Below are 56,742 nucleotides of genomic sequence, written 5' to 3'. Positions count from 1 at the left end.
ACAGATTCAAGTTCAACTAACACTGATGACTCTAATAAAGGTTTATGGTCTATATTCTTTATAGCTTTTTTCTCTGGTTTTGCAGCCTTATTAACACCATGTGTGTTTCCTATGATTCCTATGACCGTAAGTTTCTTTACTAAACAGAGTAAAACCAAAGCAGCAGGAATTAGAAATGCAATTATTTACGGACTTTCTATTATTGTAATTTATGTCTTATTAGGCATTTTAGTAAGTTTAATATTTGGTGCAGATGCCTTAAATGCGCTATCTACAAATGTTTGGTTTAATCTTATATTTTTCGTTTTACTCCTCGTATTTGCAGCTTCATTTTTAGGTGCTTTTGAAATTATGTTGCCAAACTCTTGGGCAAACAAGGTAGATTCTCAAGCAGATAGAGGTGGTTTAGTTGGTATATTTTTTATGGCTTTAGCTTTAGCTATTGTTTCGTTTTCTTGTACAGGTCCAATTGTTGGTACACTATTGGTTGAAGCAGCTGCTGGTGGAAGCCAAGTAGGACCTATTGTCGGTATGTTAGGGTTTTCTCTAGCTATTGCCTTGCCATTTGCTTTATTTGCTGCATTTCCTGGTTGGTTAAACTCATTACCAAAATCTGGTGGTTGGTTAAATACGGTGAAGGTAGTTTTAGGATTTTTAGAGTTAGCATTAGCATTTAAATTCTTGTCTAATGCAGATTTGGTTTTAGATTTACATTTGTTTGAGCGCGAAGTTTTTATAGCAGTATGGATTGCCATATTTGGAGCTTTGGCATTTTATCTTTTTGGGAAAATTCAGTTACCTCATGATTCGCCATTAACACATATTTCAGTTGGTCGATTAGGATTAGGACTGTTGGTTTTGTCGTTTACAATCTATATGATACCTGGACTTTGGGGAGCACCATTAAATTTAATAAGTGCTTTTCCGCCACCACAACATTATAGCGAGTCGCCATATGGTGTAGGAAATTCTAAAGGAGGAGGTTCATCTGTACATACAGACGTACCCGAAGGTGCACATTTAATGGCTCCACATGATATTTTAGCGTTTAATGATTACTATAAAGGTTTAGCTTATGCTAAAAAAGTTGGTAAGCCTGTAATGATAGATTTTACAGGAAAAGCTTGCGTTAATTGCCGTAAAATGGAACAAAACGTTTGGGTAAAACCTAAAGTCTTAGATATTCTAAAAAATGACGTGGTACTAATTTCACTTTATGTTGATGATAAACGAAAATTAAAAGATGATGAGATTGTAGACTCTAAATTAAAACCAGGTAAAAAGCTAAAATACATTGGTCAAAAATGGAGCGAATTGCAAACAATTAAATACAAAACCAATACACAGCCGCTTTATGTTATTATGGATCATAATGAAGATAACCTCATTAAACCTGTAGCTTATACTCCAGATGTAGATGAATACTATAATTGGCTTTCAGAAGGTGTTGGAAATTTTAAATAGAGTATATTTCAATTAAGAAGTAGCTTTTAGACACTCTTACAAGTGTATAAAGATGTCTTTGTATAAGAACGCATACGGAATACTTTTGATTTAAATCATTCTATGATATACTGAGATTGTTGATTTATATCATTTTATTTTTAGTGGACTTTTGTTATTTTTAAGGAAACAGAAGAACATGAAAAACATACTCTTACTTACAGACTTTTCTAAAAATTCTATTAATGCTATCCATTATGCGCTTCAATTATTTGAAGATGATATATGTAATTTCTTTTTGTTACATGCCCAAAGTCCTGCAACTTACATGAGTGATGATTTATTGTTAGCTGGCAACGAGAGTATTTATAATTCTATGGTAGCAAAAACTAAACGCAAGTTAGCAAAACTCATAGTTCAATTAGATAGCGAATTTAAAAACGAAAAATTTAGCTATGAAATATTGGTAGATTATGATGCACTACCAGAAGCCATAAATCAAATTAAAAAATCGAAATCTATAGATCTTGTTGTAATGGGAACTAATGGTGTAACAGGTGCTAAAGAAGTTGTTTTTGGAAGCAATACTATTAATGTTATTAGAAAAGTACATGTCCCAACTTTGGTAATTCCGGAAGGATTTGCTTATAAAATTCCAGAAGAAATATTATTGCCTTTAGATATAAAGGATACTCTAAGTGGTAAAGTATTTACGGATGTTTTAAAATTTACCAAACGTTTTGGTAAGAAATTACACGTTTTAAGAATAATGCCTAATAATGAAGCTTCTGAAGAAGCATTAAAGGATATGGATAACATTAATTCTTTATTAAAAGATATAAAACATGAATATCATAACATTAATAATGTGCCAATGAATTATGCTGTTGATAATTATACTCAATCGCATTCCATAGATTTAATAACATTATTAGTGCAAAAGGAAAGCCTATTTGAGCGCTTTATTATAGGTTCAACAACGACGCAAATAAGTAAGAATTTAAGAGTGCCGTTATTAATCTTTCATACTTAGAGCATAAATAGTTTAGTTAATTAACTCATCGTCAATTGGGTCATTAATCAGTAATTCAGGGTTAATTAATTGCTCTTGTTCTAAGGCAAGAATAACCAAATTTACATAATTAGTTATTGTTCTTTCTGCAGATTCTGGTTCTACTATATCAATATAACCTTTCCAGAGAAGCGATCTATCTTTTGTTGGGCAAATACAATATAGTGCTGTTTCTGCATGGTAAACAGTGTATTCATTATAATAATCTGGATTATAGTATACATCTTGGTATTTTAAATAGTCTTCTCTAAATTTTGAGTACGTTTCATCATAACCATCGTAGTTTTTCTTGTAAACAATTTTATCTTCTACGCCTATAATTTTAGAAAACAGAATGGTATCAAAACCACTATCAATTAAATTGTTTTCTAATGTTTTAAGATCATTCTCGGTCATTTTTTCAGGCTTAAAAATTTCTAAACTACTTATGGCTTCTATACCACGCAATTGTAATTCAGATTTAAGTTGATTTTCAAAATTTCGTCTTGCCTCTAAATTAGATGTTAACCCAACAACCAATACTTTAGAAGGTTCGTAAGTTGTTACTTCTGGGTTTTTCCAAGTTTCTATGAGTTGTGTAGAATTACAACTAAATAATACTATAACTATAATGACTAGAATGAAACGTTTCATAATTTAATTAGATTTTATTTACCATCAATTAAGAGCCTTATTTTCTCTTCTTTTTTAATTGCTTTAACAATATCAAATAATTGCACTTTTAAAGTTCTATAGTACTTAAGAAACTCGCTAATTTTAACTATTAAACCTCTATGCTCTTTTTTATACGCCTCTTCTTCTTTTGGTTGATTTATACCATCAACTAAAATTTTAAGTTCATTTTCATGTGTTTGAATGGCCTCAATTAATAAATTGTTGTGCTTCTGTGATCTATTAATGGCATCAATAATTTCTTTATTATGTGCAAATTTTTCTGGATTAATAAGTTGCAGCGTGTTTGATTTAATTAAATCTTCAAAAAATAAATGTTCATCTCTTATAAATTCTAATTGAGATAACCATTCTTTAGAATGATTGTGCATCTCATCTGCACTCAACCATTCTACATATCTTGCGTGTGTTTGTATTGTTTCCATAATACTAGTTTTTAGTAAAACAGAAAGCAGTTAAACTAACTGCTTTCTGTTTTAAGTTTCTTATAAAACTTCAATGATTTTTTTAGGTTGTTTCTTAGCTTCTTCCTTTTTAAGAAGATTTAATTTTAAAATACCATCTTTATAAGTAGCCTTAACATCTTGATCTGCATTAACAGTTTTTGGTAAGCTCAAAGATCTTTTAAAAGAATTGTAACTAAACTCTTTGCGTGTATAGTCTTCTTCTTTTTCTTCTTTTTCTAATTTTTTCTCACCACAAACATTAAGCACATTGTCTTTTATAGTTACTTCAAAATCTTTTTTAGAAAAACCTGGAGCAGCAAATTCAATTTCAAAATCATTTTCATGTTCCTTAACATTCATTGCTGGCATTAAGCTATCTTCTTCAAAAAAGTCATTGTTAAAAAAATCGTCGCTGCTTAAAAAATTTTTTAAGCTGTCATTATTCCATGATGGGAATAATCTGTTTCTGTTGTTAAATTTAATAAGTGACATAATCTTTTGTATTTAAATTAAACTAATTTTAATAACCCTAAATTACTTAAGAATTACCTCTATGTAAATGATATCCATCAGTTTAGAATGTTAAAACATCTTAAATTATTACTTTGTCAACATCGGTTAATTTTGGGATTATAACATTCCAATGATGTTGGTCTTGTATTTTTACTCTAAACGCATCTAAAGCGGTAGGTTCTCCATGAATTAAATATACTTTTTCAGGAATGTTTTTAATAGAGCTCATCCAATTTAATAAATCGTTTTGATCGGCATGTGCAGATAAACTTTCTATACTATCTATAGTCGCTTTTACGGGATAGTATTTTCCAAAAAATCTTATTTCGTGCGCACCATCTAATAGTAGTCTTCCACGAGTTCCTTCTGCTTGGTAACCAACTAATAGTACGGTTGTAGAAGGTTCATCTATAAGTTGTTTTAAATAGGTAAGGACACGGCCTCCTGTAACCATCCCACTACCAGCAATGACTATTTTAGACCTTTTATCATCAATGGTTTCCCATGTTTCTCTATACGATTCTACTATATTTACATGGTTGCACATGTCCTTATATTCTGAATCAGATAATTTATGCCATTGTGGAAAACGTTTAAAGACATTTAATACATTGTAGCCCATAGGACTGTCTATAAAAATAGGAATATTAGGGATTTTGTTCTTTTTATAAAGTTGCCATAAAATATACATTAAGGTTTGTAAGCGTTCTACGGCAAAGCTAGGAATGATTAAATTGCCTTTTTTTTGCAACGTCTCTAAAATAATTGAGGTTAATTTTTCTTCAACGTCTTCTTTAGGATGTAGTTTGTTTCCATACGTACTTTCTATAAATAGAAAATCTGCCCATTCTGGTTGTTTAGGTTGGTATAGCAAATAATCATTATATCTTCCTATATCTCCAGAAAAAACAAAACGTTTATTATTAATGTCTATTTCTATAAATGTAGCACCAATGATATGACCGTTATATTGAAAACGATATTTAATATGCTCGGACAAATTTATCCATTTGTCTGGTACTTGTGTTTCAAATAATTTAATAGTTTCTTCTGCTTCTTTAACTGTGTAGAACGGTAATGCTGGTTTATGTTTGCTGTATTTTTCTTTGTTGGCTTGTTCTGCTTCTTCCTCTTGTATTTTGGCACTGTCTTTTAATATTATTTCTGTAATAGCCATTGTTGGTGCAGTACCAACTATCTTTCCTGAGAATCCTTGTTGTAATAAACGAGGTAAATAGCCAACATGATCTAAATGTCCATGAGTTAGTAGCACAATATCAATGGCATTAACATCTATAGGGAGATTACTCCAATTAAGCTGTCGCAACTCTTTTAACCCTTGAAACATACCACAATCTATCATAATATTTTTCTCAGAAGTTTCAATAAGAAACTTGGATCCTGTGACAATACCAGAAGCACCTAAGAAGTTAATTTTTGCGAATTTTTCCATGATTTAGTGATTAGTGTTTGGACATAATTGTGCGATTTCATTCAGTATTTTATTTTTTCTAGATTCAGAAATACCTAAATGGTCTAAGTAAAATTTGTCGTGCAGCAATTGTCTGCACATTACCACATCTCTACTTAATAAAAATTGTTTTTCTCGTTTAGATAGCAAGGTAGAAACCGTAATTGGATATAGGCCTAATCTATCTATTCTGTCTTTTAATGCGTCATTTTTAGGATAGTCCCAACTCAATAAATAGAGACCGCAACATTTGCCATATAGTAAGGCATCTTCTGTAAAACGTGTATTGGTAACCACCCAACCTTGGTCTAGCAACGTGCCATTTTTAAGGTTAGCATTCCAAAATGATTTTACATCTTGATATCTTGAGTTAATATATAAGGGAATTTTTACATTACAATTTAAGCCTTGTTCACTATGGTATTTACATTCTATAATCGTTGTTTTATTTTTTTTATGTGCTAAGACATCAATCTCATGCTTAACACATTTTCCTTGTAAAATTTGGCCTACTTCTGTTTTGTAGCCAGAATACTTTAAAAGTTCACTTATAAAACGCTCAAAAGGAAAGCCAGTTGGACCTAACTCATAAATAGCTTTTTTTAGTTTGTATTTTGAGGCGAAATAACTTTTCTTCTTTTTTAAAAGTGCAAATGCTCTATTATAGATTTCTTTGGTGGAAATACCTTGGTATAACTCGTCTCTTACATTATCAATAATACCATCTATAGTTTCTTTGTCGGCTCCTGTATTTTTTAAAGAACTTCGCAATTTATCTAAAGAAAATCTTACTTTTTCTCCCGAGGATTTAATAATATTAATTGACTCGTTATTCATTATTTTTCTGGTTTAAGTATAACAACTACTTCGATTTAAAAAAGTCTCTTATAAATGCTTTAACTTGGTTATCCGTCATACTATCTGCTTTTTTTACAGCCTTTATTTTAGTACTCAATTTTTTGTAATTTTTATGAAGCTCTTTATTAAACTGTTCATTGGTACCAGCAGGTCCAAAAATCACCAAAGCATCAGTGTCATTAATTTGAGAGGCAATAGCGTTAAAATATTGCTTTAACTCATGTTTTTCGCGATCTAAATATTTACTATCATGCACAACATCTTGTGGACCACCTTTTATTTTTGTGCCAGAACCACCATGAGGATTGTAACGATTGATATTAGATGTAATCGTATGTAACGTTTCCTTGTTGTTTTCAATACTTACGATTATAGCTTTCTTTTTATCTAGCCAAATACCTGTATTTTTCATTGAAAATTTATATTTAGTCCTCTTACAAAAGAGAATATTGTTAACAAAATCTTTGAATTAGTTTCTTAAGTCGTGCATGGTTAATATCGGAACCTTAAGATGAAATGAAATTTTCTTAACCATTGGATTGGTCAATATACTTCCAAAAAACGCATGCTTTTTATTTATAAACGCAACCATATCACTAGTTCTACTCTCTACAAAAATATTTACTGCAGGCATTACGGAATTATGAGATAAATTATGGAATTTATAGCGCGTACCTTTTAAGATTTTTTCAAGCAATTCCTTGTTTTCTTTTTGACTAGAATCTAGTTCTGTTGTTTCAAGAATATGGAGTACAACAATGGTTGCATCGCATTTATTTGCAATGTCAATTAAATAGGTAAGTTCTCTTCTTTTGTAATTAGTTTTAAAGTCTGTAGGAAAAACAATTTCTTTAGGTAATTCTAAATTAGCGTTTAATGGTACTACAAGTATTGGGCAATTTCTAACTTTTTCCATCACATCTACAGCAACACTTCCAAATGCAGAATTGCTAGCATTTGTTTTGCCTTTGGTACCCATAATTACAATTTCAATATCCTTTTGTGCTACAACATTTTTAATAGCTTCAACAACATGGTTATACTTTGAGATGACTTCAAAATTGTGTTTAGGATTATGATGGTCACTCATGGTAATCATATCAAAAACCTTGGCTAAACCATTTTCGGAATTTAGTTTTGCGCTTTCAAAAAGCTCGCTACCAGGTTCCATATTCATTAAGCTTTCTAGGATATTGCTTGTTCCAGAAAATACATTTAGTAAATAAAAATCGCAATAATCATTTTTGTATAATTCTCTAGCGTAATTAATTGCTTTAATTGAGCTTTTAGAAAAATCGGTCGGTAATAATATTTGATGTCTCATGATGGTGTAATTTTAACGCTTCTATTAAAATTAGCTTTTTCATGGGCTTTTTGAAATGATATCCATCAGTCACTACTAGGAACCACTAGAAAAGGTATTGTAGGATGTAGTCCTATTTTCTTTACAACAGGTTCTTTAATGATATCTTCAAAAAAACTATGCTTGTAGCTTATCATAGTAAGCATATTAATATCAAATTCTTTAATAAAATCTTTTATAGCATGTTCTTTATTGTCGTAATCAATCATCCAATGGCAACTGTGTTTATGGTCTTCTAAATAGGCTTTTAACATGGCCAAATTGTAATTTTGCTTTTCGCTAAGATTACTTTTTTTATTAATATGGAATACTCTAATTTTAGAATTATGTAGTTTACAAACCTGTTTTATTTGATCTAATTCTTCACCGTAAAAATGATTATAATCTGTTGGGAATGCAACTTGATTTGGTTTAACATACTCGTATCCAGCTGGTATAATTAATAATGGACAAAGCTTCATTTTACTTACAATGTTAACCGTATTACTTCCATATAGAAATTCGCTAACACCAGAAGCTCCTTTGGTTCCCATAATTACCAAGTCTATGTTTTGGTCTTTAACGGTTGTTTCAACAGCATCTAAAAGAGGTTCAGTACTTAAAATAGATTTAAAAATGTGTTTAGGATTGGTCTTACTTACTTCTGCCAAATCTAAAAGCTCTTTTAAATGAATATTTGCATCTTTTTTTAAGGTTTCAATGTAATTAGATGTTATGTAAGTTCTAGATAAAGAATTAGAAAATTTCCATGCATGTAAAAAGTAAAATGTACATGGCTCTTCCTTGTAAAATTGAAATGCATAAATAGCTGCACTCCATGCGTTATCGGAAAAATCTGTTGGTAATAATATATGATGTTCCATTATTAGTTATTTTATAATTCTATATTAAAAATACTTGATAGCCTAACTAAAAAATATGATTTATATCAGTTTGTACATGGAATAACCATAAAAGGAGTATTGGGTTTAAAACCTAGTTTTTTTATTACAGGTTCTTTTATTATACCTTCAATAAAACTATGTTTATAGTTAATCATGGCCAAAATATTTATTTGTAGCTCTTCAATAAAATCATTGATGGCCTCTGTTTTTTTTCCATAATCTGGCATCCAATGAAAACTATTTGGATAATCCTTTAAAGCTATTTTTAGCTGATTTAAATTATGTTCTTGTAATTCTGTTAGCTCGTCTTCTTTATTTATGTGAACAATTCTAATTGTAGAATTATAAAGGTCTGCTAAGCGTGTTAATGGTGAAATTTCTTCACCATAAAAGCGGTTGAAGTCTGTAGGGAAAGCAATTTGCTCTGGTTTAACAAAGTCGTATTCATCTGGTACTACCAATATAGGGCAGCTTTTTACCTTTTTTATAATATGTACTGTATTACTACCAAAAACGATTTCTTTGGCCTTTGTAGCTCCTTTTGTGCCCATTACAACAAGATCAATATTCTCCTTTTCTATAACCACTTCCATGGTAGATTGTAGATCATGGGAAGATAAAATAATTTCGAAATTATGATTGGCATTTGCATTGGCTTTTTCTGCCATTTCTCTCAATTCTGAGAGTTCTTTCATGGCATTTTCTTTCAAAACACGTATTAATTTATTAGACATGTTTGACATTGTAGAAATTTTCATTTTCGATGAATGTAGAAAGTGAAACGTACACACTTCATCTTGATATAACTTTAATGCATATACTGCAGCACTCCATGCGTTATCTGAGAAATCTGTTGGTAATAGGATGTGTTTTGTCATGTTGTAAATCTTAATATTAATACTGAGGAGATGCGTTTAAAACGCTATTTTTAAATCATATAAATCAATGCTTAGAAGGAAGTACTAAAAAAGGCACATTCAAATTAAATCCGATTTGGTTGAGTGTCGATTTAAAGAATAGATTTTCAAAGAAAGAGTGTTTGTTGTTTACCATTGCCAATAGATTAATTTTAGATTTTATTTGAAATTGATCAATAGCCTCAGTAACATTCATGCTTTTGTAATGATGAAATAAATAGGATAAAGTTTTAAACTGTTTTTCAAGTTCTAATTGGTTATTTTTTTGTTTTTCTGTTAAATCGTAGCCTGTAGATACGTGCAGTGCGTTAATCCGTGCAATATTAGTTTTTGCTATGTCTTTTAAGATATCTAACTGAAAGTCATTATAGTTCACCTCAAGATCAGTAGGGAAAAGTATTTCGTGTGGTTTTTCAAAATCAAAATCTGAAGGAATCGCCAAAACCGGACATTTTATGTCTTTAAAAACATGTACAGTATTGGATCCAAATAGCACCTCTTTGGCACCAGTTGCACCTTTGGTTCCCATGATTATAAGATCCGTTTTATTTTCTGATAAAAATTCTCTAATGCCAGAAACTAAGGTGTTAAATCTTGCTAAGGTTGTAAATGTGTGTTTAGAATTATCGTCGAAGGTTTCAGATATTTTTTCAACAATTTCTTTAAGGTTTTCTTGCGCTGTATTTCTAATAGCATCTGCTAAACCAAACTGAGCAGGATATCCTAAAACGTATTCAACATTATAGATTATAGGTGTATACGTGTTTAATATATGAAATGTACAAGTTTCCTTTTTAAAAAGTTTAATAGCATAAACTATGGCATTCCATGAATTGTCTGAAAAATCGGTAGGTAAGAGTACGTGTTTCATGACTTTGTGTGTTTTATATTTTTGTCAATTTCGCTTTGTGTTTTGCATAGCTAACAATGGTATTTCTAATCCAAGACTCACTTTATCGATAGCCGAAGGGAATAGCATATCCTCTAAAAATGAATGTTGGGTGTTTACCATAGTAATCATATCAATATTGTTTTCTTGGATATAATTCTTAATAGCTTCATCTAATTTTTTGCTATCTATAATTTTAAAATTCACTGTGTTGTTGCGTAACGTATCTTTTATAAAATCTTTGTTGTCTTCTTGTCTTATAGATAATTTTTTGCTTGTTGAAATGTATATGACGTCTATGACACTTCTGTAAGATTTTGCTAAATCTGATAACAGTTTTAATTCTCTGCGTTTATATGGAATTAAATAATTGGTAGGGAAAACAATATGCTTAGGTTGTGTGTTAGTATAATTGGTTGGTATTGCTAAAACCGGACATTGTACATATTTTAAAACCTGGAATGTTTGACTTCCAAATACTATGTGACGTTCGTTAGATTTACCTTTTGTGCCCATTACAATTAAATCTATATTCTTTTCATCTGCAATAGCGTTTGCCTCTTCTACAAGTGTGTTATTTGCAGAAATAGTATGATAGGTATATCTAGGATTTGGCGCTATTTTTTTAACGTCTTCTAGTAGTTTTTCTAAATTCTTTTGTGATGCGGTTTTTATTTTATTTAATACTTCCTCAGACTTCTCGCGTGAGACTAGTTCTTCGTGGTCATAGAATTCATTTTGGTAAGCATGCATAAAATAAAATACTGTTTTTTGATACTTAAAAAATTCTAAAGCATATTTAACAGCATTCATTGCATTTTCTGAAAAATCGGTTGGTATAAGTATGCTTTCCATGGCTTAAAGATTTATATTGTTTTAAAATTAGATCTTAAAACCAAGTATTACAATGATATATGTCATGTAAAAAGTTTGTTCGCAATTAACTCTTATTTAGTTAGTCTTTGTGTATGGCTAATTGAATTTTACATATTGAAAATTTAAAAATTAGAAAGTAAAACAGCTACTTGTTTGTAACTTATGTTTAGCTGTAGTACGTAATAGTAGTGGTGTTTTGTGCCTTATTTTTAATAAAATTTATTAAAACTTAATACAAAAAGAAACAGGAAGCGAATAACTTCCTGTTTCAAATTAATAGTATTCAATGCTATAGTCTGGTTTATGCAATCATTAAAACCTATGCTTGTTTCAAATAATTAATGTCCCTTAAATAAACTTTAGAATTAAATACTATTTGGCAAATTTTCTCCCATTTTACTCTGAGATTATGAGTGTTATAAAAGAAACAGGAAGTTTTACCTTCCTGTTTCCGCAAAGCGTTCAATTTTATAATTTAGTTTTCATAGCAGTTTAAAGAACTCTTTAGGTCTTAAGAAAAACTGAAAGTATTTACAACTAAATCATATTTTTAAACGCCTCTCAGCAGACTTAATATTTAACAATATAAAATCTGTATAATTTTTTTAAAAAAAACAGGAAGTCGAAACCTCCTGTTTCCTCAGAGTATTCAATTTTAAAACCAACCATATGAAACTCTTAATAAAACGATATAAATAAAGTTTATTAAAAATACATTTAAGCAAAATTTTAATTTTAAATACTTCTGCGTTAGACTTTACATCTTACAATGCAAAATCTGCAAGTTTTAAATTAACAAGATGTTGAAACCTCTTGTTCTAAATCCATTTTAGTTTATTATTTAATTTTTGGTTTCTCTAAGAAATCTTCATTCTTAAAGTAATTAGAAAACCATATATTATAATTAAACAATAGCTTTTAAAAAATTTAAAACTTTATATTTTTAAGTTTTCAGTATAGAAAAGAACATTTTTTATGTTTCACTAAATTACAATCTAAATACAGTACTGTAAATGATGGATATCAGTTTTTGAAAATAATATGATATTAATTGATTTTTACTAAAAAGAGAGTCGAGTTTTATTCTACGACTCTCTTTTTTGATTAATAGCATTTTTAAAGAAAATTTTAATTTCTTTGAATCAGATGTGATAAAAATAAAGACATAATTAGATACTGTCACTGATATATATCAGTTGGTACTTATTTTTGGTTAAATAAGCACAATGCCATACGTTGTGTTAAGTAAATAAAGGCCTACAAAAAATAAAAGCATGTAAATGACTTGTACAAGCTTAATATTTACCAATTCTAAAAAAGATACGGTTTGTTTGGGTAGTACAAATAATGCCAAACCAATAAACAAAGACAACCATCCGATTAAGGTTATAATTAGTTTATAATTAAGTTCCCAGATATTATGAAATATAATATTGATTAAGCCAATAATAATGGCAATAAACGCAGATAGGATTAAAAATTTTTCGTCGTTTAGATCTGAGAATATTTGTTTTATTCGTTTTGGGTTGAGACTTAAAATTAAAAAAAATATAATTAGATACCATCCCCAAAATTTTGCAAATAACATTGAATTATCCATAATATTTATTTTTTTCGTGTAATACCATAACAGGTATATCTGTATGATAACTTATTTCTTCAACTTTTGAATGAAATAATATTTGTTGAAAATAATTTAGATTCTTAGCTACCATACATATCATATCTATATCTCTGCTTTCTACAAAACATTGAATGGCATCTTCTACTTTTTTGTTAGATAAAAAATGAAACGTATATGGGTTATGGTTAAAATAGTCCTCTAATAATTCTTTACTGGCTTTTTGATCATTGTTTAATTCAACTTTAGTTTTCTTAATATGAAGAATTCTTAGAGTAGAATTAAAATTTTCTAAAATTTCTGAAATAGGTTGTAATACTTGTAAGCCATGAGATAACGAAAAATCGGTAGGGAATGCTATTTCTTTAGGCTTTACAAATTCTGCATTTTCTGGTACAGCTATCATATTACATTTTACTTTAGTAATTACATCTGCTGTGTTAGAGCCTAGAATAATTTTTTCTAATCCAGAGGCTCCTTTTGTTCCCATCACAATACAATCAATTTCTTTTTCATCTACCTGTTTACGAATAGATTCTATAAAAAATCCAAAATCTGTAAGTGTGTAAAATTTATGATTTTTGTGTTCTATATTTAATTTAGAAATTTGTCTTAGTAGATCTCGTAATTTTTGTTTAGAAGGCTTTATGTATAGTTTATCTATAACTTCTGCATCTAACATTAAAGCAGAATCGTTTACTGCGATATTCTCAAATCTATTAACATGCAGTAAATAAAAGTGACATTCTGTGTTTTCAAAAAAATGAATAGCATACTTAATAGCATTCCATGAATTTTCTGAAAAATCCGTAGGTAATAGTATATTTTTCATTGAACAAAATCTTAATCTAACAAATTTAGAGTTAAGATGTTGTAATTAAAATGATATATATCATTTAGAATTGATCCTTTTACGACCTACAAATTTCTTTTAGTTTTTCTAAGTCTATCACTTTAATATTTCTGCCGTCAGCCGTTATAATTCCTTGCTTTTTAAAACTGGTTAATGCTCTTATTAAAGTTTCTGTGGCAATGCCAGCAACACTTGCCAAATCACTTCTAGAAATTTTAATAGGATCTTCTGGTTTTCTATTAATTTTTTCTGCAAATTTTAAAATGGTGCCAGCTGTCTTTTTATTTACAGATCCATAGGCCATTTCTAACAGCTGATTTTTAATTTGTAGTAAATCATCAGACAATAATTGCATAAGCTCTATAGACAAATGATGGTTATCATTTAGTATTTCATTAAACTGTATTGTAGAAACACCAACGAGTTCTACATCTTCAATTGCTGTAGCGGTTTCTTTATGTGGTTTATTGTTTGTAAAAGAAGAATAACCAAATAAATCATCCTCTTTATATAATGCAGTAACAAGTTCTTTTCCTTGCTCGTCAATTTGGTAGCACTTTACAGTACCTTTATTTATTAGATATATAAAATTAGAGTGATCACCTTCTCGGTAGATAACACAGTCTTTTTCATATTTAAAATTAGTGCCATTATCATCAAAAAAAATCTTTAATTCGTTAATTGTTTTTATTTCATTAGGATCTTCTTCTTTAATTTGTTTAATGTTTTTTTTACTTACCCAAGCATCTTTAAGGATGGCTGCTTTTGCAAGTCTACTTTCTATAGCGCTAATTAATTCGTCTTCGCTAAAGGGTTTTGTGATGTAATCATCGGCTCCTAAATTCATTCCTTTTCTTACATCTCTATGTTCTGTTTTTGCAGATAAAAAGATAAAAGGAATATACTTGGTTGATTTATTTTTAGATAAGATTTTAAGTGTGTCATAACCATCTAATTCTGGCATCATTATATCACAAACAATAATATCTGGATTGTGTTTTTTTGCCATATCAACACCAATTTTACCATTAGATGCAGTAATAACTTTGTAGTTAGAAAGTTCTAATAATTCTGCAGTATTGTCTCTTAATACACTATCGTCTTCAATAATTAAAATTGTCTTCATGGATTTGCTGTATTAGGAATTTTTATAGTAAACGTCGTTCCTTTCTGTTCTTCACTAATAAAACTAATAGTGCCACCTATGTTTTCTAAATGGTTTTTAGCAATATTTAAACCAATACCTGTACCTTGGGTATTAATTACATTTTCGGCTCTAAAGTAACGCTCAAAAATATGTTTCTGGTCATTTAAAGGAATCCCAATTCCACTATCTATAACTTGTATAGTTGTAATAGTGTTATTTTGTTCAATGGTAATAGTAATATCTGTATCTTCTGGGGAATATTTAATAGCATTATTAACTAAGTTAGTTAATATGAGTTCTATAACTTTTTCATCTTGGTAAAGGGATAGGTCATCTATATGATCTGGATATTTAATATTCTGGTTCTTTTTTAATAGCATGTTAGCGTTATAAACTACTTCGTCTATAACTTTACTGATTTTAAAATGATTATAGTTATAATTCATTTTACCAGTTTCTAGTTTTTCTAGCGATAAAAAGTCGTTAAGAATATTGTTTAGATAATGTACCTTGTCAGATATTGTTTTTATATGTTTATTGCGCTTTTCTTGATCTTTGGTGAGTTGATATTTACTTAATAAAACAGAAGAGGTTAATATACCGCTTAAAGGCGTTTTAAACTCGTGTGAAACCAGAGATAAAAATTTTGTTTTCAGTTCATTAAGTTCTTTTTCTTTAGAAAGTGCAATTTTAAGTTGTTCTGTACGTTCTTCTACTTTCTTTTCAAGTCTTTCGGTATAGTTTTTACGTTCTGTAATATCTAAAATAATAACAACAATAACATCTCTTTCTCCTAAACTAGAGAGTTGCATGTGTACTTCTACAGGATATGTTGTGCCATCTTTGCGTTGGTGAACATTTTCAAATTCTAATTTTTCTACGTTTTTTTTAAGAAGTTTTTCTACATGTTTTTTAAATTCTATTTGATGTATTTCGGTTTTTAGATCTAATGGAGTCATAGTTTTTAACTCTTCAATTGTATAACCTAAATTCTTTTGAGCTCCATAATTAGCATTTATAAATTTTAAAGTTTTGGCATCAAATACATAAATTTCATTTAAAGATTCATCAAAAATTGTTGCTAAATGGTTACGTTCAGCTTCTGTTTTTTTCCTAAGCGTTACATCATTCTGAATACCAATAAAATTAGTCACAACACCTTTATTATCTATAATTGGCATAATGTAGAGGTCATTCCAAAATAATGTACCATCTTTTTTATAGTTGCGTAACGTCACTTGGCAACTTTTCCCTTTTTTAACGGCTTGCCTTAATTCTTTTAACGGTTCTTGATTTCTGTCTTTGCCTTGTAAAAATCTACAATTATGGTTAAGGATTTCTTCGCTAGAATATCCTGTGAGATTTTGAAAAGCAGCATTAAAATAAATTATAGGATTGTCTGGTTTTTGGGCATCTGTAATTACAATACCATTAATTGCAGATTGCAGAGCACTACTTTTTAGCATTAAGTTCTTTTCGGTCTCTTTTATTGCAGAAACGTCCTTAATAAGTGCCATCACATAATTCTTATCGTAAATTTTAAATGGATTGAGTTCTATTTCAATATTAATAACATCACCAGATTTTTTTAAACCATAAATATCTATGGCATCAACCATACTTCTTTTTTTATCCTCTTTAATAAAATCTATAAAGTGTTGTTTGTGTTTATGATGATATTTTGAAGGTATAAGTAGGTTTAGTTTTTTATTTATTAATTCATTTTTCTCGTACCCAAATATAGATTCAGCAGTAGTATTAATATCCACTATAAGTTGGTTGTTGTCAACAATAATAACGCCTTCAGAAACGGCTTCTAATAAAATGTTGAATACTTCTTGATCTTGTTGAAGCATGGATGGGAGTTTTAATAAAAGGTAAAATTAAAGTTAACTATTTTTATAAGAATTGCCTAATTCTAATTAGTTAAGTTTTTTGTAAATATTTAGAACTGATCTATATCATAGCAAAAATAGAAGCTGTATTGTATTTTTAAACTTAAACCACATGGTATTATGAAAGTTAGTAAACATATAGCGCTTCAATTTTGCCAAAACTTAGGTAAGCTTTTTTATGCTTTTGCTGCTGTTGATAAATCTGTTAACGACGAAGAGATTTCTACAGTAAAAAGATTGGTAGAAAAATATTGGTTGCAACAAGATTTAATTGTGTCTTGCTCTCAAAATGACGCAAAAAATGCCATAATAGATACTTTTAATTGGCTGTGTAAGGATATGGAGTACGATGCCCAAACGTGCTACAATAGCTTCATTAATTTTAAAAAACAGAACAATTTTATTTTTACGGAAGATATTAAAAAGCTGATTATAAAAACGGTTGGTAAAATATCATCTAGTTTCTCTGGTCAGAACAAATCCGAACTTATTTTGCTAGCTAAACTTAATATTGAATTAAAGAAACTAAATACATAAATCTATTAATCTAAGTTATCATTATGGTTAAGTCTGATCAATATCATTTAGATTTCATTGGTCTAACGCTAATTTTGAAGTATTAACTTTTTAAATTAAGAAATTATGAAAAAGTCAGCAGTTTTATTTTTAGCACTAATTACCTTTTCGATATTTGGATTTGCTCAAACTATCGAAAATATAGAGTTTGTCTCTCCATTTCATAATGATATGGCAGCGATAAAAAAAGATGGAAAATGGGCATTTATTAATAGAGATGGACAGCTTGTTATAGATTTTAGAACCGATTTAGTTACTACAAGTACAGAAGAAGGTGAATATCCTATGTTTAATAATGATAGATGTCCTATTGTAGAGGAAAAAGCCGGAATATCATATTTTGGGTTTATTGATAAATCTGGTAAAACAGTTATTGAGCCAAAGTTTTTAAATAGTAGTGATTTTAAGAATGGTACCGCAATTGCATTAGAAGTCATTAAAAAAGTCATCGGCAAAAACACAGCATTAGATAAAGATATTGTTAATTATAGATATTACGAAGTTATTATTGACACTAACGGAAAGATTCTGTATTACCTTACTCAAGATGGTGTAAATGTTGTTTTAGATAAAGATTTTTTAAGAGCAGTACCACCAATCACTTCAAAACAAATTTCAGAAGATCTTTACGTTGTTAAAAACAAAAAAGACTTATGGGAGATTATTAAGGTAAACTATTAGTCTTAAAATGAAAGCAAATTTTAGCATAGGTCGTGTTTCTGGAATTAAGATTATTGTCCATTGGACGTTTTTCTTTTTAATTGCTTGGGTTGTAATTGAGGAATTAAGACAAGGCGGAAACCTAGAAAGTACACTCTTCAATGTTACTTTTATTTTGGCCGTTTTTGCATGTGTTGTTTTACATGAGTTAGGGCATGCTTTAATGGCAAAGCATTTTGGCATTAAAACCGAAAAAATAACACTGCTTCCTATTGGAGGAATGGCAAGTTTAGAAAAGCTTCCTGAGTCACCTAAACAAGAATTTTTAGTGGTTATTGCTGGTCCAATGGTAAATGTTGTAATTGCTATTTTGTTATATTTTATTGTTCCTGTTAAAGCTTATATACAATTAAATTTTACCGAAACTTTTGAAGCTTTAATGCGTTTTGATGTACAGAGTTTTTTGTTTTTCTTATTTGTTGTTAATGTTGGTTTGGTTATTTTTAATCTTATTCCGGCTTTTCCTATGGATGGAGGTCGTATGCTTAGAGCATTATTGGCAATGAAAATTGGACGTGTAAAAGCTACTGACATCGCATCGCGAATAGGGCTAATGTTTGCGGTTGTGTTTTTATTAGTTGGTTTGCTTTATAATCCGTTTTTAGTTTTTATAGCGTTGTTTATTTTTTTAGGTGCTTTTGGTGAAAATCGGTTTGTAAAACATTTATCTTTATTAGATGGCCATAGTGTAGAAGAAGCAATGTTGCTAAATATCACAACTTTTAAACCTCAAGATTCATTAGATCTTGTGGTTAATAAAATAATTTCTGGTACAGAAACTAATTTTGTGGTAGTAGAGGATAATACGGTAAAAGGAATATTGCATCATAAAACAATAATAGACAATTCAAACAAATCGATTTTAGTGGAGACTCTTATGGATACCAATTTTAAAACCGTTAAAAGTTCTGATAATCTCAAAACTGTGTATCAACTTATTTATAATAATAAGCAAGAGTTTTTTCCTGTAATAGATAATGGTAAGCTTGTAGGTGCTATTGATTCTACAAATTTAAATGAGTATATTATGTTGCAATTAAAACTAGATTATAAAACATGAAAATTTGTTATTATTTAAGCCTTGTTTTACTTGTGTTATCTTGTACAAATAAACAAGATAAAGTGTTGCCTGTAGAGCGTTCATTGTCAGAATCTGTTTATTCTTCAGTAACCATTCAACCAGACAGTCTTTATCAAGTTTATGCCATAGTTTCGGGTATTATAGATAATAATTTGGTAGAAGAAGGCGATTTGGTAACTGTAAATCAAGACCTGTTTCAAATTATAAATAATACGCCAAAACTAAATACTCAAAATGCGCAATTTGCCTTAAACTTAGCACAAGAAAACTATAAAGGAAATGCAACGCTTTTAAATAGTATTGAAAGTGAGATTGAAGCGGCCGAATTAAAATTTAAAAATGACTCCATTAATTATTTTAGACAAAAAAGACTTTGGGATCAACATATAGGTTCTAAAGCGCAATACGATACTCAAAAACTTAATTACCAGTTGGCATCTAATCAATTAAATGTATTACAAAATAAATTAAGCCGAACAAAAAACGAATTACACACAGCATTAAATCAAGCACAAAATAATTATCAATCTGCTACTATTAACACAAACGATTTTACAGTAAAAAGTAAAATAAATGGTAAAGTATATGCGGTAAATAAGGAACCTGGTGAAATTGTAACCAGCATGGAGCCTTTAGCAACAATTGGTAGTGCCAACCGATTTATTATTGAACTTTTAGTTGATGAGGTAGATATTGTTAATGTTGAAAAATCACAAAAAGTACTCATTAATCTCGATGCTTATAAAGACACTATTTTTGAAGCTAAAATTTCTAAAATATATCCTAAAAAAGACGAGCGCAACCAAACTTTTCTTGTAGAAGCTGTGTTTGTAAAGCAACCTAAAGTTCTTTATCCTGGATTATCTGGTGAAGCTAACATAGTTATAGCCCAAAAAGAAAACGTATTAACTATACCAAAAACCTATTTAATTGAAGATGACAAGGTTAAAACAGAAAATGGTATCGTAACCGTATCTACTGGATTGCAAAATATGGATGATATTGAAATCTTATCTGGTATAACTAAAGATACATACATTTATAAACCAGACTAATGGCAAATTGGAAGGTTATATTAAGTATTGCAAAAACGCATTTACTCACTAAAATAAAGCAAACCTCTATTGCTGCACTTGGTGTTACATTTGGTATTGGGTCTTATATTACTTTAGTTAGTTTTATGACGGGTTTAAATACCATGTTAGATGATTTAATCTTAAACCAGACACCACATATACATGTTTACAATGAAATTGAACCTTCAAAAGCTCAACCTGTTTCATTATACGATGATTTTAAGGAAAGCCTTAATGTTGTACATTCCATTAAGCCAAAATTAAGTCAGAAAAAAATACATAATGCTTTACCAATTATAAGTTATTTAGAGCGAAACGAAGCTGTACGTGGTGCGTTGCCACAGATAAAAACACAAATTTTTTATATCGCAGGATCTATAGAGTTGGGTGGTAACCTTACAGGCATAAATCCTATTGATGAAGCTAATCTTTTTAATATGAGTGACTATATTGTTGAAGGATCTGCAGAAGCATTACAAAATACAGATAATGGTATTCTCTTAGGTATTGGAATTGCCGAAAAAATGACTCTAAAATTAGGCGATAGGGTGCAAGTGAGTCCAATAAATGGTGGAACTTTTCCACTTAAAATTGTTGGGTTTTATCAAAGTGGTATTGCAGAAATAGATGCCATACAGAGCTTTACAAATATTAAAACGATACAGCGTATTTTAGGAGAAGCTAATAATTATATCACAGATATTAATATAAAATTATTTGATATTGAAAAAGCAACACCTTTAGCTAAAAAAATTGAACAGCAGTTTAATTTAAAAGCCATAGACATTAAAACCGCAAATGCACAGTTTGAGACAGGTACTTCTGTACGTAATCTTATTACTTACGCTGTATCTATAACATTACTCATTGTTGCTGGATTTGGAATATACAATATTCTAAATATGCTTATCTATGAAAAAATGAATGATATCGCTATTTTAAAAGCAACAGGATTTTCTGGTAAGGATGTGCAACTTATTTTTATGAGTCAAGCTATGATAATTGGCTTTGCAGGTGGTATTCTAGGCTTGCTTTTAGGTTTTGGTTTAGCCAGTTTAATTGCTACTATTCCATTTCAAACAGAAGCCTTACCAACGGTAGATACATATCCTATAAATATGAATCCTTTATTTTTTATTATCGGTTTTACTTTTGCAATGATTTCAACATGTCTTGCAGGTTATTTACCGTCTAAAAAAGCTAAAAAAATTGATCCAGTAAAAATTATAAGAGGCCAGTAGTATGCGTGTTGTATTAGAAGCAAAACATATTAATAAATACTTTAAGAAGCCCGTTCTGTTTCATGTGCTAAAGGATATCAACTTTCAAATAAGTCAAGGAGAGTTTGTTTCTATTATGGGAAAATCAGGTTGTGGAAAATCGACTTTGCTATACATTCTTTCCACAATGGATACAGACTATGAAGGTGAATTATTTTTAGATAATAAGTTAATCACTGGGCAAGATAGAGATCATTTATCATATATGAGAAATAAACATATTGGTTTTGTGTTTCAATTTCATTATTTATTATCAGAATTTTCAGTTTTAGAAAACGTAATGCTTCCAGCTAAAAAGTTAGCAGAAAAATCATATCAAGAGATTGAGTACAATGCTATAGAAAAACTAAAAATGCTAAATATTGAGCATCTGGCGAAAAAACGCGCCTCTCAGGTTTCTGGTGGTGAAAAGCAGCGTGTTGCCATTGCACGTGCATTAATAAATAACCCTTCTATAATTATGGGTGATGAACCTACTGGGAATTTGGATAGCCATAATGCAGAAAATGTATTCAATATTTTTAAGCGATTGAGCGATGAAGAAGGATTGTCTTTACTAGTTGTAACACATGATGAAGATTTTGCAAATAAAACCGATAGAACCATTCAAATGGAAGATGGGAAGATAATTCTATAAGCTTTTTAGATAATGATATTAATCATTTTATTTGATTCTAATTAGAGCTAACTTTAGTTTATAATTAAAATTGATTCCATGAAAACGCTACAAGATATAGAAGATCAAATTATGAGACTCACACTGAGCATAGAAATTAATTACCCAGAACTCTATGCAAAACTAGATGAAAATCCAATAACGTTGCCTTCAGAGATTCATCCAGATATGGATACTAAAATTATGGAAGAATATTTAGAAAGTTTAAAACAGATATTAAGACAATACACCAAAACTCATAATAAAACGTAATGGCATACATAGATTATTACAAAATATTGGGAGTCTCAAAAAAAGCTACTGAAAACGATATAAAAAAAGCGTATCGTAAGCTCGCTCGCAAATATCATCCAGATCTTAATCCAAACGATAAAGAGGCTGAGCAAAAATTTAAGGAAGTAAATGAAGCCAATGAAGTATTGAGTAATCCTGAAAATCGAAAAAAGTACGACGAATACGGAGAACATTGGCAACACGCAGAAGAATACGAAAAAGCAAAACAACAAGAGCAATACCAACGAAGTACAAGTAGCCAATATGGTGGTTATTCTGAAGAAGATTTTTCAGATTTCTTTGGTTCTATGTTTGGCGGTCGTACGGGACAATCTCGTGGTCAACAAGTAAGATTTAAAGGCCAAGATTTTAATGCACAATTACAACTCAATCTTAACGATGTTTACACCACACATAAGCGAACGCTCACTGTTAATGGTAAGAATATAAGAATTACTATACCTGCTGGTGTAGAAAATGGTCAGATTATTAAAATAAAAGGCCATGGAGGCAAAGGTGTTAATGGAGGACCAAATGGCGATTTGTATATTGAGTTTTCTATTATTAATAATACCCAATTTAAAAGAGATGGAGATAGCTTATTTGCTTCGGTAGATTTAGATTTATACAAAGCCCTTTTAGGTGGTGATATAATGGTGAATACTTTTGACGGAAAAGTAAAACTAAATGTAAAACCAGAAACCCAAAACGGAACCAAAGTTAAACTAAAAGGAAAAGGATTTCCGAAGTATAAAAAAGAAGGGCAGTTTGGCGATTTGTTTATCACTTACACTATAAAAATGCCAACAAAACTGTCTGCAAAAGAAAAAGAACTCTTTACAGAATTATCAAAATTAAGATAACATGGAAACAACTCATCTCATCTCAATTCAGCAATTTTGTACACATTACAATGTTCCAAAAACGTTTATTAATGCTTTGCATGAGTACGACTTAGTTGAAATTACTATTACTGACAATGAGAATTATATAAAAACAAATCAGCTAAATGATATTGAAAAAATGATGCGGTTGCATTATGATTTAGACATTAATTTAGAAGGTATTGATGCGATTTATAATTTGTTAAAACAAGTAGAAGCTCTCCAAAATCAAGTAGTAACACTTAGAAATAAATTAAAAATTTACGAGAACTTATAAATAGATTATTTGTGACCACATTAGAACTTATAAAAGAATGGATTAAAGACAATACTTTTATATGGAGTATTGTCAAGTTTATTATAGTTCTGGTCATTGTTTTGTCCGTTATTCAAATTATAAGAGGCTATTTAAAACGAAAAATATCTAATACAGTTGTCCGTTACAAAGCTCAAAAAGGTATTGAAATATTGGGGTATGTTTTGTTAGTTATTTTGGCAATAACGTATTTTTCGGGTTCTATTAAAGATTTTACCATTATTATTGGGTTGTTTACAGCAGGATTGGCTTTTACCTTACAAGAGCTAATACTTAGTATTGCAGGCTCTTTATATATCTTTTTGGTGAAAGTTTACAAACCAGGAGATCGCATTGAAATTAACGGTATAAAAGGTGATGTTATTGATGTTGATAGCATTTACACAACCATGATGGAAATTGGCGAATGGGTAAGCAGCGATAATTATAGTGGACGTATAGTAAAGTTAAGTAATGCCTTTGTTTTTAAAGGGCCAATTTATAATTACTCTAAAGACTTTCCGTTTATCTGGGACGAATTTAACTTACCAATTCGTTATGGTTCTGATGTAGAATTAGCAAAATCAATTATTATCAAAATCGCTTCAGAAACACTCTCAGAATATACTGCAAATTCAAAAGCCCAATGGAAAAGTGTAGTAAATAAATACTATATAGAAGATGCACAAATAGACCCAACGTTGGCGATTTCAATAACAGACAATTGGATTCAATTTAATTTAAGATACATCGTAGATTTTAAAAAGCGTCGGTATATTAAGCATCACCTTAATGATAAGATTAGAGTTGAGTTTGAAAACACAAAAGGAAAAATTATTTTGGCATCTACAACCATAGAACTGGTTAAAATTCCAGACATAAAGATTAACCTAAATAAGGATAATATAACTTGATTTAAAAAGTATATTACTTTTTATAAATAACTCAGTATATAACTTATGCTTTTTTATGGAAAAAAATACAAGAAAAGGCCATAACCAGAGTAAGATTAATAGAAACCCATCAGAACTTATGTTTGCCGTTTTCTGTGGCAGTTTTTTAATCATTGGTTTTTTTATTGAAAAATTTACAGCGTTAAACGAATGGTATTCTCTATCAAGTTATCTGATTTCCTATTTTTTTGGTGGTTATTTTATTACTATTGAAGCTTCAAAAAAAATCCCTAAAGGAAGTTTTGATATTGATTTTTTAATGATTGCAGCAGCTGTAGGTGCTGCATATATTGGTAGTTGGGCAGAAGGAGCATTGCTCTTATTTCTTTTTAGTTTAGGCCATGCGTTAGAGCATTATGCAATGAATAAAGCAAAAAAATCAATTGAAGCTTTAAACAAATTGTCACCTAAAACAGCACTTACAAAAAAGGATGGTAAGCTAACTGAAATAGCTATAGAAGACTTAAAAATAAATGATATTATCGTTGTTAAGCCTAATTCTAAAATTGCAGCAGATGGAGTAATAATAAGCGGGAATAGTAGTATTAATCAGGCGCCAATAACGGGAGAAAGTATACCAGTCGACAAAACTTACATAGAAAACAAGGACAATTTACCTGAGTTTAAACATATAAACAAAAAACATATTGTATTTACTGGAAGTATTAATGGTGATGGTAGTCTTGAGGTTCTGGTACTTAAGTTAAATAAAGATTCAACTGTTGCGCGATTAATAAAAATGGTGAGTGAAGTTGAAACTCAAAAATCACCAACACAAAGAATTACCAAGAAATTCGAAAAATGGTACGTTCCTTTTGTGATTTTAACCGTTTTCTTATTATGCTTCGCATATTTGGTAATTGATGAGAGTTTTAATACAAGTTTGTATAGAGCTATCACCGTTTTGGTGGCTGCAAGCCCTTGTGCATTGGCTATTTCTACACCAAGTGCTGTTTTAAGTGGTATTGCAAGAGCGGCTCAAAAAGGCGTTCTCATTAAAGGAGGAAAAGCACTTGAGGATCTCGGAGAAATTTCAACTATTGCGTTTGATAAAACAGGTACTTTAACTGAAGGCAAACCTAAGCTGGCTAATGTCATTCCTGTCAATAATTTTAATGAAATTGAATTTGTAAAATTAGTTTTAGAAGTAGAAGGTTTAAGCAATCATCCACTAGCCAAAGCAATTTCTAATGATATTACAAAACAATATAATATTGAGTTACAAAACAAAGCTACTAACGTAATTGCAGTACAAGGCAAAGGGATTGAAGCATCATTTAATGGTGATAAAGTATATATAGGAAATGTAAAATTAATGGAGACTGCAGGCATTAAAGTAAATGAAGATATTATTAGTAAGATGCATAATCTATTACAATTAGGGCAAACAGTAATGATTGTTGCTTTTAAGCATGAAATTATAGGCTTAATAAGTGTTATGGATTTGCCAAGAGAAACAGCTGCAAATACATTAAAACAATTAAAAAATATTGGGATTAAACATATGGTGATGCTCACTGGAGACCACCAAAATGTTGGTGATGCTATTGCCAAACAAATCGGATTGTCTGATGCAAAAGGGAATTTATTGCCAGAGGACAAGGTTTCTGAAGTGAAAAAACTTATTCATCGTTACAAGAAAATAGCAATGGTAGGCGATGGCGTAAATGATGCGCCAGCTATGGCGTTAAGTACTGTAAGTATTGCCATGGGAGCAGCAGGAAGTGATGTGGCTCTAGAAACGGCTGACGTTGCTTTAATGTCTGATAAAATTGAAAACTTACCTTTTTTAATTGGTTTAAGTAGACAATCTAAGCGCACAATAAAACAAAACATATTTATAAGTTTGGGTGTTGTGGCACTGCTTGTTCCTGTAACTATTTTAGGACTTACAAATATTGGTTTGGCGGTTGCTTTTCATGAAGGGTCTACCATCGTTGTAGTCTTAAATGCTTTAAGATTATTACGGTACAAATTAGATTAATTGCTTGCCAATTATTTTTTTAAAAACATAAATTATCGATTTCATTTTATAGATTACTGATTAATATCATATTTTAATATTTTAATTATGAATAACTTAGTAGAAACACATAACGGCTAAGACAATGATTAGAACCTTAAATGAAATAGAGTGTAAAAGTATTCTTGAAGATAATTATATTGGCAATTTAGCTTACATATACAGATGTAGACCATTTGTGGTACCAATAACTTATTTTTATGATAAAAAGAATAATGTAATTATTGGATACTCTGCAGAAGGTCAAAAGATAAGAGCCATGCGTAAAAACGCGAGCGTAAGCCTAAATGTTTCAGAAATAGATTCTGTTAATTCTTGGATGTCTGTTTTAGCTCAAGGCGATTTTTATGAACTCAAAGGAAGTGAAGCTAAATCACAACTTCATATATTTTCTTTAGGCGTAAAAGATTTGATTATAAAAAATGAACATAGAGAATTAGATTTTATAAGTGATTTTTCTAGTAAAATTTATAATGATGATTTACCTGTGATTTTTATTATTAAAATTGAAGAACTTACAGGTAAATTAAGAATACATAAAGAGCTTCAATAGCAATAATATTATTCTAATTACCTTAAAAACACAAAGAGAGAATTGTAAAGTCTATAAAACTGACATAAGAAATATCTTATAGTCTAGCTTTTTTAGCCACGTCTACTTCTATTGTCTAATTTACTTCTTGTGCTACTGTTGTTAGTTCTTCTAGTAGAATGATATTCTCTAATATTATCACCATAATAGTTATTAATTCTTTCTTGTTTGGCACGTCTTAAATTAATAGTATTAAAGCGTTGCGGTAATACTTTTACCGAAACCCAAGTATTATTATTTAGATAGATATATTGACGTAACGTTAAATCATAGTACAAATAATATTCTGGAAAATAAATATAACGCACATTAACCACACGATTAGGATAAAACCAAGCAGGTGTAGGATGTGATGGTCTAGAGGAAATAATTACGGGTCCACAACTTTCAAAACTTAATAATGAACCTACTATTATAACGATAAACTTAAGTGATTTCATGAGTGTATTGTTTTAGTTATAAATTAACAACCAAATTCACTATTTTGAAATGATATTAATCATTTCAAATATTGAAATCATAAACTAAATTGCATAAAAGTAATTTTGATGCTAACCTTTAAAAATTTCAACGTTGCAGATTGGTTTTCATTTTACAGAATTTTTGCTGCACCTTTTTTATTAGTCTTAGTTTGGTTAGACCAACGCTTAATTTTTACATGGCTTTTACTATTAAGTTACTCTACAGATGCTATTGATGGATATTTAGCCAGAAAGTTAAAAATAGCAAGTCCAAGAGGTTCTCAACTAGACTCGTTTGGTGATCAAATTACGCTCATTGTTGGATTAATAGGACTATTTTTTTTCGAAAAAGAATTTATTAAAATCAATCTTATATTAATTCTTATTGCATTTATACCATACATTGTACAAATGCTTATTGCTTACTTTAAATACGGGAAAGCTACAGCATTCCATACCTACTTAGCTAAGTTATCTGCCATATTGCAAAGTATTTTTATTCTCACTTCACTATTTTTTAAACCAGAAAACACATTGTTTTATATAATGATAATTGTTGGCGTTTTAGAAACAATTGAAGAAATCACACTCATTTTTATGTACGACAATTGGGTATCTGACGTAAAAGGCATTTTTATGGCATTAAAGGATAAGAGACGATTAAAAAAATAAGAGGATTTGTAAGTGATAGGATAATAATTAATGTAGATATAATCAATAATTAAGTGAATAAACCAATTTCGCCATAACTAATGAGAAGTTATTCTTTATTTACAATTTTGCTGTTATGTTTGTCCATTTTATTGGTTGACATTGCTGCATTTTATTGGCTACAATCCATTACACAACTTATACCATCTAAAGGTCTCAAAATTATTATAAATGTTGTCTTTTGGGTATTTACATTCGGACTCATTACTTCTATAATTATACTTAAATTAAAGTTAGATGAAATTAGTGCAACGCGTAAACATTTACTTATTTCTTCCTTTTATGGGTTAACAGTATCTTCTTTTATTCCTAAATTAATTTTTATTATAATTATTAGTGTTTTGTACTTCACTAATTATATGATTTCAAATACAGAATCGTTAATTATCATTCCTGTAATTGGTTTATTTTCTGGGTTTTTACCGTTTTTTGTTATTGTTTATGCGATTTTTAAAGCGGTTTATCATTTTAAAATTTATCATCATAAAATAAAGTTTAAGCACTTACCTGCTTTATTTAATGGTTTGAGAATTGTTCAGATTTCAGACTTGCATTTGGGTAATTTTAATTACCGATACAAGATTTTAAAACGCGCTGTAAAGCTGATTAATGACTTAAAACCTGACTTGATTTTTTTTACAGGTGATTTGGTAAATAATTATGCGTGGGAATTAAGAGGTTGGAAAAAAGTATTTGAAAAGCTAGAAGCTAAGCATGGAAAATATGCTGTATTAGGAAACCATGATTATGGTGACTACAGTGAATGGGACACTTTAAAAGATAAAAAAGATAATTTTGAAGCAATTAAAAACTTCTTCTCAACTATAAATTTTAAACTACTACTTAATGAAGCTGAGAAGATTGAAATAAATAAAGAACATATAGCCATATTAGGTGTAGAAAATTGGGGAAATCCACCTTTTAAACAATATGGTAACCTTAAAAAAACGTTAGCATCTGCAGTGGCTATTGAGTTTAAAATTTTACTAACCCATGACCCAAGCCACTGGCAAGCAGAAGTAGTAAAGCAAACCGATATTGCGCTTACATTTTCTGGGCACACACATGGAATGCAAGCGGCCTTAAATATTGGTAAAAAACAATGGAGCCCAATTAAATATAAATTTTTGCATTGGGCAGGGCTTTATAAAACTGGCCAACAGTATTTGTATGTAAATCGTGGTTTGGGTTGGTTAGGCTTTCCTGGTAGATTGGGTATGCGCCCAGAAATTACTTTAATAGAATTGCTTAATTAAATTTATGCATATTACACTTCTAAATGACCATGGTCATTGCGAGAAATGGTATTAGATTTTAACTTAAGAGCATAAATCATTTGCTATTATGAAAATCTTTATCAAACTTTTTGTCGTGGTATTTATTCTGTTCTTATTTACCATTTTTCTATTATGATTTTTGGAAACATTAAATGTTCTTAGAACAACTATGAATCTAGTTTTTAGTATTGTATTATCGATTCACGGATTTATTCACCTTATGGGTTTTGCAAAGCCTTTTAAAATTGTAGAAATTTCGCAATTATCTCAAAGCATTTCAAAACCCATGGGATTAATTTGGTTGATTTCGTGCATGTTGTTTTTAATTACAGTATTTGAATTAATAACCAATAGAACTTGGTTTTATATGGCTTTGATTGCAGCTTTTATTTCTCAAGTATTAATCATTTTACATTGGGAAGATGCCAAATATGGGTCAGTCATAAACGTTATAATTCTTTTAGTAAGTTTTTCTGCATTGATGACAAATCGTTTTAATAAAATGGTTGTACAAGAAAATAGACAAATACTTAAATCAATTACGGTTAATAATCGTACAATAATTGCCAATAAGGATATTGAGCATTTGCCACCAATTGTGCAGAAATGGATGATAAATTCTGGAGTCATTGGAAACCAAAAAGTATTCTCTGTATGGTTACAACAGATTGGTACTATGCGAATAAAACCAAATGGTAATTGGATGCCTTTTAAAGCAAAACAAAATTTTAATGTTGAAGAACCTGCATTTGTATGGCAGACTAAAATCGAGGTAATACCATTAATTCAAATGATTGGTCGAGATAAGTTGGTAAATGGTAATGGCGAAATGCTAATTAAACTTGCAGGATTGTTGCCTGTAGTAAATGAATCTAAAAATTCAAAAATTAATCAAGGCGCCATGGTAAGATATTTGGCTGAAATCTGTTGGTTTCCTAGCGCAGCTTTAAATGAATATATAACTTGGAATTATATTGATGAATCTTCAGTAAAAGCGACATTAACATATAAAGATCAATCAGTTTCAGGAGTATTTTCATTCAGTACAACAGGTGATTTTGTCTCATTTACAGCAAATCGTTTTTATGGAGGAGATATAAAATCTACTAAAGAGGTATGGTTTGTTGAAGCAATATCTTATAAAATGTTTGATGGAGTTAGACTACCAAATAAAAGCAAAGTAACCTGGAAATTACCAGAAGGTGATTTCAATTGGTTAAATGTTGAAATAACGGATATAAAATATAATCTACCTATTGCTGATTAGTTAATTTGTTAGAGTCATTCCCTTTCTTTTTTGCTTTCTCTTCTTGTCGTTCTAATTTTTTAAAATAACCACGTGTTAAAAAGTTGTGCTTTAGGGCTTCCATATTTTCGTTGAATTTACTTGTGCCTTCATTGATGTTTTTAAGCGTATGCTTTAAGTTATTTACCAATGATGTATCATTTAGTACATAATTTAATGCACCTTTATTAGACTGAATATCTGTAACAACAGTATTTGCATTTTTAACTAGATTTTCAATTTCTTGGCTAGAGATTTCAAGGTTTTTTATAACGGTTTTTAATTTATGGTTAGAAATTGTATCATTAATTAATAATCCTAAAACAGAGTTATCATTGGTTTTAATATTAGAGAGAATGGTATTGAGTTCGTTAATAGATTGCGTTGCATTATAACTTACTTGCCTAAGGTTGGTAACAGACTGTTTTAAATCTTTGGCCATTAGAGTATCATTGAGTAATACACCTATAGTTCCTTTTCCTTTAATTACAGCATTGGTTATTTTGAGTAAATCTGAGGATAAGATGGCGATATTTTCAGAGCTAGAACCTAAGGTGCTTAGAATATCATCAGCACCTATCTTACTGTAAGATTCAATAGTATCACCATTTCTAACAACTGGTGCGCCAATGTTATTACCAGGTACAATATTTATAATCATATTTCCTACTAAACCATCGGATCCAATAGCTGCAATAGCATCAGTTTTTATGTGTTCAATTATCTTTTCTTCAATGGCCATGTCTACTTTTATTACAGAATCATTAAGCATGGATATGTCTTTTACCGTGCCAATATGAATGCCAGAATAACGCACGTTGTTTCCTTTTTGTAAGCCATTTATATTTTGAAAATGGGCACTAATGGTAAATGTTTTTTCAAACATATTTTGGCGTTGTCCTATAAAGTAGACAGCTGTTACAAATAGCAATGTGCCTAATAAGACAAAGATGCCTAACCGAATTTTTTGAGTTTCTGTAGTTTTCATCTGCCTAGTTTATTTACTGTTTAAAAAATGCTCTAATTTTTGGGTCATTTGAAGCAGACAATTCTTTAAAAGTCCCAACGGTGTAATCGACACCATCAATCAATAATATCATTCGGTCCGAAATATATCTAGCACAATCCACATCGTGTGTTATAATAAGTGATGAGGTATTATATTTTGTCTGTATATCTTTCATTAATAGAATAATTTCTTTTGATGTAATAGGATCCAAGCCACTTGTAGGTTCATCGTATAAAATGATTTTTGGTTGTAATATCAAGGTGCGTGCTAAAGCCACACGTCGTTTCATGCCGCCAGACAATTCTGAAGGCATTAAGTCTATAGCACTTTCCAGTCCTACATTTTTTAGTGCTTCTATCACCATAGTATTAGTGTCTGTTTTATGGTCAAATTTTTCGGAATGGCGACGTAATGGAAACTCTAAATTTTCGCGTACTGTCATAGAATCATATAAAGCACTTCCTTGAAACAAGAAACCAATATCTGCTCGTAAAATATCTAAGGTTTCTTGGTTTAAGGTTGTAATATCCTTATCCATTACTGTAATAGAGCCACTATCTGCTTCCATTAAACCCACTAAACATTTTATCATTACGGATTTGCCAGAACCAGATTTTCCCATAATCACCAAATTCTCACCTTTATACAAAGTCATATTAAATCCATTGAGAACATTGTTCTCTCCAAAACTTTTGTACAAATCTTTAATTTGAAGAACAATTGGAGGTCGTTCTAAGTTTTTAGGTTGATTTGCTATATCTTGTGTTTCTTTCATAATTCATAAAAAATATCTGCAACAAAAACAGCGATAAAATCAATAACAAATAATAGTAAGGAAGTAAAAACTACAGCAGAATTTGCTGCCTTACCAACACCTGCTGTTCCTTTTTTACAGTAGTAACCTTTAAAACATCCTACAAGCCCAATAGCAAATCCGAAAAAGAAAGATTTAATAGTTGCAGGCAGAATGTCACCAAACTCTAACGAATCAAAAACCTGATTAAAATACAGGGTAAAAGACACATTTCCTTTTAAATTTTCGACTAAAAAAGAACCGTATAATGCAATTGCATCACCAATAATAATCAATAAAGGAATCATTAATGTGGTTGCTAAAATTCTAGTTACCACCAAATACTTAAATGGATTAGTACCAGAAACTTCCATAGCATCAATCTGCTCAGTAACACGCATAGAGCCTAATTCGGCACCAATACCAGAGCCAATTCTACCTGCACATACCAAAGCCATTATCATTGGGCCAATTTCTCTCACAATAGAAATCCCAACCATAGATGGCATCCAAGAAACAGCACCAAATTCTAATAATGTTGGTCGGGTTTGTAAAGTCAATACTAAACCAATAATAAAACCAGTAATTGCAACAAGTAACAAAGAGCGATTACCCATACTATAACATTGGCGCAACAATTCTTTAAATTCAAAAGGTGGTTTTAAGGCCTCTTTAAAATAACGACCAGCGAAATAAGATAATTCTCCAATTTCCTTAAGAAAAGAATTAAATTGATTCTCTATACTTTTAATGCCAGACATGCTTGCTTATCTTGTTATTACTCAAATTTAGAGCAATAAAGCCGTTCTTGAAATGATAATCATCATTCTGTTAAATTGACTTTTATCGTAGCAAATAAGGGTGATTTAGATACTATTTTTTCTTAATTAACAAAGTAAAACTGATAACCATCATTTTACATTTTTAGGGGATGATTTAATTTTAGAAATCATAAATACTTATGAAATGCGATCAACGGTACACCTTAGAAATCTAGAAAGTTGTGGTAATGCATCCATTATTGAAAATGCACTTTCTAAATTGAAAAATATTTCGGAAGTAGTTGTTGATTTTAAAAATGAAACAGTTGCCTTTAATTTTCATACAAAACACGACTTTGAGCATGCTAAACATGTTTTAGAAATGTTGGGTTACCCAATACGTGGAGCAGAAAATAAATTGAAAATGTAATACTACTGAAATGCTATTGGTATTTCTTAAACTTAAAAATAATGGAAACAATACAAGAACAAGAAAAGATTATTGGTATGCCAAGAATTGGAGATAATGCACCAGCATTTAATGCCATAACTACGCAAGGCGAAATTAATTTCCCTGAAGATTATTCTGGTGAATGGGTAATTTTATTTAGTCATCCTGCAGATTTTACACCTGTTTGTACCTCTGAATTTATGACGTTTGCACATCTTGAAGATAAGTTTGCTAAAGCTAATTGTAAATTAGTTGGCTTATCTATTGATGGATTATATAGCCATATTGCATGGTTACGCACCATAAAAGAAAAGATTAAATTTAAAGGAATGAAGGATATTGAGGTTAAATTTCCATTGATAGAAGATATTTCAATGGAAGTTGCTAAAAAATATGGCATGATACAACCTGGTGAAAGTAAAACACAGGCTGTAAGAGCTGTCTTCTTCATTGATCCAAAAGGAATAATAAGAGCCTTAATCTATTATCCATTAAGCTTAGGTAGAAATTTTGATGAAATTTATAGAGCATTAATTGCTATGCAAGCGGCAGATAAATTTGCAATCGCTACACCTGCAGATTGGTATCCAGGCGATGATGTTATTGTTTCGCCTGCAGGTTCTTGTGGTGTTGCCGAAGAGCGAATGACAGCTACAGATGAGTTAGAATGTGAAGATTGGTTTTTCTGTACTAAAAAACTTGATAAAGAAGAAGTACTAAAAGCCATCATAAAAACTTAGGTTCAAAACACTAACCATGCTCATTAAACTAAATCATCAACTGTTTTTTTTAGTAGCACTAATACTATCACTAAAGCTTTGTTGCCTAAAAGCGCAAAATACGCTTGGGTTGTTAGATAACAAGAGTGACAAAGCTTTAGTTGCTATTGATGATTTTAAGGGCATTTTAGTAAAGCAACCTGTTAAAATTTCAGGCTACTTTCATTATATAGATTCCTTAGTAAGTCACTATGATTCTTTAACACCTTATACGCTGACCGAACATATTTTAGTAAGGGCTAATCCATGGATTATAGACACCCTTAAAAATACAGATTATTACAGAATGAAAGCTAGAGATTCTTTTGTTTATAACCAGAAAGATTTAATAGTTTTAAGAGAAGGTAATACCATAAATATTCCAGATTCACTGCAAGTTAATCAGCTTAAAAACGCATTTAATAAAACTCGAATTGATATTAATATCCCAGAATATAAACTTCGTATTTATGAAGATTCTGTTCTGCTTTATGAATTTCCGGTAAGAGTTGGTAAAAATCAATCTAAGTATCTTAAAATGTCTGGAAGAATTCAAGATTTAAAAACTAAAACTGGTGAAGGACACATTGTAAATCATGTACGTAATCCAAGATATGTTAATCCGGTTAATAATCATCAATATTTTGTAACAAAACGCGATGATGGTGAAGTAACTAGATTGCCACAGATTCCTTTTATTGAAACAGTAATCAATGGTTTGCGTTATGGACAATTAATTCATCCTACAACAAACCCTATAACTTTGCGAAAAGCCTATTCAAATGGCTGTATTGGAACCAATGAAGGCGATGCTTGGGTAATTTATTATTACGCACCAATTGCTACTAAAATAGAAATAAGATACCAATTAATGGTTGTTAATAAAGAAGGTGAAACCATTGTTTTAGAGGATATTTATGGTAAAGGTGAATAGTAGATTTATACGCTTTCAATGAGATTAGTTAATTCATTTTCTGTTTCTTCACCTTTGCTCCAGCAATTAAAATTATGAATAGTAGTTTCTGCAATATTAGTTAATGCTTCTTCGGTTAAAAACGCATGATGTCCTGTAATTAATACATTTGGGAAAGAATTTAAACGCATTAGAATATCATCGTCTGGAATATCTAGGGAGTGGTCTTTAAAGAAAATTTCTTTTTCGTTTTCATAGACATCAATACCTAAAGCGCCAATCTTGCCACTTCTAAGACCGTCAATGATGTGTTCTGTGTTAAGTATGGATCCTCTAGCTGTATTAATAATAATAACTCCATCTTTCATATTAGATATTAAATCCTCATTTATAAGCTGATGTGTATCTGTATTTAATGGAACGTGTAATGAAATGATGTCTGACTTTTCACATAAGTCTTCAAGCGATGTATAATTAACATTATAATGGTTTCTTAAATCTTCATCTTCTTCAATATCATAACCCAAAAGGTTGCATCCAAAGCCATTCATTATTTTACACATTACATTACCAATTTTACCAGTACCAATGATGCCAACAGTCTTTTTGTTTAAGTCAAAACCAACAAGGTTGTTAAGATTAAAATTATATTGTTTTACGCGCCAATTAGATGCAATAATCTTTCTGTTTATAGCTAATAATAAGGCAGTGGCATGTTCAGCAATGGCATAAGGAGAGTATGCTGGCACGTTGGCAACTTTTATATTTAATCTTAAAGCAGCTCTTAAGTTAACATTGTCATGACCGACCGATCTTAACCCTATATATTTTATACCAAAATCTTTGAGTTTTTCTATTGTAATAAAACAAGCTTCGTCTGCTGAAAAAATAGATATAGCATCAAAACCAACTGACAACATTGCTGTTTTAGAAGATAAAGCATCGTTAATAAAGGTGAGTTGATGTTTATTATTATTGGCCGTTTTTAAATAGGGAATTTCAAATTCTTTGGCGCTATATACAAGTACTTTCATGATTTGTTTTTTCAAATGATTACGTATAAATCTATATAAAATAGAGCTAGTGCCCAATGATATTGCTCATGTTAGTACACAGTATCAATTAGATACTAATTTTAACACTAGAAATTAACCTTTAAAAAACAAACCAGAATAGCAGTTAATTAAAATGATTAGTATCATTTTTTTAATAATGAAGCTAATTTATATTTATCACTGTGTAAATTTTTGAATTATAAAAAATAAAATATTATAACAAATGAAAACTATGAGTTTAATTAAAAAAATGCACGTGTTTATACTTGCATTTGCAGTTTTGGTTGTATTAAATTGTTGTAAAAACACATCAGAAAAAACAGGTGAAGCGCTTATTGAATCTACCATTGGTAATGATGCTGATGTTGATTTGGAAGATGAAAAAATTGTAATTGAAACGAAAGAAGGAACTTTTACTTCTGACACAGCAAATCATAGTTGGCCAGATGAAATACCTAAAAGCGTTCCAGAATTTTTAGATGGTAAGATTGTAAATATTTCAACAAGAGAATTAGGAGCGAGTAAAAACTGGAATTTACTTTTTGAAGAAGTGGGTGATAAAGCACTAAGTGATTATAAAACAAAATTAAAAGAAAACGGCTTTAAAGTAAGTAGTATTACAATGGGAGGAACTAATACTCAAATAACTGGTGAAAATAATGACTTAATAGTTGTTGTTATGGGTGGAGATGGTATGGTTTCACTTTCTGTTGGTATAGAAGATTAGTTTGTTTTTAAAAGCACAAACATCTTGTAAGTTTAGTCATTAATAAAAAAATCCGCCAAGCTTACTTGTACGGATTTTTAGTTTTAACCGAGTGTAATACTCAGTAAATGTGTGTGTTGTGGAGTCGGAGAGAATCGAACTCTCGTCCAAACAAGTAACCAAAGGGCTTTCTACACGTTTATTCTTTTCTTGGGTTTTAGATTGCAAGCTGGTTAAAGACAACCCACTTACAACTTAGCTTTTTAATCTCGAAAAGGCATCAAAGCGCTACCTAATCTTAGTTAATATTTACGATGCCTCAAAAAAGAACGCCATTAACCAAGGCTTTCTGGAGACATTTAGCCTTTCTACCTAGTAGAAATGAGCACGAAATCTTACTATAATTCAGATTATGCAGCTAAAGCGTAGTTATTCTCGCCGTTTAAAATTTGGTCTAGCCTTTAAGGTGTTTCAATGCCATTACACCACGTGCTTACCATCTAATTAATCTCGCTGTCAAAACCAGTCGACCCCAAAATTTTAAATAAATGGATGGCGAAGTTACGAAAAAAGTTGCGCAACCTCATAAATCCTTTTACTTTCGTACAATAATTATTCCATAATAAATATTGACACGTTTTGTCAGTTTCTTAAACACAGTTTAGCATGACATTTGCCATTATTAAAGAACGTAAAAATCCGCCAGACAGGCGTGTGGTGTTTTCGCCACAACATTTAGCAGAAGCTAGAGCTCAATTTCCAGAAGCAACTTTTATTGTAGAATCTTCGGATATAAGGATTTTTCCGGATGAAGCGTATGCTAAATTAGGTTTTGAAGTTTTAGATGATGTCTCTCATGCAGATGTAATGATTGGTGTAAAAGAGGTGCCAATAGAAAATTTAATTCCTAATAAAAAATACTTTTATTTCTCTCATACTATTAAAAAGCAGCCTTATAATAGAAAGTTATTGGTTGCTATGCTAGAGAAAAATATTGAAATGTTTGATCATGAAACCATCATAAAAAATAATGGAGCGAGACTCATAGGTTTTGGTCGTTATGCAGGTTTGGTTGGCGCATATAATGGTTTTAGAGCTCTAGGTTTACGAGATGGTTTATTTACATTGCCTAAAGTAGAAACTTTAGCAGATTTAGAGGCATTAAAAGCAGAACTTGATAAAATAACATTACCAAATATAAAAATATTATTAACCGGAACGGGTAAAGTAGCCTATGGTGCAAAAGAAATTTTAGACCATTTGGGTATTAAACAGATTAGTGATGCGTTATACTTAACAAGTCAGTTTACAGAACCTGTTTATGTAATGGCAGATGTTATGGAATATGCCAAGCGTATAGATGGTAAAGTAGGCGATAGGTTTAAGTTTTATAATGACCCAACTGGTTACGAAAGTAATTTTATGCCTTACGCAAAAGAAACAGATTATTTTATTGCAGGTCATTTTTATGGAAATAATGCACCATATTTATTTACAAGAGAAGATGCAAAACATCCAGATTTTAGAATAAATCTAGTAGCAGATATATCTTGTGATATTGACGGTCCTGTAGCTAGTACAATTAGACCTTCTACAATTGCAGATCCATTTTATGGCTATGATGCACAAACGGAAAAAGAAGTAGCTTTTAATGCAGAACATGTAATAACTGTAATGGCTGTAGATAATTTGCCTTGCGAATTACCAAAGGACGCAAGTGAAGGTTTTGGAGAAACATTTTTAAAATATGTAATTCCGGCATTTTTTAATAATGATGAAGATGAAGTTCTAAAACGTGCTAAGATTACGGAAAAAGGTAAATTAACTAAACGCTTTAGTTATTTACAAGATTATATAGATGAAAAATAATAAGCAAAATACAGCTTTAGTAACAGGCGCAGCTTCTGGTTTGGGATATGAACTAGCTTTGCTTTTAGCTGAAGATAACTATAATCTAATATTAATTGATATTAATGCTAAAAAGCTAGAGGAAGCAAGAAAAAATATCTTAAAAAACTACCAGCCAGAAATTACCTTAATGGTAAAAGATTTAAGCATTGTAAATATTGCCGAAGAAATTTTTAATGAAATTAGCGATATTGAAATTGAAGTGGTAATAAATAATGCAGGCTTTGGGTTGTTTGGCACATTTTGCGATACAGATTGGGAACGAGAATCTAAAATGCTAAATCTTCATATATTAACTTCAACACATTTATTAAAATTGTTATTGCCAGATATGGTAAAACGTGGTTCTGGAAAAATATTGAATTTATCATCATTGGCTGCATTTCAGCCAGGTCCATTAATGGCTTTGTATTATGCGTCTAAAGGTTATATTTTGTCCTTTTCAGAAGCTATTTCTAATGAATTAAAAGGTACAGGCGTTACTGTTACGGCTTTATGTCCTGGTCCAACAAAAACAGAATTTCAGAATGTGGTTTCAGAGGACACTTCTGAAAACAAGATTGCTTTTAATATGGCTTGCCCAAAAGAAGTCGCTTTATATGGTTATAATGCCATGAATAGAGGAAAGGTTGTTGCTATACCAGGCACAATTAATAAGTTTTTATCTGTATTACCACGAATTTTAACGCGTAATAGAACGACTAAAATAGTGCGAAAAATTCAGGATAAGAATAGGGATTCTTAATTGGTTTAATCTAAAATCACATAAAGAAAATTAGCTATTTGTAATTTTCTTAAACATCCAAAAGCCAACAACCAAGAACATTCCAAATCCCATAGTAAACAGCCAAGCTTCAGAGTGTTGAAATGGCGCTATAATTATGTTTATTATATCCATAAAAAGTATTTGAGGACCACTTATAATTTCCCAAGAATTGTACCTTAAGAAGCGACCTAAATAAACTCCAAATCCACATAAAAATAAAATAGTAGTTGTAATTGTTTTTACTGGAAGTTTTTCAAATTTAGACAATATAAGATTTTGCATATCAATTAACGATAAGTAAAATAAAAACAATCCACTCAAAGCAAAAGATAAAACCACTAAAATATCTAACCATAAAAAAGTATTGTTAGCGGTTCTTAAATGAATTAAATCGGTAACAATATATGGCGCATTTGGTAAAAAGGCTAACCAAACCAAAAGGCCAAATCCAAGCGTGAGTTTACTAACATTCTTTTTGGTGCTGAGATACATAGTTATTGCATAAGGAATGATAGCTAAGAAAACATTCCAAATTAAAAATAAGTAGAAAAAAGACTTATTCAATTTTATTCTTACCAATAATGAAATACCACTAAATAATAATGCCACACTTATTAATGATAAGGTTTTAAATTGCGATTGAATACTGTTTTTTATCATATTCATAATGTAATATTTTGAAGTGAATTATATCTCTTAATAGATTTCTCAACCATTAAAACCGTTACAATACCTAAGGTGTAAGCTACCAAATCAGTAAATTGAAACGTACTACCAAAAATGAGTTTTGCAGTATAACTATCTTGTAAGTTAAAATAGGCTAAGAAGGGTGTGAGTTGGAGAAATTCAATACCAAAAGCAATTATGAGGACGACTACGCTAGAGGCCCAAACACTCATGTTAGTGCATCCTCTAATAATTGCATATAATAAAATAACCACGAGATAATCGCCAAACGTATGACGAATAAATCCTGTTTTTAATGTAAAAGCAATAGCTAATTCAACCAGAAAAAGAAAGTGTGCTATGCCTATATAGTATTTGTTAAATTGAATTTTCATGATGTGATGTGTGCTTTATTTGATGGCTATTTTATCGCCTAAAAATTTTGGTTCTACATTAAATAATAAATCTAAACTCGCCTTTGTACGAGCTAAATATTCTCTTGCTGGTCGTTTATATACGTCTTTTGCGTTATAAGCAATGGCATCAATACCAAAGTGTTGTGCAATGTAAATAGCGCGTTCGTTATGAAATTTTTGAGAAATAATGGTAAGCGCATCTTGGCCAAATATTTCTTTAGCTCTCACCATAGAATCAAGCGTTCTAAAACCAGCATAATCTAAAAATATACGTTCTGCTGGAATGCCTTTTTCAATTAAATCGTTTTTAAAATCCGTAGGTTCATCATAGTCTTTATGGCTATTGTCTCCACTTACTAATATGTATTCAATTTTTCCTGCTTTGTATAGAGCAACAGCTGCTTCAACTCTGTGTTTATAAAATAGATTAATGTTACCACTAGGAGCCAAACGGCTTGCACCAAGTACGAGCCCAACTTTATTTTTTGGAATGCTGTCCACATCATTATAAGTAAGTCCTTTGGCTTTGTAAGTAATCCAATGAAAGGTAGCTAAGACACCAACGGCAACTAAAATACTTGCAAAAATTATTAGTTTTAGTTTCTTCATGCTATGTTGAGGTTGAGGGTTAATAATTCGTGTTTTGTAAAAATGGCATTTCTAAAATCTGAAATTGAAACATGTAATAATTTCTGATAATCGTAATGATGAAATGCATTTGCAGTCTTTCCTGTTTTAAAAGATTTGTAGTAATATTTATAATAATCTGGTAAAATAGCGATGCCCAAAATTATCGCGCCATACAAATACGGACTGCGTTTTCCGTTGCCATAGCAGAGGCATTGTAGTGCAATTTCATCTTCTACTTTAGTGCTGTAACCACAAAGTACATGGTAGCAATCGTGTCGTTCTACTTTTGGGATGAGTTCAAAATTATTTTCATCTAAAAAATCGCCTAAATGTCTTCCAAATGATGGTTTTGGATACTTTAATAAATCGGCTTTAGAAACTTGCCAAGGTTGATGATTTTTAAACATAGAGGTATAGATACGTTGCGAATGTTCAAATAGCCAAACGATGAGTTGTTTCCGCTTGTCTTTAAATATTTTCAATAGGTTATTCATGGTAATTTGGGTTGAGATTGTTCAATTGTATTAGAGACTGTACTATACTTTTTTTTACAATGATGTAATTTATAGTACCAAATAAGAAGCGATAAGAAGTGTACAGTTATAAAATAATACATAGCGAAATATGCCATATCTGAAGCTATTACCAATGTTATACTAATGCTAAAAAGTGAAATGATGTAATATGGAAATTTAGTCTGAAATACGTAGGGTTTGTCATTTGGATATTTAGAAAACCAAAACATACAAGAGATACTAAATCTTAAAAAGAAAAAGGTAATTCCACCACCAAGTAAAAAGGCAATAACTAGTAACGCAACCATCTTATTTGTAATTAAGTTTAAAATTATCGTATTGTAGTTCTTGCCAATTGTTTGTTCTTAATTGATAGACATACTTGTTGTATTTATCTTTTATCTTCTGTTCAGAATTGTAATCCAAGGTTTTTGAAGCCAGTTGTTCATTTAGCAGAATGGTATTGTTATTAGATAAATTATATAGATAGTTAAAGTCCATTGATTGTGCATAATTAAAGTTGTAATTGGTGATATGATAGTCCCAGTTTACTGTACTAGAAGCAACCAGAATAATAAAAGCAGCTTGTGTATTTACTCTAAATAAGTACCAGTTGTTTTTTAGTGAGCTAATTTTTAAAAGTGTAGAAACAAGACCAATTGTAGCTAAGATTAAATACACTAAAACGCCAATTCTTTTATACGTTAATCCAAAATAATAAATGTATTGGCTGTTTTTAAAAGCGATGCTTATTACAAGTAGAATGTTTAAAATTATCCAAGTATAGGCTAGTCGTTTTAAGGTTATGTTTTGTTCGTAAAAATTAAGGTTACCTCTAAAGACATAAAGTAAAATCATAATAGCAATAACAATTGAGCCGATTAAAGCATTGATGCCACTGTGTACTTGAGCCGAAAAAACAGAAGCTCTTAAGTCTAAGTCTGATGTTAAAAAAGCAACATCAGTAATGAGATACAATACAATTAAAGCGTTTAATAACGAAATAAGAATAACGCCAAGTTGGTTTTCTTGTTTTAATTTAGGAATTGAAAATGCATTTGTTTTTTGTAAACTGTTTTCGGTTTTTAAGTCTATTTCTGTCGCAGGTTCTACTTCAATTGGAGCATAAATATTGTGGAATAAATAATACCCTAAACCAGCCATAAGTATCCATTGAAAATTAATGAATCCAAAATCTATTTGTTCAATAATATTACTAAAAACGGGATTGCCTTCTTTGTAAAGTGCTATAAATGTTATAAGAATAACAGCAGGTATAATGGTGATTTTTGCCCAATGTAAATAGTCTATAGGTGGTTTTTGTACATTCTCCTTTTCAATATGTTTTGATTCTGTAATTGCAAAATTCCGATGAAACAAACCCGCAATGGTTGTATATAAACCATTAAGCCAATTAATATATATTGAAGATTTAGTTTCTGATAGATGGCCAATTAAAGTAAAAAAAGCAACCAAGTTTGCAATGACAGAAAGAGTAGAGCTATGAAAAAATATGGTTAAACCAGTAATAAGATACGCAGCCGAATAGATTTGAGTTTTTCTGTTTTTAAAATGCGTTTGATTATTAATAAACAGAATTGCGACGGTAAGAATACTAAATAGAAATAGGTTAAGTCCTATAGATTGGTCATAGAAGAAGGTGCTAAATAATAAGGCTGCGATAAAGAGTGCTAATTTTTTCATGTTTAATTATTTTAAAGTACTTTGTTTTTCAAAGTAAATGATTAAAAAAAAGCGACATACTAATTGTAGTCGAAATATTGGGTTTCGTTAATTTATGTGGTTGTAATGTTTAATTGTTTTATGTCTTGTTTATAGGCTGTTGGTAAAATGATGTCTTTTAAAATCCAATCGAGTTTAAGGCTTCTAAAAATTTTATAGATTGAAATTAATGGTTTTAATAGCGATACTTTTCTCAAATTAAGTAATGTTCTTACTGAATTTGGTAATAATAGAATCTGCGACTCTAATAATAAACGATACCTAAAAAGGCCTAAATGTTTTCGGTATTGCTTGTATAAGTCTTTAGTATAGTTTCCGTTTTTTAAATTTTCGTTTAAATGTTTATGTCTTTCAATTTCAAAATCAGAGTAGGTAAGTGGTAGATTTTTAATTCCCATTTTAGAGCCAACATTACCAAAAACGTTTAAAACGTCTTGTTTTTCTTCAGGTTGAAGTTCTCTTTCTAAAATTTCATAAGATCGAATAGAATAATCAATTAGCATGTACAAAACATCTTTATAAGCCCATTCCGGAATTTTTGCACCTCGATTATTTTCAACTGAAGTATGAATTTTATTGATACGATTTATAGCATTAATGGCTTCATCTTTTTTAGAAAACACAATGGCTTTAGCATAATTAACCGTAGAAAATAACCGTCCCAAAGGGTCAGATGGTAATTTGCCTGTAAAATAAAGCCAATCGACTGCTTTGTTTGTAGCAAACTCAGCAGAAGCACCAGCAAAAACCAAAAGAATGGTGTCGCTAGTTTCCCAGATTTCTCTAACTATGGAGTTGTTATGTACAAAGTTTTCCATTTTTTTGAGTGACTTATTAAGTCTTTTTAATTAATTTTTCAAGCGCTTCAATATGTTTTTTAAATTCTAATTTGCCCAGTTTAGTAGCACTATATCTGGTGTTTGGTTTTCTTCCAATAAATTGTTTTTCAACCAAAATATAGTCTGCTTTTTCTAAAGCTTTTGTATGGCTTGCCAAGTTGCCATCTGTGGCGCCTAACAATTCCTTTAGCATTTTAAAATCGGCATGCTCATTAACCATAAGTACAGACATAATGCCTAGTCGAATTCTGTGGTCAAAGAGTTTATTTATGTTTGTTATTATGCTCATGTTGTTTCCTGTAAAAATCAGGAATCTTATTTGTAAGGTTTATTAAATGTACTTTCAATTAAAATAGTATCATTTAAAACCGTTATGTTTATTTCATCCTCAATTTGATAACCGTTAGTGTAATATCCAAATGATTTAGAAACAATGGTGTTATTATCAGAGTTTTTAAATGTAATGAAATAACTGCCATCTGTTTTTGCTTCATTCATTACAATACTATGCTCAATATGTTCTCCTTTATCTAATTTAATAATCTGTTTTCTTGAATCTGGATTAATAGTTAGAGAATCTATATTAAAATCGCTTTTATTGGTAATAACAAATTTGCCTTTGTTAAAATGACAAGAAAAACAAAGCGTTACTGTAACTACGTAAAAAGCTAATTTTTGAAATGGTTTCATCATTTACTTTTTATTTTGTGTCGTATTTAAAATGCATCCAAGTGCCATAAATAATGTGCATAAATCCAAAACCTACAACCCAAAGCCAAAATCCATAACCAGGATATAAACTTGCTATTAAACCTAGTATAATTTGAATATAACCTAAATATTGAATGTCTCCAATACTATATTTTGAAGCGCTTACTAAAGCCAAACCATAAAATATTAGCATTAAGCCACCAGTTTGTCCGTATCTTCCTTGATTTAAAATTATCATGCAATAAATACCGCCAACCACTAAAGGAATTAAGAAATTTACTAGAAGTCGTTTAGAGGAGTTGTCCCACATTTTATCGCCATTCTTCTTGGCTTTTCTTGTGGTTAAAAATATGCCAGTAGCTGCACTAAAAAAAGCAACCAAGAATAATATAAGTATAACGGTTTCAAATACCCAACCATCTAATTTTAATGTACCATAACTATAAGTTGTAACTAACCAATATGTTGCAGCTGCACCAACTAAAGCATATATACCAGCGAGAACGCCAGATAAACCACTTAACGAAATAAATCTTGACGATTTATTCATCAAATTTTTAATCTCACTAATGTCTTTTAGATAATCTTTGTCACTCATAATTAAAGTACTTTGAGATACAAAGTAAAATAAAATATTTTAATTATTTACAATAAATTAAGAATTTATTTTTCTAGGACAATTTTGTATTTAAGTATTGATTTGCCTTCATAGTAGAGAATCAGTGAGGTTGGTCGCTTATTTAAGTAAGGTATATTTACTATAAATTCATTTCCGATTTTCTCAAATAAGAACCTTGTAGTTTTTTGTCCTTTAAAGGCATATGAATAAAATTTATCTTCATTAATATCATTGAATTTCAGCTGAATAGTACCCTTTTCTTTCACTTTTAATAAACCATTTGTTTTTTTACTTAGCTTTATTTCACTATCTATAAATGTATGATAGATTATTGGCAAGTGAAAAAAAGTAGATCTATCCATTGGCTTGTCTATTAATTGCCATTTTTCCTTTTCAGGAAAATGACTTAATATAAAAACTTCGGGATTTGTGAAAAAATAAGTGTCATTAAAATTAAATGTATTGGGAGAATTTAAAAGGTTGCCAGTAGACCAAGTAGCATCAATGAGTTGCCATTGGTTTTCAATCTTTACGGCATTCCAAGCATGGTTAGATGAGTTTCTAATTCTTCCTATTTCTCTATAAGATTGCTTTGATGAGCCACTTATAACTTCGCAGGTAATACCTAATTCGTTTAATGTAAATTTTAATAATTGTGAATACCCTTCACATACTGCTTTTTTCTTTTTAAGGCATTGTTCGGCATATTTAATCTCTTGTTTTAGTTGTTTTTCTTCGTATTCACTTTGGTTATCATATTTTATGCCTTTATAGGCAGATTCGTTTTTTTGAAACATTTCATAATCATAAGAAATATGATTAGCTATCCAATAATAAGCAGCTCTTGTTTTTTCAATTTCAGTTTTAAAATCACTATCAATTTTTTTTGCAAAACTTTCAATGGACTTAAATTTTGAAGGATAAAGCTTCACAATAGAATCTACCTTATGGTAGTCTTGAGCATTACATAAATGCGCAAAACATAAAAATAGGAGCAGTAAGACGTTTTTCATAAAGCTAAAGTAATCAAAAATAGTACCATTAATTTATGTTAAAAGTGAGACTCTAAAATTAGAAATCAACAATCGTTTTGACTTATTAACAAACATGATATTTGTCATCTTTTAGGGTACCTTGAACATTAATTTTGTAGTTCACTATTAATTATTTAAAATCTATTTTCGATATGAGCCAAACTGTTTCGCCCTTAAAATCATATACTTATAACGCTGTGTTAGAAGAGTGTTTACATTATTTTAATAACGATGAACTCGCTGCAACCACATGGATTAACAAGTATTGTTTAAAGGATAGGCAAGGTAATTTTCTTGAAAAATCACCAGATGACATGCATTTACGCATGGCAAAACAATTTGCTCGTGTTGAGCAAAAATATGAATTAAGACAGACGGTTTTAGATAACCTTTCAGCTTACGGAAAAAAAAGAAAATCGTTAGACGAAACTAAAATTTACAAACTTTTTAAAGATTTTAAATATGTTATTCCGCAAGGCAGTGTAATGTTTGGTTTAGGTAATGATCAAGTTATCGCTTCTTTGTCTAATTGTATTGTGGTACCATCTGTTTTAGATTCTTATGGAGGCGTTTGTTACACGGACGAGCAACTGGCACAATTATTTAAAAGACGCTGTGGTGTAGGCGTAGATTTATCAGAGTTAAGGCCTAAAGACGCGTTGGTTTCTAATGCTGCAGGTTCTACTACTGGAGCAGTTTCTTTTATGAATCGTTTTTCTAATACAACCCGAGAAGTTGCCCAGAACGGAAGACGAGGCGCATTAATGTTAACGCTAGATGTAAAACATCCAGATATTGAAGACTTTATTACTATAAAACAAGATTTAACTAAAATTACAGGAGCCAATATTTCTATTCGATTGTCAGATGAATTTATGCATGCCGTAGTTAATGATACTAAATTTACTCTACAATGGCCTATAGAAAGTAAAGACCCAAAATACACTAAGGAAATTGATGCTAAAGATCTTTGGGAGAAAATTATTACGTGTGCTCATAATACTGCAGAACCAGGATTAATTTTTTGGGATAGACAGCATCACTATTCTACATCTTCGGTTTATCCTGAATTTAAAAATAGTTCTACCAACCCTTGTTCTGAAATAGCTATGCAAGGAGGTGACAGTTGCCGTTTAATTGCGGTTAATTTATTCAGTTTTGTTGAACAACCTTTTACTAAAAAAGCAAAATTCAATTTTAAAAAATTCTACGAAGTTGTCTATGAAACACAGCGCCTTATGGACGATTTGGTAGATTTAGAATTAGAGGCTGTAGGTAGAATTTTAGATAAAATTAATTCTGATCCAGAACCAGATTTTATTAAAAGAACGGAAAAAGAAATCTGGAATTTATTGGCAGAAACAGGAAAAAAGGGAAGACGGACAGGTTTAGGTTTCACCGCTTTAGCAGATGCTATTGCAGCTTTGGGAATTAAATTTGATACAGATGAAGCCTTAACGGTTGTTGATGAAGTGATGAAAACCAAAATGACGGCCGAATTTGATAGTAGTATAGACATGGCAATCACCAGAGGTCAGTTTCAAGTGTTTAATAGAAATGTAGAAGATACCTCAGAATTTGTTCAAATGTTGGCAGTGGAGTTTCCCGATATTTATAAAAGAATGATGGAGCATGGACGTAGAAATATTTCTATAAGCACTGTAGCTCCTACAGGATCATTAAGTATGTTGGCACAAGTCTCTTCTGGTATTGAACCTGTGTTTTTATTGTCTTACGTAAGACGAAGAAAAGTAAATACTAATGATGAGAACTCAAAAGTTGATTTTATTGATGATTTAGGAGATGGCTTTGAAGAATTTACCGTGTATCATAAAAAGTATGAAACTTGGATGAATACAACTGGTAAAACTGAAATAGCAGACAGTCCGTATGCTGGAGCCACAGCACCAGAAATCGACTGGAAAAAGCGTGTAGAAATGCAAGCTTTAGTTCAAAAATATACTACGCATTCTATTAGTTCAACCATTAACTTGGCTTCTGATGTTACCGTAGATTTGGTAGGTGATATTTATGTAGATTCTTGGAAAAAAGGATTAAAAGGAATTACAGTATATAGAGATGGATCAAGAAGTGGTGTTTTAATTTCAACAAATGAAAAAACGAAAGAAGAAACAGTAACGTCTACTGAAACTTTAATTGCCAAGCGTCCTGATAGAATTGAAGCAGAATTGGTTCGTTTTCATAATGAATCTGAAAAATGGCTTGCTGTTATAGGTTTGGTAGATGGACGACCATATGAGATTTTTACAGGTAAAATGAAAGATGCCTTTAATTTACCTCAATGGGTAGAAAAAGGTTGGGTAATAAAGGGCCGAAATGAAGATGGTTCTTCGCGCTATGATTTTCAATACATAGATAGCGAAGGCTATAAAATTACTATAGAAGGCTTATCGCGCTCGTTTAATAAAGAATTTTGGAACTACGCAAAATTGATTTCTGGTGTGTTGCGTCATGGCATGCCAATTCCGTATGTGGTAGATTTAATTCAGAATTTAAATCTATACGATGATCATATTAATACATGGAAAAATGGTGTAGCTAGAGCTTTAAAACGTTTTGTGCCAGAAGGAACCGAAGCAATAGATAAAAAGTGTACCAATTGTGGTGATCCTGAAGGTTTAATTTTTGAAGAAGGTTGTTTAAAATGTAAAAGCTGTGGCTATTCTAAATGTGGGTAAAACTAAACTGCCAACGCAGAGTATTGCAGATTAAGCATAGTTAATCTCATTTATAAGATGAGTTAACCTATATAATAAACCGAAGACCTCTATGGTTTTTATAAAACCATAGAGGTCTTTTTTATAAAAAGTATAATCTTGAAAAACATAACAAAATATGCTTCAATAATTGCATTTGTATTGTCACTTTTAGGTCTATTCTATTTAATTAAAAACAATTTAATTATATCTAAAAATCTTCTGGCAATAGCCATTCAAAGTGCATCCGTTGTATTAATGATTTGGTCGAGAATAACATTTGGGATTAAAAGCTTTAATGCATCATCAAATACCATAAAAGAGAAACTGGTTACAAATGGACCATATAAATGGTTGAGACATCCTATTTATGCAGCAATTATTTATTTTTTTATAGGCTGTTTAATTGCTTACCCAAATATAAAAACGTTAATAGCAGTAATTGTCATAGTAATTTGTACCTATGTTAGAATGTTATTAGAAGAAAAAGAGTTATTGATTGCCTTTAAGGATTATGCTCAATATTCTAAAAAGGTAAAACGTATTATTCCTTTTGTTTTTTAGAAACAAATTATTTGCATGTTATTATTCTGTACTGTTAATTAAACGCCTAAACAATTACCAAAATCTGGACAGATACTAGGTAGTAAAATCCAAACATGAATAAAAAATAGTATAATAAAAAAAAGACCTATTAATAGTGAATGAACAATGTAAACTTCATCACCTTCTGGTTTAATTTTTGGCCATAACAATCCAAAAATACCTGTAACAAATAGTAGAAACGGAATACCTGAGAATAAAACACGAAATCTTAAACTAAAGTCGTTTTGTAAGCTTCCATAAAAAACAAAACCGATAATTAGTGATAGAATCAATAACATCCAATAAATTGTTTTAGTTGTATTATTTTTAATTTTAAGCATAACATTAATGTTTAAATTACTAATACATAAAAGTACTTTATAGTTGATATGTGCTAAATGATGCCGATCAGTTAAAAAGATTTTTAATGACAATTATTAATTCAAAATCAGTATTTTAGATATTATTTTAATACGCATTTTAAGATTATCCAATAAAGCGTTAACAACATAAATTAATATCAAAAGACTTGAATCCGGCTGAAGTACACATTCTTAAACAACCAGAACCTTATAAATCTATTTATTTGCATTTACAGATGTTAATTGAGCACACGTTGCCAGATGCAGAATTATTATACAAATGGAAACTGCCATGTTATTACATAGATAAACGCCCAATTTGCTACATTAATCAAAGTAAAGATTATGTAGATGTTGGCTTTTGGCACTCGGCACATTTATCTAAAAAATGGGATGCTTATTTGGTAACAGAAAAACGGAAGGTGGTAAAATCTTTGCGTTATAAAACGCTAAAGGATATAGATGATGCTGTTTTTATTTCAATATTAAAAGAGGTGGAAGGACTAAAAGGAAAAGGGTTTTATAAGAAAGGTTAGTTAGTAGTCTCAGATTTCAGTAAAAAATAATTAGTAAGAAGTGTAAAGTAAAAAGTGTAAATTTTTCTTCCTAAGTTTCAATATTATAGCAACAGTGGAATAAACTTTAAATTTTTTTGGAAAAGTGCTCAGAATTTATAGCGTAATTGTATTTCAATAAATCGAAGTAAATTCAGTAATATACTCTAAAGTAGCTGGTCTTTTTTAAAATTGGTTTTTCATAAATATTAATGATTTCGAAGTCTAGAATTTGCTTTAGATAATCTTTTATTTAAATTAATGCTAAAGGATAATCGATGATTCGATATTCCACTTATAGTGTTGTTGAAGCTAATGCCATAACCATAAGTAAGGTTAAACATACCACCAAAGCTTGCACCTAACTCTGGTAAAATTCTAAATTCTGATTTGTTATTCTGAAAATAGTTTAATGCACTTAATCTCATAGAGAAAAAAGTAATAGATATTTCGTAACCTAATTTTGGAGCAATTATAAAATCTTCGTTACTTTTTAAATTAGTTTCTAATCCGATTCTATAACCTTGAACGCCTACTACAGGAAAAAATTTAGGAGGAAATATATCACTTACTTCTCCAAGAATAATATTAAATTCAGTAAAAATTTCTTTCTGAACTAGAACGCCTGGCGAAAAAATGAATTCTAATTTAGTTGATTCTTTTGATGATTTAGTTTCTCCAGTTTGAGCAAAGCCAAAATTGCAAAATAATAATATGGAAATTATTAAAAGCTGTGTATTCTTCATTTTAACTTAATAATTATGTTGCTATTGGCTTAAAATAAGTGTTTTAAATTCTAAAGCATTATAGTGCTGATATTGTTTTTTTACTTACTGAGAGAAATAATTAGTTTTTTATAAACCGAATTGTTTCTTCACTTTTCTGATTAGTGTTTAAATCTATTGAAATTGCTCTTATTAAATAAACTCCAGATTGTAACATTGAAATGTCCTGTTCTATTACTGTTTCTCCTGGTAACAAAGACAAACTATCTAGCGTGTTTATGCTCTTTCCTGTTAAATCTAAAATTGATAATTCTAATTGTGTAGGATTAACAATTTTTAAAATCACATTTAGTCCCTTAGTGTTAGGATTAGGAAAGGTGCTGATAGAAATTTCTGATTCAGAATTTGTTATATAATCGCTAATACTTAATGTTTCCATTAAATACAAAGGTCCTGTATTTTCTTCGGTTGCAAATGGTTTAATAATTGCAGTATGCGGATATTCTAAACTACCAATATCCTTTAAAGCCATAGTGCTTGGTCTAGTCTCTTGCATTAAATCTAAATTGATATCATTATCAAAAACTAATCCTGTATAAGAAGGTATTGCTGTAAATCCGGATTGTGCACCATTTATTGCTGGACTATTGCTAGCAATACCATAATAGCCTTCGCTATTAATAGTTAATTGAGGGTTTGTGATTGTAATACCTGAGCTTGGTTGTGTAATACCTAAAGATCCTAAAACAATATTACCTAACCATAATTCATTGCCTGTAGCATCTCTAAAATGGTCATCTATTGGTTGCGCGAAAATATTATTAGCAAGCGTAATATTGGTTGTAAGGTTGTTATTAGCTCTATCTAATCTTAGCTCTTCTGAATTTACAAAGGTGTTGAAAGCAATAGTGATTCTGTCTAAACGATCAGCAGCCGAATCACCATCACTATCACTTAAATATATTGTTCTAGAGGTTAAACCACTAAAGTAATTGTTGTAAATAAAATGATCTTTTCCTTCGCGTATTCTTACGCCTCCCATTCCATTAAGAAAAAAGTTACCATAGACTATATTTTCAGATCCATGACGTAATACAAATTCTGAATTTGGATTATTTTCAAAAGTATTATATCTATAAACATTTTGCCTAGCTTTATTAGATACAATCTCACCATCACCATTACACTGCGTAAAATAACAATATTCAACAATAGACCTGCTTATAAATGTTCTTTGCGTGCTAACTCCAATTCTAATAGGTTCTACACCTGCGTCACCAATATCAGCACCATAAGCACTGAAATTTTTAAAAGAACAATGACGAACTTTGTGATATCCTGGATTTGTGTCATCTACCAAAATGGAGAGGATATTCTGGTCAGCATAATTGGCTCTATTTTCAAAATTGCAATATGAAATATCAACATTGAGCGCATTTTCGTCAACAATTAAATATTTATAACATGTATAATTATCTATATTTATATTGTTGATATTAAGGTTATCTGCTTCAATCGTTATTACATTACTGGTGCCAATATTACCACCAATAAATTGAAACCCACTTACTATTAAATTATCTCCAGTGATATTCATTTTTGAGTTTCCATTAAATATAACTTCTCCTGCAATTTGTGCTCTTACCGTTAAATTGTTTTTGGTAATATTCAAGGTGATGTTAGCATAAGTACCAGACTCCCATTCAATAATATCTCCTGAAACTGCACTGTTTTGGGCCGAATTAAATTCTGTTTGCGATGCAACTAAAAAGTTTTCAGCCTTACTTATAAAACAGGAAAATATAATTAACGCGGTTAAGTATAATTTAAGAGGCAGTTTTTTCATATTTATATAAATAGAGGTATTGGTTTTATCTAAAAAAGTGTCTTTTAAAAGCCAGTTACGAGTTGTCTAATAGCTACTAGATTTGATAATAATGGTTCTAAATTATCTAAATGCAACATGTTAGCACCATCACTTTTTGCATTTGCAGGATCAAAATGTGTTTCAATAAATAAACCATCTACATTGTTAACCACACCTGCTCTGGCGATAGTTTCAATCATATCTGGTCGTCCACCTGTAACACCAGCAGTTTGGTTAGGCTGTTGTAAAGAATGCGTCACATCTAAAGCAGTTGGCGCAAATTTTCGCATGGTTGGGATACCTCTAAAATCTACAATCATATCTTGGTAACCAAACATAGTACCACGATCTGTAATCCATGCTTGTTCATTGCCAGCATCTTTTACTTTTTGTACAGCATGTTTCATAGATTCAGGGCTCATAAATTGCCCTTTCTTTAAGTTTACTACTTTTCCGGTTTTGGCAGCTGCAACTACTAAATCTGTCTGACGTACTAAAAATGCAGGTATTTGAAGTACATCTACATATTTGGCAGCCAAAGCAGCATCAGAAACTTCATGAATATCGGTAACCGTTGGTACATCAAAAGTTTCAGAAACTTTTTTAAGAATTTTTAGAGCTTTCTCGTCACCTATGCCTGTAAAGCTATCAATTCTACTTCTATTGGCTTTTTTAAAACTGCCTTTAAAGATGTATGGAATTTCTAGTTTATCAGTAATTTTTATCACTTTTTCAGCAATGCGTAATGCCATGTCTTCGCCTTCTATAGCGCATGGTCCACATAGTAAAAAGAAGTTATTAGAATCTGTATGTTTTAATTTAGGAATAAGTTTTAAATCCATATCAATTTAAAGGCAATAATTAGTGTGCAAATATACTATTTAACTATAACTTTTAATCCTTAATAGCAACAACATTAATGCTGTGGATTATTGGTTAATTGCAAGGTATTCTACATTAACAATTTGGTAGGTGTCTAGTGGAAGAATCCCAGGTTCTATTTCGTATTCTTTATTCATTGAAAGTATACAGCTAGAATTCGCTGAAATCTCATTACAGGGTTCATCAGCATCTGCAGAGAGGTTTCCGGAGTATTCAAAATTTCCGTCGTATATTGTTATTATAGGAAAGCCTGTAACATCAAAACTATTATGATTATTAAGCTGAATCTCATATTGAAGTAATGTGGTGTTATTACCTGTATCTGGTTCATAATTAAAACTTAATATTTCATAAGAAAAATTCTCTAAAACGGGTGCTTCTATTAATTCTGGCTCAGTAGGTTCGGGATAGTCGCAAGGAACTTCTTGTGTTATTTCATTAGAATAACTTTGATTACCTACAAAATAAGTTTGAGGTATGGTTATTGTTTTTGTGCAATCATCTTCTGAAGGGCAACCAAATAGCAACAGAAAAAATGTGAAATAAAAATAAATTTTTAGGTTCTTAAAATTTAGAATTGGTATCAAAGCTTATTAACTTATGGTTAAGTTGTAAATATAGTATTTAAAAAACTTTTTTAATACTATTTCTCACCATCCAAAGCGACATAATAAAATTTCCTACAACTAAAATTCCACCATAGAGTAATAGTTTTTCGAACGTATCTGTCCAGTTTAAAATGTTTAATAAGTTAAAAAAATAAGCTAAAATTAAGTAAGAGGATAAGCAAACAAATACAATTCCTAAGCTAAAATTGAGTTTTTTACTAGGTCTAATTAATTGCCATAAAAATGGAATTGCAAATAACAATATAGGATAAGCCGATATGCCTTCGAGTTTGTTAATAATTGTAAACCAATATACAATTACCGATATAAAATAGAGGTAAGGAATAAACTTTGTGAGTTTGCTAATGTATTGCATCTGTGAATTTTTTAAGGGATCAGATTCTAAGAAAAAAATATTTTTAATAGCCAGATTAGCGATTGGTTTTTTAAAATAAGCTTTACGTTGTTAATCAATTAATTAACGTAATATACAACTTCAAATTAGTAGAAACCGAAATAATAACATATTATTAACGTAAAACGCAGAATAAGACGTACATTTGCACGCTTAAAAATCAGCATCAGTTATGACTAAGATTAAAAACATTGCAATTATTGCACACGTCGATCACGGAAAGACAACATTGGTAGATAAAATTATGCACCACTGTCAGTTATTCCGCGAAAATGAGAAAACAGGAGAGTTAATTCTAGATAACAATGATTTAGAACGAGAACGTGGTATTACTATTACCTCAAAAAACGTTTCTGTAATCTACAAAGACACTAAAATCAATGTTATAGATACACCAGGTCACGCGGATTTTGGTGGTGAAGTAGAGCGTGTATTAAACATGGCAGACGGTGTTTTACTTTTAGTAGATGCTTTTGAAGGGCCAATGCCACAAACACGTTTTGTATTGCAAAAAGCAATTGATTTAGGATTAAAACCATGTGTAGTTGTTAATAAAGTAGATAAGGAAAACTGTACACCAGATGAGGTACACGAAAAAGTGTTTGACTTAATGTTTGAACTAGGTGCAGAAGAATGGCAGTTAGATTTTCC

64 protein-coding genes and 1 other RNA gene (2 of these 65 running past the window's edge) are annotated in these 56,742 nt (G+C 30.4%); 27 read left to right on the top strand and 38 right to left on the bottom strand.

All coding sequences use genetic code 11. The annotated features are described in order from the left end of the window. Nucleotides 1-1,464, top strand: the 3' portion of a protein-coding gene (locus HNV10_RS15415) for a protein-disulfide reductase DsbD family protein (protein WP_173302292.1). 504 nt of this gene lie to the left of the window's left edge; 1,464 of the gene's 1,968 nt are visible here — the last part of the coding sequence; the start codon falls outside the window, past its left edge; its stop codon occupies nucleotides 1,462-1,464. 178 nt (nucleotides 1,465-1,642) lie between these two features. Then, a complete protein-coding gene (locus HNV10_RS15410; RefSeq protein ID WP_173302291.1) occupies nucleotides 1,643-2,476 on the top strand; it encodes a universal stress protein in 834 nt (277 codons plus the stop codon). A 12-nt stretch (nucleotides 2,477-2,488) separates the two neighbouring features. Here the strand turns inward: HNV10_RS15410 and HNV10_RS15405 are convergent, their stop codons facing one another. The 15 genes from HNV10_RS15405 to HNV10_RS15335 form a co-directional block, all read right to left on the bottom strand. Further along, nucleotides 2,489-3,148, bottom strand: a complete 660-nt coding sequence (locus tag HNV10_RS15405) for a hypothetical protein (RefSeq protein WP_173302290.1) — start codon at nucleotides 3,146-3,148, stop codon at nucleotides 2,489-2,491. Nucleotides 3,149-3,162: 14 nt separating this feature from the next. Then, nucleotides 3,163-3,612, bottom strand: a complete 450-nt coding sequence (locus HNV10_RS15400) for a hypothetical protein (protein ID WP_173302289.1) — start codon at nucleotides 3,610-3,612, stop codon at nucleotides 3,163-3,165. A gap of 60 nt (nucleotides 3,613-3,672) precedes the next feature. Further along, complete coding sequence (locus HNV10_RS15395; RefSeq protein WP_173302288.1) at nucleotides 3,673-4,125, bottom strand: Hsp20/alpha crystallin family protein; 453 nt, start codon at nucleotides 4,123-4,125, stop codon at nucleotides 3,673-3,675. Nucleotides 4,126-4,225: 100 nt separating this feature from the next. Continuing rightward, nucleotides 4,226-5,599, bottom strand: coding sequence for an MBL fold metallo-hydrolase RNA specificity domain-containing protein (locus HNV10_RS15390; protein WP_173302287.1), 1,374 nt, complete (start codon nucleotides 5,597-5,599; stop codon nucleotides 4,226-4,228). A gap of 3 nt (nucleotides 5,600-5,602) precedes the next feature. Continuing rightward, nucleotides 5,603-6,454 (bottom strand): ATP cone domain-containing protein, encoded by an 852-nt coding sequence (locus tag HNV10_RS15385; protein ID WP_173302286.1) that lies wholly within the window; start codon nucleotides 6,452-6,454, stop codon nucleotides 5,603-5,605. A gap of 25 nt (nucleotides 6,455-6,479) precedes the next feature. Further along, nucleotides 6,480-6,887 carry a hypothetical protein gene (locus HNV10_RS15380; RefSeq protein ID WP_173302285.1) on the bottom strand — a complete coding sequence of 136 codons (408 nt, stop codon included), beginning with the start codon at nucleotides 6,885-6,887 and terminating at the stop codon, nucleotides 6,480-6,482. Nucleotides 6,888-6,944: 57 nt separating this feature from the next. Then, nucleotides 6,945-7,799, bottom strand: coding sequence for a universal stress protein (locus HNV10_RS15375; protein ID WP_173302284.1), 855 nt, complete (start codon nucleotides 7,797-7,799; stop codon nucleotides 6,945-6,947). Between the two features lie 65 nt (nucleotides 7,800-7,864). Continuing rightward, nucleotides 7,865-8,701 (bottom strand): universal stress protein, encoded by an 837-nt coding sequence (locus tag HNV10_RS15370; protein ID WP_173302283.1) that lies wholly within the window; start codon nucleotides 8,699-8,701, stop codon nucleotides 7,865-7,867. Between the two features lie 65 nt (nucleotides 8,702-8,766). After that, nucleotides 8,767-9,600 (bottom strand): universal stress protein, encoded by an 834-nt coding sequence (locus HNV10_RS15365; RefSeq protein WP_173302282.1) that lies wholly within the window; start codon nucleotides 9,598-9,600, stop codon nucleotides 8,767-8,769. 64 nt (nucleotides 9,601-9,664) lie between these two features. Further along, the gene (locus tag HNV10_RS15360) at nucleotides 9,665-10,510 is read right to left on the bottom strand and encodes a universal stress protein (protein WP_173302281.1); all 846 of its coding nucleotides are present in this window, start codon (nucleotides 10,508-10,510) and stop codon (nucleotides 9,665-9,667) included. Between the two features lie 24 nt (nucleotides 10,511-10,534). Beyond that, complete coding sequence (locus HNV10_RS15355) at nucleotides 10,535-11,383, bottom strand: universal stress protein (protein WP_173302280.1); 849 nt, start codon at nucleotides 11,381-11,383, stop codon at nucleotides 10,535-10,537. Between the two features lie 1,234 nt (nucleotides 11,384-12,617). Further along, nucleotides 12,618-13,004, bottom strand: a complete 387-nt coding sequence (locus tag HNV10_RS15350; protein ID WP_173302279.1) for a hypothetical protein — start codon at nucleotides 13,002-13,004, stop codon at nucleotides 12,618-12,620. Further along, a complete protein-coding gene (locus HNV10_RS15345; RefSeq protein WP_173302278.1) occupies nucleotides 12,997-13,857 on the bottom strand; it encodes a universal stress protein in 861 nt (286 codons plus the stop codon). The genes HNV10_RS15350 and HNV10_RS15345 overlap by 8 nt, the downstream gene beginning before the upstream one ends. A 79-nt stretch (nucleotides 13,858-13,936) precedes the next feature. Further along, nucleotides 13,937-15,004, bottom strand: coding sequence for a response regulator (locus HNV10_RS15340; protein WP_173302277.1), 1,068 nt, complete (start codon nucleotides 15,002-15,004; stop codon nucleotides 13,937-13,939). Continuing rightward, complete coding sequence (locus HNV10_RS15335; RefSeq protein ID WP_173302276.1) at nucleotides 15,001-16,881, bottom strand: sensor histidine kinase; 1,881 nt, start codon at nucleotides 16,879-16,881, stop codon at nucleotides 15,001-15,003. The genes HNV10_RS15340 and HNV10_RS15335 overlap by 4 nt, the downstream gene beginning before the upstream one ends. Before the next feature lie 159 nt (nucleotides 16,882-17,040). On the opposite strand from HNV10_RS15335, the gene HNV10_RS15330 reads away from it, so the two are divergent. The 12 genes from HNV10_RS15330 to HNV10_RS15275 all read left to right on the top strand — a co-directional run bounded on the left by HNV10_RS15330 (nucleotide 17,041) and on the right by HNV10_RS15275 (nucleotide 27,310). Beyond that, nucleotides 17,041-17,457, top strand: coding sequence for a hypothetical protein (locus tag HNV10_RS15330; RefSeq protein WP_173302275.1), 417 nt, complete (start codon nucleotides 17,041-17,043; stop codon nucleotides 17,455-17,457). 105 nt (nucleotides 17,458-17,562) lie between these two features. Further along, the gene (locus tag HNV10_RS15325; RefSeq protein ID WP_173302274.1) at nucleotides 17,563-18,177 is read left to right on the top strand and encodes a WG repeat-containing protein; all 615 of its coding nucleotides are present in this window, start codon (nucleotides 17,563-17,565) and stop codon (nucleotides 18,175-18,177) included. 7 nt (nucleotides 18,178-18,184) lie between these two features. Further along, nucleotides 18,185-19,276, top strand: coding sequence for a site-2 protease family protein (locus tag HNV10_RS15320; protein ID WP_173302273.1), 1,092 nt, complete (start codon nucleotides 18,185-18,187; stop codon nucleotides 19,274-19,276). Further along, a complete protein-coding gene (locus HNV10_RS15315) occupies nucleotides 19,273-20,352 on the top strand; it encodes an efflux RND transporter periplasmic adaptor subunit (protein ID WP_173302272.1) in 1,080 nt (359 codons plus the stop codon). The genes HNV10_RS15320 and HNV10_RS15315 overlap by 4 nt, the downstream gene beginning before the upstream one ends. Further along, nucleotides 20,352-21,614 carry an ABC transporter permease gene (locus tag HNV10_RS15310; protein WP_173302271.1) on the top strand — a complete coding sequence of 421 codons (1,263 nt, stop codon included), beginning with the start codon at nucleotides 20,352-20,354 and terminating at the stop codon, nucleotides 21,612-21,614. The genes HNV10_RS15315 and HNV10_RS15310 overlap by 1 nt, the downstream gene beginning before the upstream one ends. 1 nt (nucleotide 21,615) lies before the next feature. Further along, nucleotides 21,616-22,290 (top strand): ABC transporter ATP-binding protein, encoded by a 675-nt coding sequence (locus HNV10_RS15305; RefSeq protein ID WP_173302270.1) that lies wholly within the window; start codon nucleotides 21,616-21,618, stop codon nucleotides 22,288-22,290. Nucleotides 22,291-22,368: 78 nt separating this feature from the next. Continuing rightward, complete coding sequence (locus tag HNV10_RS15300) at nucleotides 22,369-22,581, top strand: hypothetical protein (protein WP_173302269.1); 213 nt, start codon at nucleotides 22,369-22,371, stop codon at nucleotides 22,579-22,581. Further along, nucleotides 22,581-23,465 (top strand): J domain-containing protein, encoded by an 885-nt coding sequence (locus HNV10_RS15295; protein WP_173302268.1) that lies wholly within the window; start codon nucleotides 22,581-22,583, stop codon nucleotides 23,463-23,465. Before HNV10_RS15300 ends, HNV10_RS15295 begins: the two co-directional genes overlap by 1 nt. 1 nt (nucleotide 23,466) lies before the next feature. Then, a complete protein-coding gene (locus HNV10_RS15290) occupies nucleotides 23,467-23,763 on the top strand; it encodes a chaperone modulator CbpM (protein ID WP_173302267.1) in 297 nt (98 codons plus the stop codon). A gap of 11 nt (nucleotides 23,764-23,774) precedes the next feature. Then, the gene (locus HNV10_RS15285) at nucleotides 23,775-24,695 is read left to right on the top strand and encodes a mechanosensitive ion channel family protein (protein WP_173302266.1); all 921 of its coding nucleotides are present in this window, start codon (nucleotides 23,775-23,777) and stop codon (nucleotides 24,693-24,695) included. 55 nt (nucleotides 24,696-24,750) lie between these two features. After that, complete coding sequence (locus HNV10_RS15280; protein WP_173302265.1) at nucleotides 24,751-26,718, top strand: heavy metal translocating P-type ATPase; 1,968 nt, start codon at nucleotides 24,751-24,753, stop codon at nucleotides 26,716-26,718. Nucleotides 26,719-26,842: 124 nt separating this feature from the next. Next, on the top strand, nucleotides 26,843-27,310 hold the full coding sequence (locus HNV10_RS15275; protein ID WP_173302264.1) for a pyridoxamine 5'-phosphate oxidase family protein: 468 nt from the start codon (nucleotides 26,843-26,845) through the stop codon (nucleotides 27,308-27,310). A gap of 92 nt (nucleotides 27,311-27,402) precedes the next feature. On the opposite strand, the gene HNV10_RS15270 is transcribed toward HNV10_RS15275, so the two are convergent. Next, the gene (locus tag HNV10_RS15270) at nucleotides 27,403-27,789 is read right to left on the bottom strand and encodes a hypothetical protein (protein ID WP_173302263.1); all 387 of its coding nucleotides are present in this window, start codon (nucleotides 27,787-27,789) and stop codon (nucleotides 27,403-27,405) included. A 108-nt stretch (nucleotides 27,790-27,897) separates the two neighbouring features. Here HNV10_RS15270 and HNV10_RS15265 point away from each other — a divergent pair, with 108 nt between their 5' ends. The 3 genes from HNV10_RS15265 to HNV10_RS15255 all read left to right on the top strand — a co-directional run bounded on the left by HNV10_RS15265 (nucleotide 27,898) and on the right by HNV10_RS15255 (nucleotide 31,065). Then, nucleotides 27,898-28,482: a CDP-alcohol phosphatidyltransferase family protein gene (locus HNV10_RS15265; RefSeq protein WP_173302262.1), complete on the top strand. Its 585-nt coding sequence runs from the start codon at nucleotides 27,898-27,900 to the stop codon at nucleotides 28,480-28,482. Between the two features lie 80 nt (nucleotides 28,483-28,562). Beyond that, entirely contained in the window at nucleotides 28,563-29,777 is a 1,215-nt protein-coding gene (locus HNV10_RS15260; protein ID WP_173302261.1) for a metallophosphoesterase, read from the top strand. Nucleotides 29,778-29,967: 190 nt separating this feature from the next. Then, nucleotides 29,968-31,065, top strand: a complete 1,098-nt coding sequence (locus tag HNV10_RS15255) for a DUF6920 family protein (protein WP_173302260.1) — start codon at nucleotides 29,968-29,970, stop codon at nucleotides 31,063-31,065. Here HNV10_RS15255 and HNV10_RS15250 read toward each other — a convergent pair. The 3 genes from HNV10_RS15250 to HNV10_RS15240 are packed head-to-tail and all read right to left on the bottom strand — an operon-like array spanning nucleotide 31,052 to nucleotide 33,646. Next, nucleotides 31,052-32,071 carry an MlaD family protein gene (locus tag HNV10_RS15250; RefSeq protein WP_173302259.1) on the bottom strand — a complete coding sequence of 340 codons (1,020 nt, stop codon included), beginning with the start codon at nucleotides 32,069-32,071 and terminating at the stop codon, nucleotides 31,052-31,054. The genes HNV10_RS15255 and HNV10_RS15250 overlap by 14 nt on opposite strands. Nucleotides 32,072-32,084: 13 nt before the next feature. Beyond that, entirely contained in the window at nucleotides 32,085-32,867 is a 783-nt protein-coding gene (locus HNV10_RS15245) for an ABC transporter ATP-binding protein (protein ID WP_173302258.1), read from the bottom strand. Continuing rightward, entirely contained in the window at nucleotides 32,864-33,646 is a 783-nt protein-coding gene (locus tag HNV10_RS15240) for an MlaE family ABC transporter permease (protein WP_173302257.1), read from the bottom strand. The genes HNV10_RS15245 and HNV10_RS15240 overlap by 4 nt, the downstream gene beginning before the upstream one ends. A gap of 205 nt (nucleotides 33,647-33,851) precedes the next feature. On the opposite strand from HNV10_RS15240, the gene HNV10_RS15235 reads away from it, so the two are divergent. Genes HNV10_RS15235 through HNV10_RS15225 form a run of 3 tightly spaced genes read left to right on the top strand, consistent with a single transcriptional unit; the run spans nucleotide 33,852 to nucleotide 35,789 of the window. After that, nucleotides 33,852-34,076 carry a heavy-metal-associated domain-containing protein gene (locus HNV10_RS15235; RefSeq protein ID WP_173302256.1) on the top strand — a complete coding sequence of 75 codons (225 nt, stop codon included), beginning with the start codon at nucleotides 33,852-33,854 and terminating at the stop codon, nucleotides 34,074-34,076. A 41-nt stretch (nucleotides 34,077-34,117) separates the two neighbouring features. After that, the gene (locus HNV10_RS15230; protein WP_173302255.1) at nucleotides 34,118-34,837 is read left to right on the top strand and encodes a peroxiredoxin; all 720 of its coding nucleotides are present in this window, start codon (nucleotides 34,118-34,120) and stop codon (nucleotides 34,835-34,837) included. Between the two features lie 16 nt (nucleotides 34,838-34,853). Beyond that, on the top strand, nucleotides 34,854-35,789 hold the full coding sequence (locus HNV10_RS15225) for a L,D-transpeptidase (RefSeq protein WP_173302254.1): 936 nt from the start codon (nucleotides 34,854-34,856) through the stop codon (nucleotides 35,787-35,789). 5 nt (nucleotides 35,790-35,794) lie between these two features. On the opposite strand, the gene HNV10_RS15220 is transcribed toward HNV10_RS15225, so the two are convergent. Then, a complete protein-coding gene (locus tag HNV10_RS15220; RefSeq protein WP_173302253.1) occupies nucleotides 35,795-36,802 on the bottom strand; it encodes a 2-hydroxyacid dehydrogenase in 1,008 nt (335 codons plus the stop codon). A gap of 253 nt (nucleotides 36,803-37,055) precedes the next feature. Between HNV10_RS15220 and HNV10_RS15215 the strand changes: the two genes are divergently transcribed. Further along, nucleotides 37,056-37,550, top strand: coding sequence for a hypothetical protein (locus HNV10_RS15215; RefSeq protein WP_173302252.1), 495 nt, complete (start codon nucleotides 37,056-37,058; stop codon nucleotides 37,548-37,550). Nucleotides 37,551-37,666: 116 nt separating this feature from the next. Here HNV10_RS15215 and ssrA read toward each other — a convergent pair. After that, nucleotides 37,667-38,063, bottom strand: a transfer-messenger RNA (tmRNA) gene (ssrA, locus tag HNV10_RS15210). A 132-nt stretch (nucleotides 38,064-38,195) separates the two neighbouring features. Between ssrA and HNV10_RS15205 the strand changes: the two genes are divergently transcribed. After that, entirely contained in the window at nucleotides 38,196-39,398 is a 1,203-nt protein-coding gene (locus HNV10_RS15205) for an NAD(P)-dependent oxidoreductase (RefSeq protein WP_173302251.1), read from the top strand. After that, nucleotides 39,388-40,182 (top strand): SDR family NAD(P)-dependent oxidoreductase, encoded by a 795-nt coding sequence (locus HNV10_RS15200; protein ID WP_173302250.1) that lies wholly within the window; start codon nucleotides 39,388-39,390, stop codon nucleotides 40,180-40,182. The genes HNV10_RS15205 and HNV10_RS15200 overlap by 11 nt, the downstream gene beginning before the upstream one ends. Before the next feature lie 30 nt (nucleotides 40,183-40,212). On the opposite strand, the gene HNV10_RS15195 is transcribed toward HNV10_RS15200, so the two are convergent. From HNV10_RS15195 to HNV10_RS15145, 11 genes are all read right to left on the bottom strand, one after another. After that, entirely contained in the window at nucleotides 40,213-40,869 is a 657-nt protein-coding gene (locus HNV10_RS15195) for a DUF1361 domain-containing protein (protein WP_173302249.1), read from the bottom strand. Continuing rightward, nucleotides 40,866-41,264 (bottom strand): ribosomal maturation YjgA family protein, encoded by a 399-nt coding sequence (locus HNV10_RS15190; protein ID WP_173302248.1) that lies wholly within the window; start codon nucleotides 41,262-41,264, stop codon nucleotides 40,866-40,868. Before HNV10_RS15190 ends, HNV10_RS15195 begins: the two co-directional genes overlap by 4 nt. A 15-nt stretch (nucleotides 41,265-41,279) precedes the next feature. Further along, the gene (locus HNV10_RS15185) at nucleotides 41,280-41,894 is read right to left on the bottom strand and encodes a SanA/YdcF family protein (protein WP_173302247.1); all 615 of its coding nucleotides are present in this window, start codon (nucleotides 41,892-41,894) and stop codon (nucleotides 41,280-41,282) included. Further along, complete coding sequence (locus HNV10_RS15180; protein ID WP_173302246.1) at nucleotides 41,891-42,409, bottom strand: Coq4 family protein; 519 nt, start codon at nucleotides 42,407-42,409, stop codon at nucleotides 41,891-41,893. Before HNV10_RS15180 ends, HNV10_RS15185 begins: the two co-directional genes overlap by 4 nt. Continuing rightward, nucleotides 42,406-42,738, bottom strand: a complete 333-nt coding sequence (locus HNV10_RS15175; RefSeq protein ID WP_173302245.1) for a hypothetical protein — start codon at nucleotides 42,736-42,738, stop codon at nucleotides 42,406-42,408. Before HNV10_RS15175 ends, HNV10_RS15180 begins: the two co-directional genes overlap by 4 nt. 1 nt (nucleotide 42,739) lies before the next feature. Continuing rightward, nucleotides 42,740-44,134, bottom strand: coding sequence for a DUF4153 domain-containing protein (locus HNV10_RS15170; RefSeq protein ID WP_173302244.1), 1,395 nt, complete (start codon nucleotides 44,132-44,134; stop codon nucleotides 42,740-42,742). Between the two features lie 92 nt (nucleotides 44,135-44,226). Further along, nucleotides 44,227-44,991 carry an oxygenase MpaB family protein gene (locus tag HNV10_RS15165; RefSeq protein ID WP_173302243.1) on the bottom strand — a complete coding sequence of 255 codons (765 nt, stop codon included), beginning with the start codon at nucleotides 44,989-44,991 and terminating at the stop codon, nucleotides 44,227-44,229. A 16-nt stretch (nucleotides 44,992-45,007) separates the two neighbouring features. Then, nucleotides 45,008-45,301 (bottom strand): winged helix-turn-helix domain-containing protein, encoded by a 294-nt coding sequence (locus HNV10_RS15160; protein ID WP_173302242.1) that lies wholly within the window; start codon nucleotides 45,299-45,301, stop codon nucleotides 45,008-45,010. Nucleotides 45,302-45,327: 26 nt separating this feature from the next. Next, nucleotides 45,328-45,705 carry a hypothetical protein gene (locus HNV10_RS15155; RefSeq protein WP_173302241.1) on the bottom strand — a complete coding sequence of 126 codons (378 nt, stop codon included), beginning with the start codon at nucleotides 45,703-45,705 and terminating at the stop codon, nucleotides 45,328-45,330. A 7-nt stretch (nucleotides 45,706-45,712) separates the two neighbouring features. Further along, entirely contained in the window at nucleotides 45,713-46,321 is a 609-nt protein-coding gene (locus HNV10_RS15150) for a hypothetical protein (protein WP_173302240.1), read from the bottom strand. 65 nt (nucleotides 46,322-46,386) lie between these two features. Continuing rightward, nucleotides 46,387-47,355, bottom strand: coding sequence for a transglutaminase domain-containing protein (locus HNV10_RS15145; protein ID WP_173302239.1), 969 nt, complete (start codon nucleotides 47,353-47,355; stop codon nucleotides 46,387-46,389). A gap of 173 nt (nucleotides 47,356-47,528) precedes the next feature. Between HNV10_RS15145 and HNV10_RS15140 the strand changes: the two genes are divergently transcribed. Together HNV10_RS15140 and HNV10_RS15135 are read left to right on the top strand one after the other, a co-directional pair. After that, on the top strand, nucleotides 47,529-50,075 hold the full coding sequence (locus tag HNV10_RS15140) for an adenosylcobalamin-dependent ribonucleoside-diphosphate reductase (protein WP_173302238.1): 2,547 nt from the start codon (nucleotides 47,529-47,531) through the stop codon (nucleotides 50,073-50,075). 138 nt (nucleotides 50,076-50,213) lie between these two features. Then, entirely contained in the window at nucleotides 50,214-50,657 is a 444-nt protein-coding gene (locus tag HNV10_RS15135; RefSeq protein WP_173302237.1) for a methyltransferase family protein, read from the top strand. A 38-nt stretch (nucleotides 50,658-50,695) separates the two neighbouring features. Here HNV10_RS15135 and HNV10_RS15130 read toward each other — a convergent pair whose 3' ends face one another. After that, nucleotides 50,696-51,019: a hypothetical protein gene (locus HNV10_RS15130; RefSeq protein WP_173302236.1), complete on the bottom strand. Its 324-nt coding sequence runs from the start codon at nucleotides 51,017-51,019 to the stop codon at nucleotides 50,696-50,698. A 188-nt stretch (nucleotides 51,020-51,207) separates the two neighbouring features. On the opposite strand from HNV10_RS15130, the gene HNV10_RS15125 reads away from it, so the two are divergent. Continuing rightward, nucleotides 51,208-51,576, top strand: a complete 369-nt coding sequence (locus tag HNV10_RS15125) for a DUF1801 domain-containing protein (protein ID WP_173302235.1) — start codon at nucleotides 51,208-51,210, stop codon at nucleotides 51,574-51,576. A 227-nt stretch (nucleotides 51,577-51,803) separates the two neighbouring features. On the opposite strand, the gene HNV10_RS15120 is transcribed toward HNV10_RS15125, so the two are convergent. The 5 genes from HNV10_RS15120 to HNV10_RS15100 form a co-directional block, all read right to left on the bottom strand. After that, nucleotides 51,804-52,340 carry a hypothetical protein gene (locus HNV10_RS15120; RefSeq protein WP_173302234.1) on the bottom strand — a complete coding sequence of 179 codons (537 nt, stop codon included), beginning with the start codon at nucleotides 52,338-52,340 and terminating at the stop codon, nucleotides 51,804-51,806. A 100-nt stretch (nucleotides 52,341-52,440) separates the two neighbouring features. Then, nucleotides 52,441-54,165, bottom strand: coding sequence for a chondroitinase-B domain-containing protein (locus tag HNV10_RS15115; RefSeq protein WP_173302233.1), 1,725 nt, complete (start codon nucleotides 54,163-54,165; stop codon nucleotides 52,441-52,443). Nucleotides 54,166-54,209: 44 nt separating this feature from the next. Continuing rightward, nucleotides 54,210-55,028, bottom strand: a complete 819-nt coding sequence (gene kdsA, locus HNV10_RS15110; RefSeq protein WP_173302232.1) for a 3-deoxy-8-phosphooctulonate synthase — start codon at nucleotides 55,026-55,028, stop codon at nucleotides 54,210-54,212. A gap of 87 nt (nucleotides 55,029-55,115) precedes the next feature. Then, nucleotides 55,116-55,655, bottom strand: coding sequence for a hypothetical protein (locus tag HNV10_RS15105; protein ID WP_173302231.1), 540 nt, complete (start codon nucleotides 55,653-55,655; stop codon nucleotides 55,116-55,118). Nucleotides 55,656-55,692: 37 nt separating this feature from the next. Continuing rightward, nucleotides 55,693-56,052 (bottom strand): hypothetical protein, encoded by a 360-nt coding sequence (locus HNV10_RS15100; protein ID WP_173302230.1) that lies wholly within the window; start codon nucleotides 56,050-56,052, stop codon nucleotides 55,693-55,695. 211 nt (nucleotides 56,053-56,263) lie between these two features. Here HNV10_RS15100 and typA point away from each other — a divergent pair, with 211 nt between their 5' ends. Then, nucleotides 56,264-56,742: the 5' end (the start) of a translational GTPase TypA gene (gene typA, locus HNV10_RS15095; RefSeq protein ID WP_173302229.1), read on the top strand. 1,321 nt of this gene lie beyond the right edge of the window; the window shows 479 of its 1,800 coding nt (coding positions 1-479); its start codon is at nucleotides 56,264-56,266; its stop codon lies off the right edge, out of view.

The sequence above is a fragment of the Winogradskyella litoriviva genome (assembly GCF_013249065.1).
Classification (GTDB): domain Bacteria; phylum Bacteroidota; class Bacteroidia; order Flavobacteriales; family Flavobacteriaceae; genus Winogradskyella; species Winogradskyella litoriviva.
This window is presented reverse-complemented; position numbering and strand designations above follow the sequence as displayed.

Excerpts from the sequence above, each read along its gene's own strand:
- HNV10_RS15305 (WP_173302270.1), top strand. The coding sequence starts at position 21,616 with ATGCGTGTTGTATTAGAAGCAAAACATATTAATAAATACTTTAAGAAG.
- HNV10_RS15175 (WP_173302245.1), bottom strand. The coding sequence starts at position 42,738 with ATGGTTGCGTTACTAGTTATTGCCTTTTTACTTGGTGGTGGAATTACC.
- HNV10_RS15205 (WP_173302251.1), top strand. The coding sequence starts at position 38,196 with ATGACATTTGCCATTATTAAAGAACGTAAAAATCCGCCAGACAGGCGT.
- HNV10_RS15140 (WP_173302238.1), top strand. The coding sequence starts at position 47,529 with ATGAGCCAAACTGTTTCGCCCTTAAAATCATATACTTATAACGCTGTG.
- HNV10_RS15335 (WP_173302276.1), bottom strand. The coding sequence starts at position 16,881 with ATGCTTCAACAAGATCAAGAAGTATTCAACATTTTATTAGAAGCCGTT.
- HNV10_RS15145 (WP_173302239.1), bottom strand. The coding sequence starts at position 47,355 with ATGAAAAACGTCTTACTGCTCCTATTTTTATGTTTTGCGCATTTATGT.
- HNV10_RS15400 (WP_173302289.1), bottom strand. The coding sequence starts at position 3,612 with ATGGAAACAATACAAACACACGCAAGATATGTAGAATGGTTGAGTGCA.
- HNV10_RS15270 (WP_173302263.1), bottom strand. The coding sequence starts at position 27,789 with ATGAAATCACTTAAGTTTATCGTTATAATAGTAGGTTCATTATTAAGT.
- HNV10_RS15355 (WP_173302280.1), bottom strand. The coding sequence starts at position 11,383 with ATGGAAAGCATACTTATACCAACCGATTTTTCAGAAAATGCAATGAAT.
- HNV10_RS15250 (WP_173302259.1), bottom strand. The coding sequence starts at position 32,071 with ATGAAAACTACAGAAACTCAAAAAATTCGGTTAGGCATCTTTGTCTTA.
- HNV10_RS15280 (WP_173302265.1), top strand. The coding sequence starts at position 24,751 with ATGGAAAAAAATACAAGAAAAGGCCATAACCAGAGTAAGATTAATAGA.
- HNV10_RS15185 (WP_173302247.1), bottom strand. The coding sequence starts at position 41,894 with ATGAAGAAACTAAAACTAATAATTTTTGCAAGTATTTTAGTTGCCGTT.
- HNV10_RS15170 (WP_173302244.1), bottom strand. The coding sequence starts at position 44,134 with ATGAAAAAATTAGCACTCTTTATCGCAGCCTTATTATTTAGCACCTTC.
- HNV10_RS15390 (WP_173302287.1), bottom strand. The coding sequence starts at position 5,599 with ATGGAAAAATTCGCAAAAATTAACTTCTTAGGTGCTTCTGGTATTGTC.
- HNV10_RS15265 (WP_173302262.1), top strand. The coding sequence starts at position 27,898 with ATGCTAACCTTTAAAAATTTCAACGTTGCAGATTGGTTTTCATTTTAC.
- HNV10_RS15410 (WP_173302291.1), top strand. The coding sequence starts at position 1,643 with ATGAAAAACATACTCTTACTTACAGACTTTTCTAAAAATTCTATTAAT.
- HNV10_RS15385 (WP_173302286.1), bottom strand. The coding sequence starts at position 6,454 with ATGAATAACGAGTCAATTAATATTATTAAATCCTCGGGAGAAAAAGTA.
- HNV10_RS15235 (WP_173302256.1), top strand. The coding sequence starts at position 33,852 with ATGCGATCAACGGTACACCTTAGAAATCTAGAAAGTTGTGGTAATGCA.
- HNV10_RS15130 (WP_173302236.1), bottom strand. The coding sequence starts at position 51,019 with ATGCTTAAAATTAAAAATAATACAACTAAAACAATTTATTGGATGTTA.
- HNV10_RS15375 (WP_173302284.1), bottom strand. The coding sequence starts at position 7,799 with ATGAGACATCAAATATTATTACCGACCGATTTTTCTAAAAGCTCAATT.
- HNV10_RS15350 (WP_173302279.1), bottom strand. The coding sequence starts at position 13,004 with ATGGATAATTCAATGTTATTTGCAAAATTTTGGGGATGGTATCTAATT.
- HNV10_RS15160 (WP_173302242.1), bottom strand. The coding sequence starts at position 45,301 with ATGAGCATAATAACAAACATAAATAAACTCTTTGACCACAGAATTCGA.
- HNV10_RS15200 (WP_173302250.1), top strand. The coding sequence starts at position 39,388 with ATGAAAAATAATAAGCAAAATACAGCTTTAGTAACAGGCGCAGCTTCT.
- HNV10_RS15150 (WP_173302240.1), bottom strand. The coding sequence starts at position 46,321 with ATGAGTGACAAAGATTATCTAAAAGACATTAGTGAGATTAAAAATTTG.
- HNV10_RS15365 (WP_173302282.1), bottom strand. The coding sequence starts at position 9,600 with ATGACAAAACACATCCTATTACCAACAGATTTCTCAGATAACGCATGG.
- HNV10_RS15290 (WP_173302267.1), top strand. The coding sequence starts at position 23,467 with ATGGAAACAACTCATCTCATCTCAATTCAGCAATTTTGTACACATTAC.
- HNV10_RS15330 (WP_173302275.1), top strand. The coding sequence starts at position 17,041 with ATGAAAGTTAGTAAACATATAGCGCTTCAATTTTGCCAAAACTTAGGT.
- HNV10_RS15225 (WP_173302254.1), top strand. The coding sequence starts at position 34,854 with ATGCTCATTAAACTAAATCATCAACTGTTTTTTTTAGTAGCACTAATA.
- HNV10_RS15115 (WP_173302233.1), bottom strand. The coding sequence starts at position 54,165 with ATGAAAAAACTGCCTCTTAAATTATACTTAACCGCGTTAATTATATTT.
- HNV10_RS15255 (WP_173302260.1), top strand. The coding sequence starts at position 29,968 with ATGAATCTAGTTTTTAGTATTGTATTATCGATTCACGGATTTATTCAC.
- HNV10_RS15120 (WP_173302234.1), bottom strand. The coding sequence starts at position 52,340 with ATGAAGAATACACAGCTTTTAATAATTTCCATATTATTATTTTGCAAT.
- HNV10_RS15325 (WP_173302274.1), top strand. The coding sequence starts at position 17,563 with ATGAAAAAGTCAGCAGTTTTATTTTTAGCACTAATTACCTTTTCGATA.
- HNV10_RS15215 (WP_173302252.1), top strand. The coding sequence starts at position 37,056 with ATGAGTTTAATTAAAAAAATGCACGTGTTTATACTTGCATTTGCAGTT.
- HNV10_RS15190 (WP_173302248.1), bottom strand. The coding sequence starts at position 41,264 with ATGAAAATTCAATTTAACAAATACTATATAGGCATAGCACACTTTCTT.
- HNV10_RS15275 (WP_173302264.1), top strand. The coding sequence starts at position 26,843 with ATGATTAGAACCTTAAATGAAATAGAGTGTAAAAGTATTCTTGAAGAT.
- HNV10_RS15245 (WP_173302258.1), bottom strand. The coding sequence starts at position 32,867 with ATGAAAGAAACACAAGATATAGCAAATCAACCTAAAAACTTAGAACGA.
- HNV10_RS15295 (WP_173302268.1), top strand. The coding sequence starts at position 22,581 with ATGGCATACATAGATTATTACAAAATATTGGGAGTCTCAAAAAAAGCT.
- HNV10_RS15360 (WP_173302281.1), bottom strand. The coding sequence starts at position 10,510 with ATGAAACACGTACTCTTACCTACCGATTTTTCAGACAATTCATGGAAT.
- HNV10_RS15165 (WP_173302243.1), bottom strand. The coding sequence starts at position 44,991 with ATGGAAAACTTTGTACATAACAACTCCATAGTTAGAGAAATCTGGGAA.
- HNV10_RS15405 (WP_173302290.1), bottom strand. The coding sequence starts at position 3,148 with ATGAAACGTTTCATTCTAGTCATTATAGTTATAGTATTATTTAGTTGT.
- HNV10_RS15340 (WP_173302277.1), bottom strand. The coding sequence starts at position 15,004 with ATGAAGACAATTTTAATTATTGAAGACGATAGTGTATTAAGAGACAAT.
- HNV10_RS15315 (WP_173302272.1), top strand. The coding sequence starts at position 19,273 with ATGAAAATTTGTTATTATTTAAGCCTTGTTTTACTTGTGTTATCTTGT.
- HNV10_RS15220 (WP_173302253.1), bottom strand. The coding sequence starts at position 36,802 with ATGAAAGTACTTGTATATAGCGCCAAAGAATTTGAAATTCCCTATTTA.
- HNV10_RS15155 (WP_173302241.1), bottom strand. The coding sequence starts at position 45,705 with ATGATGAAACCATTTCAAAAATTAGCTTTTTACGTAGTTACAGTAACG.
- HNV10_RS15230 (WP_173302255.1), top strand. The coding sequence starts at position 34,118 with ATGGAAACAATACAAGAACAAGAAAAGATTATTGGTATGCCAAGAATT.
- kdsA (WP_173302232.1), bottom strand. The coding sequence starts at position 55,028 with ATGGATTTAAAACTTATTCCTAAATTAAAACATACAGATTCTAATAAC.
- HNV10_RS15100 (WP_173302230.1), bottom strand. The coding sequence starts at position 56,052 with ATGCAATACATTAGCAAACTCACAAAGTTTATTCCTTACCTCTATTTT.
- HNV10_RS15310 (WP_173302271.1), top strand. The coding sequence starts at position 20,352 with ATGGCAAATTGGAAGGTTATATTAAGTATTGCAAAAACGCATTTACTC.
- HNV10_RS15370 (WP_173302283.1), bottom strand. The coding sequence starts at position 8,701 with ATGGAACATCATATATTATTACCAACAGATTTTTCCGATAACGCATGG.
- HNV10_RS15195 (WP_173302249.1), bottom strand. The coding sequence starts at position 40,869 with ATGAATATGATAAAAAACAGTATTCAATCGCAATTTAAAACCTTATCA.
- HNV10_RS15345 (WP_173302278.1), bottom strand. The coding sequence starts at position 13,857 with ATGAAAAATATACTATTACCTACGGATTTTTCAGAAAATTCATGGAAT.
- HNV10_RS15395 (WP_173302288.1), bottom strand. The coding sequence starts at position 4,125 with ATGTCACTTATTAAATTTAACAACAGAAACAGATTATTCCCATCATGG.
- HNV10_RS15380 (WP_173302285.1), bottom strand. The coding sequence starts at position 6,887 with ATGAAAAATACAGGTATTTGGCTAGATAAAAAGAAAGCTATAATCGTA.
- HNV10_RS15260 (WP_173302261.1), top strand. The coding sequence starts at position 28,563 with ATGAGAAGTTATTCTTTATTTACAATTTTGCTGTTATGTTTGTCCATT.
- HNV10_RS15240 (WP_173302257.1), bottom strand. The coding sequence starts at position 33,646 with ATGTCTGGCATTAAAAGTATAGAGAATCAATTTAATTCTTTTCTTAAG.
- HNV10_RS15300 (WP_173302269.1), top strand. The coding sequence starts at position 22,369 with ATGAAAACGCTACAAGATATAGAAGATCAAATTATGAGACTCACACTG.
- HNV10_RS15180 (WP_173302246.1), bottom strand. The coding sequence starts at position 42,409 with ATGAATAACCTATTGAAAATATTTAAAGACAAGCGGAAACAACTCATC.
- HNV10_RS15320 (WP_173302273.1), top strand. The coding sequence starts at position 18,185 with ATGAAAGCAAATTTTAGCATAGGTCGTGTTTCTGGAATTAAGATTATT.